This window comes from Nocardia sp. NPDC052566 (assembly GCF_044547285.1).
Lineage (GTDB): Bacteria > Actinomycetota > Actinomycetes > Mycobacteriales > Mycobacteriaceae > Nocardia.
The window spans coordinates 390,820-447,893 of record NZ_JBIUAF010000006.1; the positions used below are offsets into that span (position 1 = coordinate 390,820).

54 protein-coding genes and 1 pseudogene (2 of these 55 only partly in view) are annotated in these 57,074 nt (G+C 65.4%); 32 read left to right on the forward strand and 23 right to left on the reverse strand.

The annotated features are described in order from the left end of the window. Positions 1-1,102: the 3' portion of an FAD-binding protein gene (locus ACIG5A_RS31610; protein WP_397247963.1), read on the forward strand. It extends 8 nt beyond the left edge of the window; only the last 1,102 of its 1,110 coding nucleotides appear in the window; its start codon lies beyond the left edge, outside the window; it ends in the stop codon at positions 1,100-1,102. A 78-nt stretch (positions 1,103-1,180) separates the two neighbouring features. Here ACIG5A_RS31610 and ACIG5A_RS31615 read toward each other — a convergent pair whose 3' ends face one another. Next, positions 1,181-2,140: a hypothetical protein gene (locus ACIG5A_RS31615; RefSeq protein WP_397246752.1), complete on the reverse strand. Its 960-nt coding sequence runs from the start codon at positions 2,138-2,140 to the stop codon at positions 1,181-1,183. A gap of 372 nt (positions 2,141-2,512) precedes the next feature. Here ACIG5A_RS31615 and ACIG5A_RS31620 point away from each other — a divergent pair, with 372 nt between their 5' ends. The 10 genes from ACIG5A_RS31620 (at position 2,513) to ACIG5A_RS31665 (ending at position 13,275) form a co-directional block, all read left to right on the forward strand. Continuing rightward, a complete protein-coding gene (locus ACIG5A_RS31620; protein ID WP_397247965.1) occupies positions 2,513-3,556 on the forward strand; it encodes a GAF domain-containing protein in 1,044 nt (347 codons plus the stop codon). A gap of 212 nt (positions 3,557-3,768) precedes the next feature. Beyond that, complete coding sequence (locus ACIG5A_RS31625) at positions 3,769-4,059, forward strand: hypothetical protein (protein WP_397246754.1); 291 nt, start codon at positions 3,769-3,771, stop codon at positions 4,057-4,059. Then, positions 4,056-5,186 carry a hypothetical protein gene (locus tag ACIG5A_RS31630; RefSeq protein ID WP_397246756.1) on the forward strand — a complete coding sequence of 377 codons (1,131 nt, stop codon included), beginning with the start codon at positions 4,056-4,058 and terminating at the stop codon, positions 5,184-5,186. Before ACIG5A_RS31625 ends, ACIG5A_RS31630 begins: the two co-directional genes overlap by 4 nt. A 14-nt stretch (positions 5,187-5,200) precedes the next feature. After that, a complete protein-coding gene (locus tag ACIG5A_RS31635) occupies positions 5,201-5,929 on the forward strand; it encodes a hypothetical protein (RefSeq protein ID WP_397246758.1) in 729 nt (242 codons plus the stop codon). Positions 5,930-5,959: 30 nt separating this feature from the next. Further along, positions 5,960-7,777, forward strand: a complete 1,818-nt coding sequence (locus ACIG5A_RS31640) for a hypothetical protein (RefSeq protein WP_397246760.1) — start codon at positions 5,960-5,962, stop codon at positions 7,775-7,777. 1,053 nt (positions 7,778-8,830) lie between these two features. After that, positions 8,831-10,036 (forward strand): AAA family ATPase, encoded by a 1,206-nt coding sequence (locus ACIG5A_RS31645; RefSeq protein WP_397246762.1) that lies wholly within the window; start codon positions 8,831-8,833, stop codon positions 10,034-10,036. A 62-nt stretch (positions 10,037-10,098) separates the two neighbouring features. Continuing rightward, complete coding sequence (locus ACIG5A_RS31650) at positions 10,099-11,799, forward strand: VWA domain-containing protein (RefSeq protein WP_397246764.1); 1,701 nt, start codon at positions 10,099-10,101, stop codon at positions 11,797-11,799. A 59-nt stretch (positions 11,800-11,858) separates the two neighbouring features. Beyond that, positions 11,859-12,122 (forward strand): hypothetical protein, encoded by a 264-nt coding sequence (locus ACIG5A_RS31655; protein WP_397246766.1) that lies wholly within the window; start codon positions 11,859-11,861, stop codon positions 12,120-12,122. A gap of 63 nt (positions 12,123-12,185) precedes the next feature. Next, positions 12,186-12,473, forward strand: a complete 288-nt coding sequence (locus ACIG5A_RS31660; RefSeq protein WP_397246768.1) for a hypothetical protein — start codon at positions 12,186-12,188, stop codon at positions 12,471-12,473. Positions 12,474-12,696: 223 nt separating this feature from the next. Continuing rightward, complete coding sequence (locus tag ACIG5A_RS31665; RefSeq protein WP_397246770.1) at positions 12,697-13,275, forward strand: hypothetical protein; 579 nt, start codon at positions 12,697-12,699, stop codon at positions 13,273-13,275. Between the two features lie 124 nt (positions 13,276-13,399). Here the strand turns inward: ACIG5A_RS31665 and ACIG5A_RS31670 are convergent, their stop codons facing one another. From ACIG5A_RS31670 to ACIG5A_RS31720, 11 genes are all read right to left on the reverse strand, one after another. Beyond that, positions 13,400-14,827, reverse strand: a complete 1,428-nt coding sequence (locus ACIG5A_RS31670) for a cutinase family protein (protein ID WP_397246772.1) — start codon at positions 14,825-14,827, stop codon at positions 13,400-13,402. 186 nt (positions 14,828-15,013) lie between these two features. After that, positions 15,014-15,817 (reverse strand): hypothetical protein, encoded by an 804-nt coding sequence (locus ACIG5A_RS31675; protein WP_397246774.1) that lies wholly within the window; start codon positions 15,815-15,817, stop codon positions 15,014-15,016. A gap of 343 nt (positions 15,818-16,160) precedes the next feature. After that, entirely contained in the window at positions 16,161-16,610 is a 450-nt protein-coding gene (locus ACIG5A_RS31680) for a hypothetical protein (RefSeq protein ID WP_397246776.1), read from the reverse strand. Positions 16,611-16,708: 98 nt separating this feature from the next. Beyond that, positions 16,709-16,942, reverse strand: coding sequence for a hypothetical protein (locus tag ACIG5A_RS31685; RefSeq protein ID WP_397246778.1), 234 nt, complete (start codon positions 16,940-16,942; stop codon positions 16,709-16,711). 44 nt (positions 16,943-16,986) lie between these two features. Next, entirely contained in the window at positions 16,987-17,988 is a 1,002-nt protein-coding gene (locus ACIG5A_RS31690) for an NlpC/P60 family protein (RefSeq protein WP_397246780.1), read from the reverse strand. Further along, entirely contained in the window at positions 17,982-18,977 is a 996-nt protein-coding gene (locus ACIG5A_RS31695) for a replication-relaxation family protein (RefSeq protein ID WP_397246782.1), read from the reverse strand. The genes ACIG5A_RS31690 and ACIG5A_RS31695 overlap by 7 nt, the downstream gene beginning before the upstream one ends. A gap of 68 nt (positions 18,978-19,045) precedes the next feature. Further along, positions 19,046-21,568, reverse strand: a complete 2,523-nt coding sequence (locus ACIG5A_RS31700) for a type IV secretory system conjugative DNA transfer family protein (protein ID WP_397246784.1) — start codon at positions 21,566-21,568, stop codon at positions 19,046-19,048. A gap of 304 nt (positions 21,569-21,872) precedes the next feature. After that, positions 21,873-24,914, reverse strand: a complete 3,042-nt coding sequence (locus tag ACIG5A_RS31705; protein WP_397246786.1) for a PrgI family mobile element protein — start codon at positions 24,912-24,914, stop codon at positions 21,873-21,875. Further along, complete coding sequence (locus tag ACIG5A_RS31710) at positions 24,911-26,719, reverse strand: hypothetical protein (protein WP_397246788.1); 1,809 nt, start codon at positions 26,717-26,719, stop codon at positions 24,911-24,913. The genes ACIG5A_RS31705 and ACIG5A_RS31710 overlap by 4 nt, the downstream gene beginning before the upstream one ends. Before the next feature lies 1 nt (position 26,720). Continuing rightward, positions 26,721-27,035, reverse strand: a complete 315-nt coding sequence (locus tag ACIG5A_RS31715; RefSeq protein WP_397246790.1) for a pilin — start codon at positions 27,033-27,035, stop codon at positions 26,721-26,723. A 68-nt stretch (positions 27,036-27,103) separates the two neighbouring features. Beyond that, on the reverse strand, positions 27,104-28,006 hold the full coding sequence (locus tag ACIG5A_RS31720) for a hypothetical protein (RefSeq protein ID WP_397246792.1): 903 nt from the start codon (positions 28,004-28,006) through the stop codon (positions 27,104-27,106). Positions 28,007-28,444: 438 nt separating this feature from the next. Between ACIG5A_RS31720 and ACIG5A_RS31725 the strand changes: the two genes are divergently transcribed. The 3 genes from ACIG5A_RS31725 to ACIG5A_RS31735 all read left to right on the forward strand — a co-directional run bounded on the left by ACIG5A_RS31725 (position 28,445) and on the right by ACIG5A_RS31735 (position 30,504). Further along, a complete protein-coding gene (locus ACIG5A_RS31725; RefSeq protein WP_397246794.1) occupies positions 28,445-29,089 on the forward strand; it encodes a hypothetical protein in 645 nt (214 codons plus the stop codon). A gap of 49 nt (positions 29,090-29,138) precedes the next feature. After that, a complete protein-coding gene (locus tag ACIG5A_RS31730; protein ID WP_397246796.1) occupies positions 29,139-30,104 on the forward strand; it encodes a TRM11 family SAM-dependent methyltransferase in 966 nt (321 codons plus the stop codon). Positions 30,105-30,246: 142 nt separating this feature from the next. Then, entirely contained in the window at positions 30,247-30,504 is a 258-nt protein-coding gene (locus ACIG5A_RS31735) for a hypothetical protein (protein WP_397246798.1), read from the forward strand. 465 nt (positions 30,505-30,969) lie between these two features. Here ACIG5A_RS31735 and ACIG5A_RS31740 read toward each other — a convergent pair whose 3' ends face one another. The 6 genes from ACIG5A_RS31740 to ACIG5A_RS31765 form a co-directional block, all read right to left on the reverse strand. Further along, positions 30,970-31,437 carry a hypothetical protein gene (locus ACIG5A_RS31740; RefSeq protein ID WP_397246800.1) on the reverse strand — a complete coding sequence of 156 codons (468 nt, stop codon included), beginning with the start codon at positions 31,435-31,437 and terminating at the stop codon, positions 30,970-30,972. Positions 31,438-31,768: 331 nt separating this feature from the next. Beyond that, positions 31,769-32,437 (reverse strand): hypothetical protein, encoded by a 669-nt coding sequence (locus tag ACIG5A_RS31745; RefSeq protein ID WP_397246802.1) that lies wholly within the window; start codon positions 32,435-32,437, stop codon positions 31,769-31,771. Between the two features lie 151 nt (positions 32,438-32,588). Beyond that, positions 32,589-33,074, reverse strand: coding sequence for a DNA-directed RNA polymerase subunit beta (locus ACIG5A_RS31750; RefSeq protein ID WP_397246804.1), 486 nt, complete (start codon positions 33,072-33,074; stop codon positions 32,589-32,591). Positions 33,075-33,089: 15 nt separating this feature from the next. Further along, positions 33,090-33,938 carry a hypothetical protein gene (locus ACIG5A_RS31755; RefSeq protein ID WP_397246806.1) on the reverse strand — a complete coding sequence of 283 codons (849 nt, stop codon included), beginning with the start codon at positions 33,936-33,938 and terminating at the stop codon, positions 33,090-33,092. Between the two features lie 71 nt (positions 33,939-34,009). Further along, a complete protein-coding gene (locus ACIG5A_RS31760; protein ID WP_397246808.1) occupies positions 34,010-34,444 on the reverse strand; it encodes a DUF4254 domain-containing protein in 435 nt (144 codons plus the stop codon). Next, complete coding sequence (locus ACIG5A_RS31765; protein WP_397246810.1) at positions 34,441-34,845, reverse strand: hypothetical protein; 405 nt, start codon at positions 34,843-34,845, stop codon at positions 34,441-34,443. The genes ACIG5A_RS31760 and ACIG5A_RS31765 overlap by 4 nt, the downstream gene beginning before the upstream one ends. A 539-nt stretch (positions 34,846-35,384) precedes the next feature. Between ACIG5A_RS31765 and ACIG5A_RS31770 the strand changes: the two genes are divergently transcribed. The 6 genes from ACIG5A_RS31770 (at position 35,385) to ACIG5A_RS31795 (ending at position 40,264) form a co-directional block, all read left to right on the forward strand. Continuing rightward, entirely contained in the window at positions 35,385-36,242 is an 858-nt protein-coding gene (locus tag ACIG5A_RS31770) for a helix-turn-helix domain-containing protein (protein ID WP_397246811.1), read from the forward strand. Positions 36,243-36,251: 9 nt separating this feature from the next. Next, positions 36,252-36,623 carry a DUF397 domain-containing protein gene (locus tag ACIG5A_RS31775; protein WP_397246812.1) on the forward strand — a complete coding sequence of 124 codons (372 nt, stop codon included), beginning with the start codon at positions 36,252-36,254 and terminating at the stop codon, positions 36,621-36,623. Positions 36,624-36,749: 126 nt separating this feature from the next. After that, entirely contained in the window at positions 36,750-37,607 is an 858-nt protein-coding gene (locus ACIG5A_RS31780; protein WP_397246813.1) for an aminotransferase class IV family protein, read from the forward strand. A gap of 65 nt (positions 37,608-37,672) precedes the next feature. After that, on the forward strand, positions 37,673-38,587 hold the full coding sequence (locus ACIG5A_RS31785; protein ID WP_397246815.1) for an SUMF1/EgtB/PvdO family nonheme iron enzyme: 915 nt from the start codon (positions 37,673-37,675) through the stop codon (positions 38,585-38,587). Positions 38,588-38,810: 223 nt separating this feature from the next. Further along, positions 38,811-39,608, forward strand: a complete 798-nt coding sequence (locus ACIG5A_RS31790; protein ID WP_397246817.1) for an alpha/beta hydrolase — start codon at positions 38,811-38,813, stop codon at positions 39,606-39,608. Continuing rightward, entirely contained in the window at positions 39,605-40,264 is a 660-nt protein-coding gene (locus ACIG5A_RS31795) for an acyltransferase (protein ID WP_397246819.1), read from the forward strand. Before ACIG5A_RS31790 ends, ACIG5A_RS31795 begins: the two co-directional genes overlap by 4 nt. A gap of 5 nt (positions 40,265-40,269) precedes the next feature. Here ACIG5A_RS31795 and ACIG5A_RS31800 read toward each other — a convergent pair whose 3' ends face one another. Together ACIG5A_RS31800 and ACIG5A_RS31805 are read right to left on the reverse strand one after the other, a co-directional pair. Continuing rightward, a complete protein-coding gene (locus ACIG5A_RS31800) occupies positions 40,270-41,004 on the reverse strand; it encodes a glycosyltransferase family 25 protein (protein WP_397246821.1) in 735 nt (244 codons plus the stop codon). Next, positions 41,001-42,482: a hypothetical protein gene (locus tag ACIG5A_RS31805; protein WP_397246823.1), complete on the reverse strand. Its 1,482-nt coding sequence runs from the start codon at positions 42,480-42,482 to the stop codon at positions 41,001-41,003. Before ACIG5A_RS31805 ends, ACIG5A_RS31800 begins: the two co-directional genes overlap by 4 nt. An 82-nt stretch (positions 42,483-42,564) precedes the next feature. Here ACIG5A_RS31805 and ACIG5A_RS31810 point away from each other — a divergent pair, with 82 nt between their 5' ends. From ACIG5A_RS31810 to ACIG5A_RS31860, 11 genes are all read left to right on the forward strand, one after another. Next, complete coding sequence (locus ACIG5A_RS31810) at positions 42,565-43,590, forward strand: PqqD family peptide modification chaperone (protein ID WP_397246825.1); 1,026 nt, start codon at positions 42,565-42,567, stop codon at positions 43,588-43,590. A gap of 1 nt (position 43,591) precedes the next feature. Then, positions 43,592-44,986 (forward strand): radical SAM protein, encoded by a 1,395-nt coding sequence (locus tag ACIG5A_RS31815; protein ID WP_397246827.1) that lies wholly within the window; start codon positions 43,592-43,594, stop codon positions 44,984-44,986. Between the two features lie 57 nt (positions 44,987-45,043). After that, positions 45,044-48,079 (forward strand): glycine--tRNA ligase, encoded by a 3,036-nt coding sequence (locus ACIG5A_RS31820; RefSeq protein WP_397246829.1) that lies wholly within the window; start codon positions 45,044-45,046, stop codon positions 48,077-48,079. Between the two features lie 404 nt (positions 48,080-48,483). Next, on the forward strand, positions 48,484-48,828 hold the full coding sequence (locus ACIG5A_RS31825; protein WP_397246831.1) for a PadR family transcriptional regulator: 345 nt from the start codon (positions 48,484-48,486) through the stop codon (positions 48,826-48,828). Beyond that, positions 48,828-49,730, forward strand: coding sequence for a hypothetical protein (locus ACIG5A_RS31830; protein ID WP_397246833.1), 903 nt, complete (start codon positions 48,828-48,830; stop codon positions 49,728-49,730). Before ACIG5A_RS31825 ends, ACIG5A_RS31830 begins: the two co-directional genes overlap by 1 nt. Positions 49,731-49,825: 95 nt before the next feature. Beyond that, a complete protein-coding gene (locus ACIG5A_RS31835; RefSeq protein WP_397246835.1) occupies positions 49,826-50,140 on the forward strand; it encodes a WXG100 family type VII secretion target in 315 nt (104 codons plus the stop codon). Positions 50,141-50,143: 3 nt separating this feature from the next. Beyond that, positions 50,144-50,440 (forward strand): WXG100 family type VII secretion target, encoded by a 297-nt coding sequence (locus ACIG5A_RS31840; protein WP_397246837.1) that lies wholly within the window; start codon positions 50,144-50,146, stop codon positions 50,438-50,440. Continuing rightward, a complete protein-coding gene (locus ACIG5A_RS31845; protein ID WP_397246839.1) occupies positions 50,440-51,861 on the forward strand; it encodes a GH-E family nuclease in 1,422 nt (473 codons plus the stop codon). The genes ACIG5A_RS31840 and ACIG5A_RS31845 overlap by 1 nt, the downstream gene beginning before the upstream one ends. Next, positions 51,862-52,281, forward strand: coding sequence for an ankyrin repeat domain-containing protein (locus ACIG5A_RS31850; RefSeq protein ID WP_397246841.1), 420 nt, complete (start codon positions 51,862-51,864; stop codon positions 52,279-52,281). Further along, positions 52,274-52,708 carry a YbaB/EbfC family nucleoid-associated protein gene (locus tag ACIG5A_RS31855; RefSeq protein WP_397246843.1) on the forward strand — a complete coding sequence of 145 codons (435 nt, stop codon included), beginning with the start codon at positions 52,274-52,276 and terminating at the stop codon, positions 52,706-52,708. The genes ACIG5A_RS31850 and ACIG5A_RS31855 overlap by 8 nt, the downstream gene beginning before the upstream one ends. A gap of 55 nt (positions 52,709-52,763) precedes the next feature. Next, positions 52,764-53,159 (forward strand): hypothetical protein, encoded by a 396-nt coding sequence (locus ACIG5A_RS31860; protein WP_397246845.1) that lies wholly within the window; start codon positions 52,764-52,766, stop codon positions 53,157-53,159. Between the two features lie 183 nt (positions 53,160-53,342). Here the strand turns inward: ACIG5A_RS31860 and ACIG5A_RS31865 are convergent, their stop codons facing one another. The 3 genes from ACIG5A_RS31865 to ACIG5A_RS31875 all read right to left on the reverse strand — a co-directional run bounded on the left by ACIG5A_RS31865 (position 53,343) and on the right by ACIG5A_RS31875 (position 56,549). Beyond that, on the reverse strand, positions 53,343-53,999 hold the full coding sequence (locus ACIG5A_RS31865; protein ID WP_397246847.1) for a GNAT family N-acetyltransferase: 657 nt from the start codon (positions 53,997-53,999) through the stop codon (positions 53,343-53,345). A gap of 156 nt (positions 54,000-54,155) precedes the next feature. Next, positions 54,156-54,359, reverse strand: a complete 204-nt coding sequence (locus tag ACIG5A_RS31870; RefSeq protein ID WP_397246849.1) for a hypothetical protein — start codon at positions 54,357-54,359, stop codon at positions 54,156-54,158. Between the two features lie 600 nt (positions 54,360-54,959). Continuing rightward, positions 54,960-56,549: a recombinase family protein gene (locus ACIG5A_RS31875; protein WP_397246851.1), complete on the reverse strand. Its 1,590-nt coding sequence runs from the start codon at positions 56,547-56,549 to the stop codon at positions 54,960-54,962. A gap of 43 nt (positions 56,550-56,592) precedes the next feature. Here ACIG5A_RS31875 and ACIG5A_RS31880 point away from each other — a divergent pair. Further along, positions 56,593-57,074 (forward strand): annotated as a pseudogene (locus tag ACIG5A_RS31880) (thioredoxin domain-containing protein); it runs 1,573 nt beyond the window's last position.

Sequence of the window (57,074 nt, forward strand, 5' to 3'; positions counted from 1 at the left end):
TTTCGGCGGAGTTGCCCTCCGTACCCCTCGGTTGGTAGTCCGCCCGAGTTCCGCTGCGGAGATCGCCGCCGTCGTCCGGAGCGCTGCAACCGAAGACGCTGTGGAGATGGTTGCGCGCGGTTGCGGACACTCCTCACGTGGTGAGTCGTTGACAGACGGCATCGCCCTCGACATGCGGGGCATGACCGCTGTGCATCGGGTGAGTGAGGACAGTGTCACCGTGGACGCGGGGGCGACATGGCGTGAGGTGCTGGATGCGGCGCTGCCAAACAGGCTCATGCCGCCGGTATTGACCGACTACCTCGACCTGACAGTCGGTGGGACGCTTTCGGCCGCTGGGATCGGCGGTGCCTCTCACATTTTCGGTACTCAAGCAGCGAATGTCATTGAGCTTGAGGCGGTCACGCCGGAGGGGGAGATCGTCAACTGTTCGCCCAGTCACCGTCGGCACCTCTTTGATTCGCTGCGGGCTGGGATGGGTCGGCACGGTGTCATCGCGACGGCTACCCTTCGTCTGATCGCGGCGCCGGAGCGTGTGCTCTCGTGCCGGATGCATTGCGCCTCAATAGTTGAGCTCATCGCTGAGCAGGGCCGCATCAGCGCCGACCACATCTCCGGCCAGGTCAAGTCGTCCGGTTTCGAGCTCAAGGCCGTGCTGTACGACGCGAGCAGCCCGCCCAGTGCACTCTCCCACACCGATGTCGAGGAGCTTACGTTCGTCGAGTTCGCCGACCGTCTGCGTCCGGACGTCGAAAAGCTCGTTGAGCTCGGAGAGTGGGAGCGCCCCCACCCGTGGGGGCAGGTCATCCTGCCCGCTACCCAGGCCGCCCCGTTGATCGAACAGACGCTGACCCACGCCACACCCGACGACATCGGCCTCAGCGGCGTGATACTCATCAAACGCTTCCGCCCTGGCCAGGTGCCGATGCTGCGCGCCCCATCGGATGCAGTGCTCTTCGCCCTCCTGCGCACCGCATCCCCCGGCTGCCACTCCGTTGCCCAAATGTCTGCGGCCAACGATCAGCTCTACGCCCGCGCACAGGCCATCGGTGGTGTTCCGTATCCGCCTCAGCCCATTGCCGACCTCGCCCGAGCCATCTGACACAGCGCTGGTTCCGCAACGCTCGGACGCGCGACGAGCTGACCTCCGCGGTGGTCCGGCTACGCCTTCGCCCGGCCATCAGCTCGGGGAAGTCTCGTTGAGCGGCTTGCCGATATAGAAGTGAGCTAGTTCGCCGTTCGTGTAGGCAACCCAGATCGTGCACTCCACCCGGTGTATCGCGCCGCTGTCTAGATCCCGTAGCAATTGGTACGAGTGCGGTCGTTGGATTTCGGTATTTCCCCGGTCGAAGATTGCCCGGAACTCAGGGGACTCGTCCAAGCACTTCCGCAGTACCGCCCGAGCCTCACCGTTGTGGGGATCGGATGCGGCTTGGCGCAACGCGTTTCCGAGCAGCTCTGTTTCCAACTCCCATTCCACGAATACCTCACGTGCGATCGGGTTGAGGGTGGCCCACTCCAGGAGATTGGTGCCGACCGTGATGCCCGGAAAGGCTCGTTGGTGCTCTTTATTGTGGGCGATGATGTAGAGCTGTGGGGTTCCGTAGGCGGCCAACATCGGCGAGTAGATATCGGGGCTGGGCGCCTCGAACAGGCCGGTGCCAAGTGAACCGTTCTCACCGGTCAGCGATGCGTGGGCCGAGGTCTCTGTCGCGGCCGGAGTGCAGCTCGTAGTATCCAGGTCCGCGCCGCGATACGGGCGCAGCCCTGTTCCCACGCGTCGATTGACGAACCCCAGATCCGCCGCCGAGCACTGGAACAGGGATTCGAATTCGGAGACCAGGGTATGTGGCCATGTGCAGCAGCCTCGTTCGAGCCGCGACACGGTATTGCCGGTGATCCCTGTGGTTTTCCCGTGTTCTGCGGCGAGGTTGGCGATGGCTTGCGCCACTTGCTCCTGTGTCCACCCGCGGGCGATGCGGAGTTCGACAAGCCTGGTGTTCGGGGACACTTTCGTTTGAGCCGAATCATCGGAAATCAGTCTGGTGCCTGTCGGGGATGGTGAATCGGAACGCTGCGGTTCGTCGGGTGTGTGTCCCAGCGAACCTTTCTTGTTGAGGTTTGATTGTCCGTCTTCCATCGCGACCCCGATCAGATTCCGCGATCACTGCCTCCGGCCTCATTCGTAGTGATGTACACCACACTAGCCTCATGGCGGTGCTGCCCACCACCATGTTCGCGACATCGATGCAGGTCAGGGCCGCGCGCCTCAGATCGATTCGAGCCCCTCGGGTATCGAGTTCTCGGCCTGTGGAGGGCAATCTGCCTAGCTTGAAGCCTAGTTATCGGCCTTGTCTTTGGCCGTTCTGCAATGGGGCGGGGGCTGGTCGAATAGGTACCCGGCACTCGGCGCTTCCACCATCGAGTGCGCCGGAACGAACTAGGAGGTGCGGCGATGGACACTGTGAAACGTGACGCGGCCTCAGTGGCCTTGGAGTGCGAGCCGTTCGGAATGAGCAACTCGCAAGTGAATCCACAATGTGTGCAGGTGAGTGAGGCCTCTGACGGTCACCGCCTTCTCGTGGAGTGCCTTGCGGGTGAGTCCATGGAACCGACCGTCATCGTCGACAACGACGGACCTCACCGCTTTAACCGGCTGTTTCGTGCCCTCCGCAGAACCGATCTGGCCAGCAACACCCGGACGTCAGTGGACGCTGGGCTTGCACTGCTGGCACAAGCGGCACGTCACCAGGCACCACGTAGTGGGGTTCTGCTCGGTCACCAGCGCATGGTGGCCGCTGAGTGTATCCCCGTTCTCGGCCCGTCGGGTGCCGTACATGCCATCCGAGTGGAGGTCGGGGACAGCGGCGCTGACGGTGGCACACCGGTTGTCCCGCTGGAGTTCGACTCCCTGAACATCGCCCGATTCGGCCGCCCGCACGGGCTGGTACCTCCGTTGTTCCGTAGCGACACCACCTGGACCTTGCCGGCCTTGCTGGAGCGGGTCGTCTGGCTCGACAAGCGCCTTGAGCTCGTCGCTATGTTCGACCCCGTCGACCCCGCCTCGCGGTGGTGCGAAAGTCTCGTCATCGATGACCCCGACACGAAATCGCGACGTCATCTATGGATGGCAGCTCGATCGGCCAGCGACCAGGACGGCCTGCGCGTCGTTCGCGGGGTGATCGCCGATATCACCGCCATCGTCCCGGCACCCAGTCGAGACCCGCTGATCGAGCACCTTTCAGCTCGCACGCCCCGTGGCCACGGCTCAGCGCTGATGGACCTGCGCACGACATTGATGCACTCGTTCAGCTGCGGCAACGACCCACGCATGACCTCATGGCGACACCGCAACCCGCAGATCCATCCGGACGACAAGCTCGCGGTCCTGCAGGTGCTCACCGATCTCGCCTGCAACCGGTCGGCGCAGATCGCCCTGCGCATACGGTTCACCGACGAGCAACCCTGGACAACCCTGCACGCCGCCTGCACGCCGCTGACCAATTATTCTCGCCCCCAAGCGAATATCGACTTCTGGATAGAGAACCGCAACTAACTACCGCTGTGCCGTCATATTGAAATTTGCGACAGAAGCGTTGTCTTCTTTGATGCTTCCGGCGATCCGAGGTTAACCGGCGCCGATGTGCTTGGCCGCTACTGATTCTCCAGTACACGGCCGTCGTTTCCCCACCGAGGAAGCGACTTGCCATCGGACCTCGGATTGTCGGCGTGTCTTCGAGGTCCGGACACTCAAACCAAGGGTCCGACTTGAAAGGCACGAAGATGAAACTTTGTCGACTATCGACGTTCGAACAGCAGTTGGCGATGGCGATGCTCGCCCACGCCGCACGCCACGATGACGACGCACTTGCCGCATCGTTGAGCCTGCTCACGGAGCCAGCGCACAATGTTCACCCGGTCTGCGTTATCACCGCTCTGGTCAAAGAGTTTCAGCGCGGTATGAACCGAGGCGACTGCGTCGCGCTCGCGAGACGGTTCTCCGACGAGGCGCTCGCGCTGGCCGCCGCCGATACAGCGGAACGCGAGGGGCTGTCATGAACTGGCCGTTGGGAAGTCATTCGCAGTCGCTGGTGGCAGCAGCGCTCACTGCTGCGGTGCTGCGAGCAAACGACTTGGCTGCGATTAGGACCGGACTCACCACGGGGTGTTCGGGTGCTGCGGCCAGGATTTGGGTTGTCTGGATCCGTGACAGAAAGATCCTGGGCTGCGAGTCGGTGACCGGGCTCGATCGTGAGGTTGCCGCCACGATCCCGGTCGAGGCCGAGCAGGCGGTCGTGATCGCGGTAGCACCGAGCCGGGTTGCGGGCGCAGTACTGACACGGGTGGAAGTAATCGGCGAGTACCTACATGCTCGTGGGTTGCCCGAGCGGGCCGTCGATCTGGTGCACGTTTTCGCGTTACAGGAGGGCGCGATGTGGACGTGCCTGCGCGGCGGTGTCGGCGGTGTCGTTCCGCCGCTGGTCGAACCATCGGCGGCACGCCGCCGGTGGTTCGATTTCAGCCACCGCGCTGCGACAGCTCGCCGATCAGCGGTGGCGGTTGTGGCCGCAATAGTGATGTCAACGGTGGTGGCGGTATCCGGGCATGCCGACCCGGATGGCCAGGCCGGGGTGACCGCCCCCGGGCTGGGAACAGGTCAGGCTGGGGTGACTGTCGAGCCGGTGCCACCGAAGCTTCCATCGCCTGCGCAAGGGCAAAGCGGTGGGGCGGTCATGATATGGATGCCCGAAGGCCCGGAGTCCTCTGTGGAGATACGAACGCCGTCCTGGAGGTCGTATCCGGGATATGGCGATGCAACCGGCGGTTCGGTCGCCGGGATCGATGAACCACTGGCCGTGGGGGAGTTCCGTATCGCACGTCCGAACTGGCTCGCACCGGAGATTGCCAATCGTGAGCGGGGATGGTGCAACTATCTGCTGTCCAAGGTCGCGACCGAGGCCGATACGGCGGGCCTGGATCCTGCCGGACTGGGTACACCGGTCGCCGAGATTCTCGGCGATCGGAAGGACTCGGTACCGGTTCCGGACGAATGGGCGGCGATCACTACCGCGCTCCCGGCAGGGGATGCGCCTGTACTCGGGGCGACGTGGGCAGCGATCGCACCGGCTTACGAGCAGTCGGTCCACGACTGGCTGGCCCAATTGGCACCGACTCCGGCGGCCTGACCTAGGAGCCGCAAATGAACGACAACCATGTACCGGATCGCCTCGACCCAGAAATGATCGTGATCGATGCGATGACACCAGGGCGGCAGGTATTCGGAGAGTGGCTGGCCGCTACGGTCGCCGACCGAACGGCCAGCCAACTGCCGCGCTGGCTGACTCCAATCAGCCCACAGCCACACTCGTTGCAGCACACCAGGACTCGCTGCCGTGCGGCGCTCGTCGCCTCGATGGCGGTGGCAGTCTGCTTGATCGCTGCGGTGACCACACTGCGCCCTGGCGGGCACCAGCCGCCGATCAGCAGCGGGACCGGGCATGCCACCACTGTGGCGGCAAACCCGCCCGGAGATATCGAGCCTGTCGTGAGCGGCAACGGCCTGGCCTGCTGTGGCACCGCCCCGGCCGTAGGTGTGATGGGACCGCGGTCGAGTCGAACTGTTGATGGTGTTCAGGCCATCACGCGTTTCGAGGCCGCCTATTACGAGGCTCGCGATGCACGCATGGCTCGGGAGGTGGTCGCTATCGATGCCGCGGTCCCACATGCCGCAGAGATTCAGGCTGGGATCGACTCGGTACCACCGGGCACGACCTACTGCGTGCAGATCCGGCGGCTCGTCGCGGGCCAGTACCTGGTGGAGCTGACCGAGGTCCGCCCCGGATTCGCGGAATCCAAATGGCGGCAACGGATCTCCACCGCCACCGACGGTAACGGAAAGCACGTGATCACTTCGATCACCGCAGCATGACGACACACAGACAGTGGAAGGAGATCGACAGTGCTGATCGCCGTCACGGGGCTGGGTGCCCGCACCGGTGTCACCACCACCGCCGTCGCGTTGGCGGCCGGATGGCCGGGCCCGGAAACACCGATCGTCCTCGAAGCCGACCCGAGCGGCGGCTGGCTCGCCGGACTCGCCGGCGGCCACCCCAGCCTCGGATTGGCGAGCCTGGCGACCGCCGCAACACACACGAGCACACCTTCCGGAGCCGAGCAGTTGGCCGCGCACACCCAACTGCTGCCGATCGGCGTGCCAGTGCTGGCCGCGCCTTCGGGCACCGATCACATCCGGACAGTGTTGACTTCGCCGATGGCCCCGCCAGCAAGAACACGCAGACATCAACCGCACGAGGTCGTGGTGATCGCCGACACCGGCAAGGCCGACCCGGTCTCCGCGGTGATGCCGATCCTCTCCGGCGCCGACGTCCTGGTGGTGCTCGTGCGCGCCGACCTCGCAGATGCGGGATTGGCTCGGCAGCGGCTGCACGAGATCGCCGAGTGGTGTCCGCGCCGGGCGGTGGTCCTCATCGGCGCGCACACCGATGAGGAGTTCGCGGCCAGCCTAGCTGTGCCGATCCTGGGCCGGTTGCCACTGGACTCGCGCGGTGCTGCCGCCATTCTGGGCGGCACGCGGCTCTCGCATCGCCGCGGCACCCTCCCCGGAGCAGCGCGTGCTGTGGCCACCGCATTGTGCACACACCTGCGCCCCGACGACACCAAGGCCGCTGAACGCGCACCGTGCACTTACACCACAGCACTGCGACGAACACACCCTGGCAGGACCAGCGCAGCAGCGCCCACACCGGCGATCTACAGCCTCGCGTCATCGAGAGCCCGCTTCCTCCGTGAGCACCCACCGGTCCTTCAGCACGATCCGAATTCCCCGGAAAGCGACGCAATCGAACTCGAAGTCACCCGACCGAGCGCGGTCGCCGAGCCAGCCTCCCGATGGGGAGGTGCGAGCGATCCCGTTGCACCTACCCCGCCCAGGCTCTCCGCGCCGTTCGCGCCGCTGGCGGCCGAACCCGCCCCGGTGCCTCACCTCACGCTTCGGTTGTTCGGGCCGCTGCGGGTGATGTGGGAGCCGAAGCCGACGGGCGAGCAGGCATCGACACCGCCGATCGAGATCACCGCCCAGCTGCAGCGCCGCAGCCAGGAAGTACTCGCCCTGCTGGCCATCCACCCCGAGGGAGTGAACCGCACCCAGCTGATCGAGGCGTTGTGGGGCCGACGCGGCACAGTGCGACCGGCCAACGCGATCTGCACCACTCTGGCCCGGCTGCGCACCGCTGTCGCAGAGGCCACCGACGGTGCCGTGGGCCAGCTGCTGATCACCGGCTCGGGCCGCTATCGGCTCAACCCGGCCGCGGTGAGCATCGAGGACTACACCGAGTACACCGAGCTCGTTGCCCAGCGGCGCCGCACCACCGATCCCGACGAGCACTGCGCCACGTCCACGCGGTTGATCGAGCTGGCCGCCACCGGTCTGCTGGCTGCCGACCTCGACGCCGACTGGCTCGACGCCGTCCGCACCTGTGTCCGCAACGAGGCGATCACCGCCGTCGGCGCACTCGCCGAGCAGATCGTCGCCCACGATCCGCGCGCTACCGCACACCTGCTCGAAATGGCCCTCGCCATCGACCCGCACAACGAAGACGTCTTCCGCGATCTGATGAAACTACAAGCCCGCCACGGACAGATTCACGCCATCGACAGCACCCTCGAAATACTCACCCGCCGACTGAAAGAACTCGACGAAGAACCAAGCAGCGAAACACTCGCGCTCGTCAGCGCCCTACATCAGCGCGCATCCTGAAAGCGCCACGATCGCGTATTTCAAACGATCGAATTGTGGAGCGCGAGGCGTCGGCCGCCAGACCCCCGCGCGGGCGGGCTGCTCCGACATCGGATTCTCGAGAGCGGCATGACTTGCGGTACTGCGATCGAAGTACCGCCCGCGCACGTCGATTACCTTCGTAATCGTGATACTCGTCGTGCCGCGTATCTGACTGGCGGCGGCTTCCGCTCTTGAGAGCACACAATGCTGCCGCACTTCGATGAAGTACTACCCTGCGGCGATATCTATATCACAGAATCGTTGTATCATTACTGTTAGCCGTCGCTGACGGCAGCTATTCGGATGTGATTATCCTTGGCGGAATTCGATATCGATTGAATCCGATTCCCGGCGGTCCGAATTTGTGCGATGCGGTTACTGATTCGTGCGCGGCGCTGTCATTCTTTTTCTGGATCGATGGCTTTCGAGCAGTGTCCGCCGAGTGGCGCGTTCGGTAGCGCGTTAAGGGGCGCAATAGGGGGCGCGATCAAGACGCGCTACCCAAGTGGGCTCATATCCCCTGGTCAAGGCTGTAGTTCCATGCCCATAACCGCCCAGGGTCCTACCCTCCGGTAGGAACAAACACACATGCGGCCGGAGGTTCGGTTCGCCTGCATCTGCCCAACTCATCTCCTCCTTCATCTGCCCGTCTGTAATCGGATTTCCCCTCCTTTCTATATATCTATTTTCTATCCACCTTTTCCATTTCCTCGGTGCGTCGGGTGGCGTCGAATATGCACGCGCATTTTCGTAATTTATTGCCCTGATGACGGGATTTGTTTTAGAAATTATCTCGTGAAATCGGGCGAATGGGGTTGTTTTTCGGTTGCGGGTGGAGCTAATCTCGTTTCACTGGGGAAAACGAAACAATTTCCATCGAGGATTTCTCGCCCTGCCTGATTCATGTCCGAAACCGTTTCTAATTCACTCAAACGGAGGCGAGTCAGATGTTCGACTTCACCGACTGCGACATGTGACCCCCACCGACCGCTCGCTTTTTCCTGCTCATTTCGTTCGCGAAGGAGTTATGTCATGACCGCACCCGCACCCGCACCCGCACCCGCACCCGCACCCGCACCCGCACCCGCACCCGCACCCGCACCCGCCGCGCGGTTGGGTAACGGTGAATTGCGCCGCATGGTGGCCCGTGTGCTGGCCGATGAGCCCGGCGCCGAATTCGGTCCCCGCGAGATTTCCAATCGTATTGGCCGGTCATCGGGTGCGATCGGCAATGCCCTCGATGTGTTGGTGCGTAACGGGCACGCCGACCGTACCCAGGACAAGCCCCGCCGATACCGCGCCAACGCCGACACCGCCAGCGCGGCCGCTGCCGCCCCGGCTCCCACCGTGCCCGCCCCGGCCCTCGCCGCCGCACCCGTACCCGCCACGACCGCGCCATCCCGCCGCAAAACAGCGTCCGCCCCCGCGCCTGTGGCGGCGGCCCCCGTGATGCGCCCAAACGGGCAGGTGTACCACCCGCGCGCGCTGGCAGGGCTGCCCGATGTGGAAGTGCTGGCCCGGATGCGCGACAACGGGGTTCCGGTCCTGTTGTACGGTCCGCCCGGCACCGGCAAGACCAGCCTGATCGAGGCCGCCTATCCGGATCTTCTGACCGTGCAAGGCGATTCGGATACGACCGTGGCCGATTTCGTGGGCGAGTACACCCAAACCCCGGACGGCCGTTACGAGTTCGTGCACGGACCGCTGGTCCGCGCCATGCGCGAGGGCGCGGTGCTGTTCATCGACGACGCCACCCTGATACCGCCGAGCGTGCTCGCGGTGGTCTACCCGGCCATGGACGGCCGCCGCGAGATCGTGATCAAGGCCCACGGCGGAGAGGTCGTGAAAGCCGAGCCCGGGTTCTTCGTAGTGGCAGGCCACAACCCCGGCGTACACGGCGCGATCCTGTCCGACGCCCTCGCCAGTAGGTTCGCGCTCCAGGTAGAGGTGTCCTCGGACTACGAGATCGCTGACGGGCTCGGCGTGGACACGCGCGCCGTACGCACCGCGCGGGCACTGTCGCAACGGATGGGCCGTGGCGAGATCGGCTGGGCTCCGCAACTGCGCGAGCTGCTGGCCTTCGCCAAAATCGCCGCCGCCGTGGACGCCGCCACCGCCGCCGCCAACCTCATCGGCACCGCCCCCGAAGAGGACCGCGAAATCGTCGCCGAGGTGGTGAAAACCGAATTCGGCAGCACCTACAAACCCCTCGCCCTCGGTGCCCGCCTCAAGTCCTGACCCCCGCCCCGGTGCCCCGGGCGCACCCCGGGTATCGGCCCCACCGAAAGGAGCTGCTCGTCATGACCGCCACACACGTGACCACCGCCCCTACCGCACCCGCGCCGGTACCGCCCGCGCTGTCCGATTGGCTCGAGCTGTCCCAAGCCATGACCGCCGAAACCCCCGCCATCGCCGACCGCGCCGACCTCACCGTAATCATCGCGCCCGGCGCGGCCGGAGGCGCGCTCGCGATGTTCGTCTCCGACCTGAAGCTCATCGCGATCGAGGGCCGCAACCTCGGAGTCGACCCGGGCACGGCCCGCCCGTGGCGCTACGCCGACCGCAACCGCTACGCCCCGACCTGGGGTGCGCTTACCCACGAATGCGCCCACGCCCGCCACACCCGCTGGACACCGCCCCCGGCCACTGCCCCCGATGTCGCGGCGGCAGCGAGGTTGTTGGAGGAGTCGCGCATCGAGGCGGCCCAGCTGCGCCGCCGCCCAGCCGACCGGCACTGGTTGCGCGCGAGTACCCGCGCGCTGGTCTTCGCCGACAGCGGTGGCGAGCTGGCCACCGCCACCGTCGCGCCGACTCGTCACGCCGCCGCCCATGCCGCCGCACTCATGCTGGCCCGCATCGACGCCGGGGTACTCGACGCCGACGAGTGCGCGCCCGCCGCCGCTGCGATCGAGGCCGTGCTCGGGCGAGACCTCTTGCGGCAGTTGCGGACTCTGTGGCGCATCGCGCGGCGGCTGTCGGACACCAACACCACGGGCATGCTCGAGCTCGGGCGGCGCTGGGCCGAGCTCGTTGGCCCCGAGCCCCACACCACCCCGCAACCGCGCTCCCCGCTGGGCGAGGCGGTCATCGGCAGTCTCGGCGAGATTGCCGAACGTGTTGCCGTGCACAGCCTCCCGCCCGACCCGGCCGACCTCGCCGACCGCGCCGCTTCGGAAGAGGCTACTCATAGCGACCGTGCCGACACCGCCGCGAAGTCCGTGTTCGGCAAGCGCCCCCCAACCGGCCGAGGCAGCGCCCGCCGCCCCGTGCGCGCACCGCGCGACGGGGAACAGGTAGCCGCGCGAGTGCTCGCGCGGGCGCTCACCACCGCCAGCCAGCGCGAGCGTGCGGCTATCAAGACCACCTCCGCGTTGCCGCCGGGCCGGTTGCGGATGCGTGGCGCGCTCGCCCGTGACGCCCAGCGTGCTGCCGGAGCGATACCGACCGCCGAGCCGTTCACCCGCACCACCCGCAAACCCGTACCCGTACCGCCGCTGCGGATCGGGATCGCCTGCGACGTGTCCGGGTCGATGAGCGACTACACCGCCGACGTGGCCTCGGCCGCCTGGATCATCGCCACCGCCGCGAAGCTGGCCATAATGCCCGCCGTTACGGCCACCCTGACCTTCGGCCGTGAGGTGCTGCCGGTCACCTATCCGGGCACCGCCCCGGAGAAGGTCACCGAATTCGCCGCCACCGCAGTGTGGGAGGCCATCGACACCGCCATCGACGCTCTCGACGGCGCGCTCGGCCTGTCACGCCCGGAGAACACCCGGCTACTGGTCATCATCTCCGACGGAGACTTCCGCCCCGCGCCCCGCGCCGCCGCGCAGCAGCGCCTGAACCGGCTGCGCGAGACCGGGTGCGCGGTGCTGTGGCTGACCCCCGACGAACCCTGGGCTCAGCCGCTCACCGGCGCGACCGTGCACGAACTGACCAACCCCGCCGACACCATCGCCGCCATCGCCCGCGCCGCCGTCACCGCTGTACGTACCGCATAGCCAAGACACCCCGCCCCAACCCGGTGCGGGGGCACCGAAACAGAAGGGACACATCCGAAATGACCGCCAACACGACCGACGACGCGAACCGCTCCGACACCGACACGCCCCTGGATCTGTCGATCGAGGTCACCTGTGACGCTTGCCGCAAGACCGCCACCTTCCAGGTCAATCACGACCGGTACACCGCCTGGCGTGAACGGCGAATGTTGATGCAGGACGCTTTTCCGCATCTGAGTGCCCCCGACCGCGAGTATCTCAAGTCGCGCGTCTGCCGAGACTGCTGGACCGCAATGTTCGGGCCGAACCCCTTCGCCGACTAACAACACACACGCCATCCGAATCCCCTCCGCCGATCCTGGAAAACCGTTAGGAGACAACAGATCATGAACCCGCATGCGATCTACGAGGCCCGCAACGTCGTGACTCGTGACCACTACGCGATCTACCAGCGCAACGCCGAGGGCCTCTACCCTGTGGTGCACGCGTTCGGCACGATGCGCACCCCCACGCTGGCGCTGCTGACCGAGGACGATTTGCCCGCTTACAGTTTCGGCGCGGTCCGCACCGTGGTCGGCCGGTGCCCCGAGGGGCTGGAAATCCTGAACGGTGGCGTGACCGCCGCGCTCCGCGAGGCCCTGCCCGCCGGTCACGAACCCGAGATCGGACGCTGAGTCCCCGCAACCGTGAGTGCCTCGAGTCACACATCCGCCCGGGTTGCTGGACTGTCCTGTCCGGCAACCCCTTCGCCGCTTGGCTGCGGCCGGTTGCGAGGTCGCAGGCTTGGGCCAACATCACCGGCGCGCTGCACGCCGCGCCGTTCCCCCAATAACCCCCGCCCGTCTGGCATCGGGCCCGATGGGCGACACCACCGAACACCCATACGGAGGTAGCACCATGACCGAGAACGCGCACCCCGACACCCGCGACAACGGCAGCTGTGGAGACGAAACACGCACGGCCACCGCGTATTTGGCCCAGACATCGCACTTCTTCGGTGCGCCGTGCCCGATCGAGATCGGCGACGAAGTGATGCACTGCCAGGACGATTCCCTGCGAGGCAGGGTGGTATTCCAATATGCCGACTGCGGCGTCGCGATGTGCTCGGTCTCCGTGCCCGGTTACCAGGGCAGTGTGGCCGTACCGCCATGGTTTCTGCGCCATGTCGGCGGTGACGAGCCCGGTTTCACCGAACAGATGACAGCGCTAGTGACCGCTCAGCGGGCCATCGCTGTCGATACGCTGAAGGACAGCGAGCAGGAGGCGCTGACGTGCGCGCGTACGCTCGCCGCGCAAGTGAGGACCGTCGTCGACGACCTGGTCGGCGGGCACCCGCCTTCGATCGTGCCCGAGTCCTGGCTGGCCACCGATCTTGAGCATCTCCTGGATGAGCTCAACGAGCTGCGCGAGCTGCTCGAATCTGCAGGACTGCTCACCAGTACATGCCCCGCCGAGGCGGTTCCCGCCACCGACTAGCACCGGGTTGCCCAAGAGCGTTTGTGGGGACAAGACACGGGTCTTGTCCCCACAATGCTGTGCGATCAATTCCACCGATCGCGTCTGCCGCCTCGATCGGAGCCAGACGCGCTCGGGTGGGCGGTTAGCGGGTGTGCTGGATCAGGGTGGTGATCCAGTCGGCCACGCCGGGCAGGTAGGCCGCGTAGCCGGTCTGATGGACACCGGAGGTGTAGAACCGTGCGGCGTCGCTACCCTGGCGGGCCAGATCCGACAGCATGGTGCTGGTGCCGGGGTTGCTGGTCAGCGACGAAGCCGGTGACGAGCCCGAGCTGCTGGTCCCGGTGAGTGCGGCAGCGGCGGTGGCGGCGAGGTCAGCGGCGACGGGTACCAGCCCGACGAGTTCGATGCCCGCGCCGAGGATGTCACCGGCGGCGAACTTCTCGATGGCGCGCCAGGCGATCTCCTGGGCGGCACCGATTCCGGTGGCGACTCGCCGAATATCGGTGCGTGCGAGGATGCTGACGACCTGTGCCGCGATGGCGGTGGTGCCGGAGGTGTCCATCGGCGCGGCCAACTCCAGGGCCCGAGCGACCAGTGCGAGATCGGCTTTGTCGGCGAGTTGCACGAGCGGGTTGAAGGAGATGTTGATCGCACCGGAGAGCCGATGTGCCTCGGGGATATTGCCGGCGAGGACAGCGCCGGGCAAGGCGGCGAGGTCGTTGAGCAGGGTCGGGACGCCCGAGGCGAAGGACGCCAGGCCACCGGCGACAAGCACGACCTGCTTGGCGACGCTGGCGGCATCGATCTGGCCACCGGACGATGAGCTGGTGCTCCCTGTGGCCGAGGTGCCAGAACCTTCCCCGGTGAAAGCGCGGCCGAGGGCGGTCCAAGCTGGCGAGGATTCCTGCGAGGTCGCGCAATACAGGTCCCCGGAAGCGCACACGGTGCGCACTCGATCAGTCAGTGCGCCGAAACCGTTCGAGCGCGGACCGGACACGCCCTGTCCGCTGGTGTTGGTGCCCAGTTGCGGGGTGGACGCGTCGCGGCGGGGGTCGGCGAGCAACGCGACCGCCGCCACCCGCGAGGCCGCGATCGAACCAGAGCCGGTGCCCACCGCGGCGGCGACATCGCCTGCGACATCGGCGCCTTGGGAGTACCCGACGAGCACAACCTGTGTCTGGGAGCACAATTCGCCCAGCAGTTCCGACAGTGCTTGTACGCCTGCGTGTTTCGAGCTGGCGTAGGGCGCTGCGGCGGCAGGATAGGGCAGATAGCGGACGTCGATGCCGCCGCCATGGCGGGTACCGAGATCATTGCCGAGGGTGGCCAGCAGCCCGACCGGCTGGGCGGGATCGGCGGCGGTGCTGGTTTCGCCGGTGCCAGGCACCAGCACCGCCGTGACCGGTGCGCAGCCCGGGGCGGCGGTGGCGGTGGCGGTGCCGACTACGGTGGCGGCCGTGGTGGCGGCGGCAACGATCGCTGTGGCGGCGATGGCGGTGGCCAGGCGGGCAGGAACGGGGACGGGGTGTGGTGACCCGGTGGCGGGACGGTGGGAGCGGCTGGGGTTCATGAGCTGTCCTCCGGTGCACGGGCGTGGTGGTGCGTACACCCGGGGACTGGCAGCCGTCACCGTGTTTTTGCCCCACCCGTGACCGAAAAGAGTCCTCCCCTGCCGCCAGTACGACTGGTTATCGGCCGCACGAGACAATGCGGCCGGTACGCGCGTGGGGCGTACCGGCCGCAGGGGTGAGGAGCGCTATTGGGCTTCTTGCCCGGCTTGCTGCTCTTCCTGGGAGGGGTGGAGCTTGAACTTGTTCGGACGTTCGCAGGTGTGTTCGGCGACATACCTGCCGACCAGTGCGAAGCAGGCGTTGTAGACCGCGCCGGAGGACTTGCCGCCCAACTCTTTCGCGATCTTGCCGGGGGTGAACTCCTCGCCGGGATGCTCGCGCAGGAAGTCCTCCACCTGCCCACGCAACGCGCCCGGTTGCAGGCCCCGGGGCTGGGGCCTGGGCGGTTGGCCGCACGTCGGGCACACGCCCGCGACTGGCACGGCGTCAGCGGGCTGCGTCGCCGTGGCGGTGTCGTCCCCATCCGGTGTCGTGTGCCCGTCACCGGTGGTGTGGGCGGGCGGTTGTGCGTCGGGCTCGTTGTTAGGCTCAGGCTCGGGCTCGTTGTCAGGCTCGGTGTTGGGCTCGTTCGCGGTCTCGGTCTCGGCCTGGTCGGTAGAGGTGGGGGTGTCGGTCACTACGGTGGCCTCCGCCAGGGCGGAGGCCACCGGTTCAACCGAGCTGGCCTGCGGGTCGGGTTCCGGTGCGGGGGAGGTGGTTTCGGTAGTGTCGGCGATGCGCCAGCGGAAGCCGGTGCGGTTGTCGTCGTCGGCGACACGGGTGACGAGATCGTCGGCGAGCCAGCCCGTCAGGATCTTGCGGGCGGTCGATTTCGGCACCGAGGCGATGGTGGCCAGCTGGTTGGTGGTGGAGGCGGGATGGTCGGTCAACGCTTGCCACAGGGTGTTCTCGTGGGTGGTGCGGGCGTCGGTGGACGTGGTGGTGGACATGACAGTCCCCTTTCGGGAATTGGTGAAGAAAGCGGATTGATAGGTGTGTCATGTCCCGGCCGGGACGGTCACCCGCCGGTTGCGCCAACCGGAAATGTGCGGGGTTCCAACTACATGGACGCTCCGTACCGGCGTCGATGTCAAGCGGGTTCGCCGAACAAGCCGGATATCAGGCCGACGACGTGCAAATAGGCTGGGAATTCGGCTGCGGTAAACCGATTTCGGTTCCCGTGGGGTCGAAACGCTGCGGGATGCCGAATTAGTGCGCAGGGCATTGCAAACAGTGGTTGGGGCTGGCGCGCAGCCGGGTGAATCCGGCTGCACGGCAGTGCATTCGGATACCTCAGCTTTCGAGGACCGCGTGGGCGGCTGCGGAGGGGTTGTCGAAGACTCGCAGGTCGGGAAGCATGATGCCGCCGGTATCGGTGATCACTGCGATAATGTCGGTGTCCTTCATCTCCAATCGCGCCCCAGGGGTGAGCTTCCCTGCAGTGAGGAGATCGGCGACCGAGACGCGCTGGACTCGCTCGAACGGGAAAGGCTCGCCGAATTCGTAGTCATGCTGCCATGATGGCGCGCACTCGGCGCAGATGTGGCTGTTGTCGTGATCGCAATTCTCGGGTTGTTTCACCTCGAAGGTGGTACGACGTTCTCGGGTGACACGTTCTCCGGTGACGAAATGCGTGTAGGACTCGTCCAATCGCGCGGTGAGAAACGTACGCATGGGTGTGTCTCCGTCCATTCTCGAGCCCGTGCCATAAGGGCGCGCGGCGGTGAATTGTGCGTGCGGCACCGATGAACGCTCGTTGCGGTGGCTATGTCAAGACAGTGTGAAAGGTGGTCAGAGTGGGCTTGCCGGTGCCGTGCGTCGGTCGGTGGTGCCGCTCGGGGTTATCCGTCGTGCGGGCGGGGGTGGTGTTGCCAGGGAAAGCGTTCGCAGAACAGGTGATCGACCTGCCATTGCCATGCGCAATCGGGGCACACCGTGTCCTCGTGCATGCAGGTGTCGGCGCTGGCGATAGGGATGTCGACCTCGTCGATGCGGGGTTCCGGGACTTGGGCGCCTGGCGGCAGGTAGCTGCAGTCGGTGAGTGCCCGTACCGTTTGCGGGTTCTTTCTGGCCATCGGTCCAATCCTTTCGTGTGTGGGAGTTGTTCGGAAATGTGGTGTTACTGCTCGGAATTGGCGTTGGTGGAACTCGCCGCGGACAAGGGCCTGGTCGCGCCGAAGTAGTCGTCGCCCTCGTAATGCAGATCCTGGACCCGCACAGGGACGTGAAAGGTTGGGGCGTTGACGATCTTTCCGTTGCCCAGGTACAGCCCGACGTGGTGGATGTTGGCGCTCGTGCCGTAGAAGACGAGATCGCCTGGACGCAAGTCACTTTCGGCTATAGGCGGACCGGCGTGGTACTGATCGGCGGCGGTGCGGGGCAGGCCGACTCCGGCGGCGGCATAGGCGGCTTTGGTCAGACCCGAGCAGTCCCAGCCACCGGAGACCTCGGGGCCGTTGCCGCCCCACACATAGGGTTGCCCGAGCTGCGCGCATGCGAAAGCGAGCACCACCGAGGCGCGGTCGTTGCTGTACACGGAGCCGCAATCGCCTGTACCGGAAGTGGTTTGGCTGCGGTAACGGGCTGCTTGGTTGAGCACGTCGCGCACGTACCAGTCGGCGTGGTTGTAGGCCCAGATCGCCGAATACATGTCGGCGGGGGCACCTGCGTCGCACAGGTAGTAGGCGGCGGCGTGGACCGCATCGGAGGGGTTGTAGCGCGAGGGCGGGGTGGCCCCGCCTGGCGGTAGCTGGTGTCGGGTGACGACGTCGTCGAAGGTGGGTGCGAGGAACTGCATCGGACCGCTGGCTCCGGCGAAGTTCTCTCCAGCGTTGACACCGGGCAGGGGGGAGCGGCCGTGGTCGGTCTCGATCTTGCCAATGCCCGCGAGCACCGACCAGTCCAGACCGGGGCATGCCGGTGCAGCTTTCTGGTATAGCGCCAGCATGGACTCAGGAATGTCGGAGACCGCTTCAGGACTCGGCGCCGCACCAGCTCCTGGCGCGGGCGAGAGGGGCTGCGGCTGGTCGAAGACGACGACGGTGGTAACGACCGACGCGATGACCAGCGCACAGAATCCCATGCTCACACCGCCCGCGGCGAGGGCCTTGCCTATCACCACTCACCTGCTCCGGGCGGCGGGCACGGCGGCGGTGGCGTCAGCACCGTGTAGCGGCTGTGCGGCGCAACGGGCACGCTCGCGGGCGCGGGGGTCACGCGCGGCCACTGGGCTGCCAGCGTGTGCAGCGCGACGCGACTGCCGTCCGCGGAGTCCAAGCCCAGCCAGACCGGCGCAGCAGGGCTGGCGGCAGGATGAGTCGAAAGCAGGTCGGCGGCTGCGGTAGCGACGGGCACCGCCTCGGGGTCACCAAGCCTGATCCAGGTGTCGTGCAAGGCTTTTCGTGCGGCGGCTTCGCGGGAACCGACGGGTAACCACACAAGTACCGGGGTGACGATGCCGCTGGTCCGGGCGAGTTCGGCATAGCCGTGCAGTTTGCCCGCCACAGTCGGCAACGCCATGGTGGCGAGATCGAACTCGAGGAAGAAATCCAGCGTCGACCCGGCATGGGTGTAGCGGCCGTACCCGTCGGGGATAACGAGATCGCCCCAGAGGGCGCGGCAGCGGTTCTCAGACCACCAGGCCAGCAGCGCGGCGTTGGCGCTCGCAGGGGCGGTGGTGGCCAAGGTGGTGAACCAGTCGTTGAGGCCGACCGTGTGGGCCAGGTGCAGGCTGTGCGCGACGGCAAGGGCGCGATCAGGCCGGAAACCCAACTCGCGCAGCTCGATTCCGGCCTGAGCGGCCAGCACGGCGGCTCCGGCCTGGGCCAGGACCCAGTGGGTGGGGGCGGTGCCGATTGCGCATAGCGGCCGGAAGCGCTCCAGCACGCCGTAGTCGTACAGCGCAGCGAGGCGGCGGCGAGCGCGGCTGGGACTGCCGAAGGTCAGTGCGGTGAGCTGAGGTGTGGTGAGCACCCGGTGCTCATGGCACATCCGCAGAATCCAACGGTCACGCTCGGTCAGGCACAACGCCAGCCGTGCGTGGGCGCGCCCCAGGGACTTCCCACGCCCTGGGGCGCGTAGTTCGCGTTGACGGGTCGGGCGGTTGATCATGGTCGACTCGTTTCGCTCGCGGGGTGAATGGGGTTGCTGCGCTGCACGTCCCGGCAGCTGCAGGCAGGTCAGGACAGGCGCGGGTCCACGCCCGCTGTGGGTTCGGCGCCCTTTGTGAGGTCGATCGACTTCGGGGGTTCAGGGGCAGGTGCGGGTTCTGTGGGTGTGGTGCGGGCGCGGACCGCTTCACGGATCGCGGCGGCGCGGCCGGGGATCGGGTCGGGCAGCGGGCGGGTGCAGAGGGTGAACGGCGGTGCCTGCTGTCCGCCGACGAGCAGACGGGCGGCGGCGTGATAGACGTCGAGATGGGTGAGGTCGTGCTCGGTGAGCAGCGGGCTGGTGTGGCGCGCGAGCTCGCGGGCGTCTTCGGGCGATGCGGCGAAGACGACCTTGTTGCGGGCGTTGGCGGAGATGCCTTCACGCAGTTCGCGTGAGAGCTGCCCGAGGTTCTGGTGCGCTAGTACCAGCGACAGGCGCAGGCCGCGGGCCTCGGCGAGCATGTCCTCCACCGGGGTGCTCAGGTTCAAGAAGTTCTGGGCTTCGTCGAGGACGAGGCTGGCGTCGGGCCGGTCGGCCGCGGGCAGGCGCGAGCGGGTGGTCGCAGCCTGCCAGGTGCGGGCCACCAGCAACGACCCCATCAATCGAGCGGTGTCTTCCCCGAGTTGGCCTTTCGGCAGCCGTGCCAGGCAGATTCCACCGTTGTTGAGGACGTCAGCGAGGTCGACGGTGGACTCGCCGGCCGCGATCGCCGCGCGCACGAAAGGCCGCAGCAGGAACGCGCGCAGCTTGTTGAGCAGCGGCCCGACGGCTTGGGTGCGGGTGGCTTCGGATTGTTCGCTCCAGGAATTCCAGAAGTCGCGCAGCAGGGGGTCGTTGACTTCTCGGGTGATGCGTTCCAGATTGGCTCCGCCACCGAGCAGGCCCGCCAGGTCGACCAGGGTGTGGATACCGGGCCGCGCGCACAAGGTGCGCAGGCTGACACGCAGGATGTCATCGGTTCTGGGCCCCCACCAGCGTGCGTAGACGCGGGAGAATATCGTGGCCAAGTTGTCGACCGCCAGGTCCAGGCCCTCGGTGCTGGTGTCCAGCGGGTTCACGCACGGAGGCCGCAACGTGGAGTCGGCATCGAAGATGACAACCTTGTCGGCCAGGCGGCGGGGCAGACGCGCGAGGACGTCGGTAACCAGGTCGCCTTTGGGGTCGATGACGACCACTCCGCGCCCGGCGTCGGCGTCGGCGAGGATCCACTGTGCCAGCAGCGTGGACTTGCCGACACCAGTTGCGCCGAGCACGTGGGTGTGGTGGCGAGCATCGGCAACGGTGAGCGCGACGGGGCGTCCGCTGCCGGAGTCGGCAATCCCGAGCGGCTTGGAATGCGGGCCGCCCAACGAGATGGTCGCGGCCGGAGGCAGCGCGCGTGCACCCGCGCGAGCCAGACCGGGCACCGACGCTTCGCCCGGGAGATGCGCGATGCCCGCGATCTCGGGCACCGACAGCAGATCCCCGTGCCCGAGCCAACGTCGCTGCAGCGCCCAGGCTTTGCGCCATTGGCGGCGGCGTCGGTAGAAGTTGAGGTCCGTGCACGAGGCGAAGACCGCCGCGGCGGCATGTGCGCGGCCACGCGCGATCGCACGCGCCTCACCTCGCCGGGCACGATCGCAGACACCGGGCACGTCGACGGCAGCGGCGTAGCGGATGACGGTTTCCCAGTGCCCGCCACGCGCTTTGGTGACCGCCGCCCGCGTCTGGACGGTGTCTTCCACGCGGGTGAACCGATCCACCGGCATCGTGTGGACCCGCGGTGCTCGTGTCGAAGAGCCAGGGGTGATCAGGTCGAGCAGCTCGCGGACCACACTCGCCACTGCTCCCGCCAATCCGGCGGTGAGCCCGCCGGGGTGCCCGGAGTGCATGCGCCGGACGCGGCGGCCGGTGACCGGACGTGCCAGGATTTGCACGCACACGCATTCCCCCGTACCGAGATCGGCTGCGGCAGTGAGCAAGTCGCGGGCGATATCGGTGCTGTCATAGTCGGTGCGGATCGGGAAACTCTCCGGGCGTCCCAGCCGCAACCGCCCGGCCGCGAGTACCCGCTGCGAGTCCGGCTCCGGTACGGCCAGCGGCGCAGCGGCTTGCTCCACGGTCTGGGTGCGCGCGCCCGGCCATGCCGAGGCCACCGCGCGCTCTACCAACCCGGGCGGAATCGACGCCGGGGTCCAGATGGCGAGTGTGACGCCTCCGTGCCCGGCGACGCGGTACTCGAAGGCTATGTGCGGCTGCCCGAACAGCAGACGCTTCCACGCCGGGCGCAGCAGCCCGACCAGATGTGACCACAAAGCTTGTGCCGCATGCGCTTCCAGCGTCGGTGGGCACAAGATGGTGACCTCGCGGGCCCCACTGGCGAGCCGCACCCGCCGCAGGTAGCGCACGGTCACCGCGGCGAGCACCGCTGCGGCGGCCATCGCCGCGAGGGCGGTCGCGGTGCTGGCGCTGACCGCAGTCAAGCGCGCGGTCAGCCGGTCGAGGATCTGGTTCGGGGTCAGCAGTACTTGTCCGATCCAGCTCGATGTCGGCGGGGGAGCGGGGACAGTCATCGCGGCGGGCCTTTCGGGTCGAGGCGAGTGCCGCAGCGGTGGCGGTGTGCGCCGATGCCGCCGGGGCCATAGAACAGCTCCGAACTGACTGCGCCGGAGACGATCTCGGGTGCGAGGTGTCCGACGTGCCAGGCCCCGCTGCGACGCGGGCAGGGGTAGGCGTGCAGTCCTTCGCCGGGGTAGCGGCGGCGTGCGTATTGCCGTGCGGTCCTGCGTGTGGCGAAGGCGGCTTTACCGCAGTCCCGGCAGGCCCCGAGGTATCCGGGCGAGGGTTGGCGGTGGTGCTCACCGCGGGCCGGGGTCATCACGCGGCCTCGGACAGATCGAGGAAGACCTCGTCCCCGTCATCGTCGCCGGTGGACGAGGCTGTGCGGTCGGTGGCAGGGGACAGGTCGACGGGAAGGTCGCAGACGTCCTCGCCGGGCAGGTCGACGCCGACCTCGGTGTCTTTGCCGAGGGTGGCGAACTGCGGGGAAGTCGTGATCAGCGCGTTTTCGAAATCGGAAGCCACAGAAGCGAACACGGTGCGGTCGGTGCCGACCGCGAGCAGACCCTGTCCGCGATCGGCAGCGAGCAGGAATCCCCGCTCGCCATCGGAGAGTCCGAACGCGGCAGCGACCTCATCGATCGCCTGGGGCGCCTGCCGCAGGAGCACCTGGGTGGCGGCGTTGGCGACGATCGCCTTGCCCAGCTCGGTGGACAGCACGTCCGCGCAGTCCTGGGTGGCCACGGTAAGTCCGGCCCAGTGCTTGCGGAAACCTTTGGCGGCCCGGAACAGGAACTCCCCGCCCGCTTCCTGGCGCAGCATCCACCACGCCTCGTCCACGACCACGAGCCGGGGCTGGCGGATTGCCGGGTTGGACACCCGCCGCCACGTCACATCCAGCGCAAGCAGCGTGCCGAGTGTCTTCAGTTCGTCGGGCAATTCCCGCAGGGAGAAAACCACGAACGCGCCCTCGGGCCTGGTGGTCGTCTTACCGTCGAGGAGCCCCGCGAACGCGCCGCCGTTCACGAACGGTGCCAGTGCTTCGGCCAGCTCGACGCCGACACTGCTACCGCTGGCGCGCAGTTGCTCGGCCAACATGCCCAGCGTCGGAGCCGGACGGGTCCAGGTGGCCGGGTCTTCGGTGATCCCGGCGGCGGCATAGGTCGCGGTCAGTGCGGTATCGAGCACAGCGCGCTGCGCCGGGGTTTGCTCATCGAGCAAGATCCTGATCATGGTGTGCAGGAACAGCTTCCGTCGTGTCAAGGCATCGGAAGGGGCGCTGCGGCGGCCGTCGGGGCGGGTGTGGAGTTCCAAGTCGAATGGGTTGAGCCGCACGCCCGGTGCGCCGAGCTGCAGATAGGTGCCGCCCACGGCCTCGGCCAGGGGCCGGTACTCGGCCTCCGCGTCGATGACGATCGTCTCGATGCCCCGCATCAGCGAGCGCAGCACCTCGGACTTGACCAGATAGCTCTTGCCCGAGCCGCTTCGGCCGAGCACCACCATGTTGTGGTTGTGGATGTTCTCGCCGAACCGATCCCAGAACACGAGCCCACTGGCCGCGTCGCGGCCATACAGCACACCCTCGGGCCGATGCGCCGACACCGGATCGGTGACCGGCAATTGTGGGCTGGTGAAGGGAAATGATGCGCTGAGGGCGTCGGTGTCGAAAGTGCGGCCCACCTTCACCGGGTCCAGCCCCAGCGGCAGGGTGGCTGTCCAGGCCGCAACCGCGCGGTAGGTGAGGTGGCAGGTGTCGATTAGCAGGCTCGCGGCCAGGGCCCGCACCGCCGAGACTTCTTCGGCCAGTTCGGTTTCCGAGCCAGCGTGCACGCTCAGGTAGAGCCCGACTCGGAATAGTCGGCCCTCGCCGCGGGCCACGCGCGCCGACAGATCAGCGGCGTCTTCGGCTGCGACATCGAGCTGCGGATCAGGCAGCAGGCCGTAGGCGGCGCTGTGCCCGCGCGAGGACTCCAGGCGGGCCTGCTGGCGGCGCAGCCGGTTGGCGGCGGTTACCGGATCGACCGGATCGATGTGCAAAGCCAGATCGATGCGGCCGGGGTGGGCGAGCAGCGGGGCGAGCCAGCCGCCGGTGACCTCGCGGGGGTAGCCGGTGACCGCGAGGGTCGACACCCAGTCCGAGCCGACTTCCAGTGCGCGGGGGCCGACGGTCAGCGACTGCGGCGCGAACACCGAGCGTGTCCCGAGGCGGCGCACCGCTTTCCGGCGTTCGCGACGGTGAGTCGCCTCAGCGCCACCGTCGTCGGGGCCGAGGTCGAGGGCGGTATCGGATGCGTCGTCGGTGGCCGCGTTGGCGGTGGTGATCACAGCGTCGGCGGCGGCGATGTCGGCGCTGTACGGGACGAGGCTGGCGGGGTTGGTGGCCGAGGCCAGGATCGCGGTGGTCTGGGCGTCATCGAGTGCGGTGACGGTGACACCGAGGGGGCCCAGCATGTCGGTGGCCTCGGACAGTCGCCGCAGCAGCCGCGTCTCGGCGGCACGACGGGCTGCGGCCGAGACGTCACGGGCGGCGCGACGGCGACTCGGTAGCAGCGAGGCGGCCAGCGTGCGCGCGGACGGGCCGTTCAGTCCTGGTGCGGCGGCGCGGGCTCCGTGGAGGGGTTCGCGCCAGACGAGCAACACCTGCCGGTGGAGCAGGTTGTCGTTGGTGGCCAGGCCGGTCAGGAACGCGGCGTGATCGCGGGCGGCCTCGGCCAGCTCCGGTGACATGTCCTGCGCGGCGGTGCACAGCGCGGCGATGCGGCCTGTCAGGTCGAGGCGGCTGGAGCGGATGAGGATCTGTACCGGCTGGCGCAGCGTGTGGAGCCAGCCGCCGAGCTGTGTGACGAGTGCGGCCTGCTCGGCTGGGGTGCGCAAGGTGAGGTTCACGGTGCCCGCGAGCGCGACCGCAGCCAGACCGTCTGGACCGAGGTCGATGATCCCGACCTCGCCGGACCCGCCCACCTTTTGCGGCAGGTGCGCGGTGGCGTTCGTGATCGGCTGCTGGGCAGCTGATTTCGGCTTCCGGCTGGCGTGGGCGGTCAGCCAGCGTGGCGCCGCGCTCAACCCATCGGGGGCAGCGACGAGGCGGTGCGGGCGCAGGTGGTGGCTGACCGCGGCGACAAGCAGCTGGTCGCCGGACACGCCGTCGCGGGTCGTGAGTATCAGACCGGTGAGCAGCGCACCGAGCGGGACCGCGCAGGCGACGAACACCGGCGGTGGCACCACCTCCCGGGTCAGCATCCAGGCCAGGTACATGCTCAGGGCAGTGGTAGCGACGATGGCGAGCTGGCGGGAGGTGAAGGGACCGACGAGTTTGTCGCGGCGATCGACATCGGCGGGAATGCGGGCGGTGATAGTCATAGCGATCCCTTTCCTGGGGTACGGCGGGTGCGGCGGCGAACGGGCAGATCAGGAAGCGGCAGATGCAGTTGCCGCCCGGATGAGCGACGAGGCGCGGGTGGCGGTGGGGTGCTGGCGCGAGGCGGTGCCGGAGTGCGGCGGAGCTCTATCGGCAGGGGGTATTGGCCGCTGCGGGTCGGGCGCAGCCCGGCGTACGGGTCCGGCTCGGTCGCGGGTGTGAAGTCGAAGGCCAGCTGCTTGGGACGCGGCCTGCTGGTTGCGGGCAGCGGTTTGGGGGTCGGAACCGGTGGCGGTGCAGCGGGTTTGGCGACGCGCTCGATGGGGATCGGGAGCTGGTATTGGCCGTCGCGGCGCAGGTGAGGTTTCGGCCCGAGGTCGACGCCGTGGAATTGCGGCAACGGCAACATCAACTGCTCGCCCTGGGGCGAAGCGACCGGGATCGACGTGGCGTGGGAGATCCGTGTTGCCGGGGCGGGCTGGCGTGGGACGCGGCGCAGACCGGACAGCGGCAGGATCAACTGTCCGTCGCGGGTGGCGCGTACCTTCGCATACGGGTCGGGATCGCCCGTGCTGGTGGCCGGAGGCTTCTTGCCGGCGCCAGAGCGGGAGAACGCCGCTTTGTCCGCGGATTTGAGCAGCCCGAACGTCTTGTACATCACGAAGCCGCGCACGATCGAGGACGCCAGTCCGCGCCTGTTGCCGATTTTGAGTGCCGACAGTAGCCAGAACGGGACCTTTATCAGCAGCAACCCCATCGCGTCGGCGACGATGATGTTGACCATGCCGTCCTTGGTGGGTCCGAGCGCCCACCAGCCGTCGGGGGACAGGAACACGCGCAGCCCGACGATGAGCACCATCGACTGCACGACCTGGACGGCCAGACATGCCCCGAACGCGCGCCACCACCAGCGGGCGATCTCGTCGAGGCCCGGCAGGGCGTAGCACATCATCGCCAGCGGGGCCGAGACGATGAGCACCACGGTGATGACCAGGCGAATGATCCAAGTGATGAGCAGGATCGTCATCACCACGAGGAACACCAAGAGCAGGATGGTGGCGAACAAGCCGGTGGCCTGCCCGTTGGCGACTGAGTTCATCGACCTGAAAGCCGCTGCGGCGGAGTCGGGTTCGATACCGTCTCCGGCCACTGCTACCGCCAAGCCGTTGGCGAAGCGGATCGCCTGGGTGGCGACGGCCATGCTCATCGCGCCCGCGATGAATCCGACGACCAGCCGAGGCAGCAGCTCTCGCCATCCCCAGCGGGTTTGCAGGGTCTCATTCAGCATGAGCAGAACGCCGGCCGCGATCACCACGAGCCCATACATCGAGAGCACGAGCCGCCACGATGAGTCCCACAGCTGTCCGATGCGCGGAAAGGTGCTGGGTTCGGGTGTGGTCAGCATGTGCTCGGACACCCAGGCCACGATCGTGTTGAGGCCGGAGGCGACCAGGCGGCTGAAGAACCCGTCGATCGCGCCCGCGACACACGAGGCAATGTTGGTGACTCCACAGTCGGCCTCGTTGGTGGCGGCGCCCCCTTCACCGGACTCGCCCGGCCCGGCGGGGCGTTGCTGTGGCCCAGTCGGCGCAGGCACCCCCTTGGTCGTGGGTGGGGTCGCGGTCGTGGGTGGGGGTGGGGCTGTGGGTGGGGTCGGCACGGGCTGTGTCGGCGCGGCCGGGAGCGGGGGTGGTTCGGCGGTACCGATTGCTGTGCCGCACACAAGGATCGCCACCAGGGCGAGCACGAGGATCAGTGCGCGCCGTATCGACGGTGGTGCGGTCCTGGCGTGATGTGGGGTGATCATGTCAGCCGCCGACAATCGACTTGAGGACCGCGACCACAATCGGCGCGAGCATCGCCAGCGCGTACCCGACGCAGGCGGCTTTGAGGGCGATCTTGGCGCGTTCGATCTCACCGGGATCGCCGGAGCAGATCAGATAGCGGGTGCCGCCGATGGTCAAGCACACGGTCGCGACGAGCGCGAGGATCCCGACGATCCAGTTACGTAAATTGTTGAGCACCTCGTCGAACGAACTCGCGATCGCCAGCACGGTCTGTGCCGAGGCGGGTGCGGCCGCCGCGGCGAGCACCGCACCCGCCAGCGCGACTGTCAGGGCCATTCGGGCGAGGCCACGCCGAAAACGGCCAGCGTGTGAGGGCTGTGCGGGCGTGTGGGTGGGGGAGTGGGTTATGCGCATCGCTTCACCTCCGGTGCCGGATACGGGGAGGCGGCTGTGTTCTCCTCGCACTGGGCACTGGCAGGCCGAGTCCGGAAAATCGCCACCGGCCGCGCATATTGGTGGTGTTGGGCGGCATCGATGGCTGCGGCCTCCACGACACTGGTGCAGTTGGCTTCGGCCAGTCGTTCTCGCAGCCAGGCCCGCAACCGCACCTCGGCGCGTTTGCGTCGCTTGTTCAGCTGCTTGTAGGACTGGCCGCGTTCGGTCGCCAGCGAGATCAGCGTGCGGTCCGCGAGCCGGGTGTCGGCGATCAGCATGGCGCTGGAGGCGTCGATCACACCCTCGGCCACCGCTTGGTGCAGCAGATGCTCCGGATGCCCGTGGCAGCGCAGCCAACGCTTGTCCAGATCGGCGGGCGGCACCGGGACCGGTGACATCGCCTGCTGCTTGGCCCACCCGCGCCCGCCTCGATAGGACGCCCACCGCAGCGCACACCACACACGTGTCTGGCCCAGGTTGATGTTGCCGACCGCGTCCACGAAGGCGGTCAGCACCGCGGCCTCGGCGTCGGCTCGGTCGCCCTCGACCCTGCGGGCCAGACGTGCCGCCGCGCCCGACATCATCGGCACCGCCACCCCCGCGCACGCCAGCACCGCGTCAGGGCCTTCGCGGCGGGCGTAGGAGATCAGCCACGCCCACACAGCATCGACATCCATCACCGTGAACGGCACCGAGGTATCGGCCAGCAGCTCTCGCAACCGCCCCCAGGTCACTGGTGACTCCGGCAAGGCCGCGGCTGCCTGCGGGCTCAACGGCACTGGCCGGGCGGTGATCTGCTCGAACCGTTCCTGCACCGCTGTCAGCGGCAGCCGCGCATCTCTACGCGAATAACCACGGTCGGATGAATTCATGACGATCAGCTCCTTGCTCGGATCGAAAAGAGAACTTCGACCAAGCCAGGACAGCAAGCTGCCGCCACGAGAAGTCCACAAGAAATACACCGGGCACACACGAGAGATCCACAAGAAGTCCACAACAGGCCCGTGCGGCGTCCACCGACTTGTGTGGACAATCGGCCGTTAAGTTCTCATAGAAGCCGGTCTGCCTGGTGTTGTGTATGTTCGGTGGACTCTTCGGTGGCGCTGAGTTCGGCGTCCGATCTGTTAGAGGTGGAAAGGGAAAGAAAATCCTCCGAACTACGTCCAGGAAGGGGGTCTCATTCCCTTCCATTGTCGAACTCGTTCGGGTGAGTTTCGAATCTCGCGAGAAAATCGTGGGCGATTTTCGGGTGGTTCCCATGCAGTCCCTAGATGTACGGGAATTCCGTCTCCTCGAAGGGACCGCTACCCATGTCCGATCCCCGCCCCGTTGCCGCTGTACCGTCCACGATCTGGGCCTGCGGCCGCGACGTTCCCGACCGAAGCGACTTCTGGCCAGCGCCGGTCCTGCGCCGTGCCGTCGCCGAATTCAGCGAGCCTGATGCCCGCGTCGTCCTGCTGGCAGCCTCGCCCGCCCAGCAGCTCGCCGCCCGCCGCGCCCGCACCGCCCTCGCCGACACCGGCCGCACGGCGAGCACCGTGACTGTCGCGGACTCGCCGGCTACGCCGGGCCGCGGCGAGGTCGCCGACCTCGTCATCGCCAGCCTGCTGTCAGATCCCGACACCCCGCCGCTTCGCGACATCTACACCCGGCTCGCTTTCACCGCCGCCGACCAGCTACGCGGCGGAGCGATTCTGGCCGTGCTGACCCGCTGCGAGCGCACTCGCGGCGGCGTCCTCGACGACGCGACCGGCCCCGTCGTGGCTGCCGCTCAAGCGGCCGACCTGCTCTATCTCTCCCACATTGTCGCCGTCCCGATCTGCGCCGACGTCATCCCAGTTGGTGCTCGCGAGCAAGCCACCGTGAACGGGCATCGCATTGTGCACATCGACGTCACGGTCTTTCTGCGGCCCGACGATCAGCACCTGGCCCAATCCCTGAACCGCGCCGCCTGAGCCTGCCCGATCGACCATCGCATCCCGCCACGCAGACAGGACCACGGCCATGAGCGAACTCCACAACCCCCGATCCGGCCCTGACCATGCCGTGCCGGTATCGGTATGGGCCACCGCCCAACATGCCCCCGCTACACAACGACGGGGCCGCTACCATCCCGACGGCACCGCCCACCCGGCGAAAATGCTGCCCGCCGTCGCCGCGCACGCCATCACCCACTACACCCGCCCCGGCGACCTCGTCCTGGACCCGATGTGCGGGACCGGCACCACCGTCGTCGAAGCCCTCCACCTCGGCCGCCGCGGGCTCGGCATCGAATACGAAACTCGTTGGGCCGCAGTTGCTCGTCGCAACATCGACCTTGCCCGCGCGGCCGGATGCGACCAGGACGCTGCGGTGTACTCCGGCGACGCCCGAAGGCTCGACACCATCCTGCCCGCCGAATTCCTCGGCGCCGTCGACCTGGTGATCACCTCGCCGCCCTACGGCGACTCCACTCACGGCCACGTCAAAGTAAAGCCGGGCGAAGGCGTGCGCAAGATCAACCACCGATACGGCTCGCTCTTGGACCGTGGCAACTTGGCCAACCTTTCGCTGGGCCGATTGCTATCCGGGTTCACCCGAATCCTCACCGGTGCGGCCGTGTATCTCAAACCCGGCGGCTACGTGGTGATCACCGCCCGGCCATGGCGTCAACACACCGAACTGGTCGACCTGCCAGCACACATCACCACCTGTGCCACACTCGCCGGTCTCGTCCCCGTCGAGCGGTGTGTCGCGCTACTCGGGCGTCTCGCCGATGACGACATCATCCCCCGAAGTTCCTTCTTCCAAAGGGATTTCGTCACCAAACGCCGTGCCGCCGGACTGCCGATGCATCTGATCGCCCACGAGGACGTCCTGATTTTCCAGGCTCCGGCCGGACCGCAGGAAGCGTTCCAACTCAGGCACTTCTACCCCGAACACGCTCCTGGCACCGCAAGGCCACACGTGCCTGGCCACCGCTGGACGTAGCCGCCATGCGGAGGCGGGCTGACCCGCTCGACCTCCGACCACCTCTACGCGGGATCGCTGTTTGGCCCGCGCGGTCTTGCGCGACCGCCAGGCCGCAACGCTCGACTGCATTTGTGGCCGAGCGAGATTGGAAGGAGAAGGCATGTCGAACAGGACCAAGACTGTGCTCGCCGCGACGGTGTTGACCGCGCTCGGGTTCGCCGGAATCGGCAACGTCCCAGCCGTTGGCGCTGGCCCGCAGCCTCCATGCTGGAACGGCTGTTCGTTCCCGCTGGACCCGAACAACCCACCGTCCCGGTTCGACCCCGCCAATGTTGATCCGGCGGGGACCCTTCCGCCGGACTCATCCAATGGACACGACCACGAGCCAGCCGACCTGCAGCACGCCAATCCGCGCTGAAACGACAAGACGGGGCACGCGCCGAACTGGCCACTACCGGGGCGGGGCGGTTCGCGCCCTTCTGGGCAGGTGCTCTAGTTAGTGGTGTCGGTGGCTGGGACGGTATTGCTGTGGGCGTGAGGAATCCGGTTTCGCGTGCCCGGCCGCCACCAGTGTCGCGAAGGCGTCTGCTTTGCGGTCACACCAGTCGGTGGAGCAATCGCGGTGGCGTTGCATCTCGCGGTGTGCTTCGGCGACGGTGAACGGGGTGTCCGGTGCGTCGTGTGTCCATATTCGAGGCCAAACATTCTGGGCGGCAATGCCATTCATGCTTCGTCGGTGTTCGGGTTGGTGGTCGGCGTGGGTGTGGAGCAGTGCCAGGATGGCGGCCGACAGGACGGTGATGATGACTGTGATGATCGCGGTGGTGTGTAAGCCGTTCATGATGGCCGCTACCTCCAATGACGTCGGCCTGAGCGGGCTGCGTCAGTTCGGCGAGGGGCGAGAGGCCCTCGTGTGAACTCGATGTGTCTCGTGATGGATCCGCAGAGCGGTGATCCCGAACGATGTGGGCTCGTGTGCAGCGACGGGTTCGAGGTGCCCGCGACGGCACAGCGTGTTCGCCGTGTTCCGTATCGCATGCGCGGGAAGTCCGAAGTGCTGCGCCAGCTCGTCCGGTGTTCGCGGGCGGTCGCATTTCTGCAGCTCGGTTAACATCCGTTGTTGTGGCAGGGTGTAGAGGTTGGGCTGTGCCTGAAGGATCGCCTTCGCGAGGTCAGTCGGTGCCCACGCGGTGGTCGGCCGGACGAGCTTGTTCTCGCACAGCCATTCCAGAGCGGTAGTCACAGCGGTGATGTCACGGTCTGTGCGGCGCGCCAAATCTGTGGCGGTGCACACGCCCTCCGGCCCGATCATCGCGTCCAGCAGCCGGGCCTGTGTATAGGTCAGCGGCATGGGGTGCGGACCAATCGTGCTGTGTAGCAGGACAATGCGACGAATGGAGCGGGTCTCGGCGAGGCAGTCGACGTCATGGACATGGTCGTTGTCTCCAGACGTTCTGCTGGTATCTGGCGGGCACCAAATTTCCGGTCGCGACGAGTTCGTTGATGGCCTGCTGTTCGTCCGGACAGCACCCGGGGCAGCATCGTTGGTGGCTCATTCGCGGCGATCTGTGGCGCGTCGTTGTTGCTGAGCGACTGCGCGTGGGGAGGCATAACGATTCCCTCCAGCTGTGTTGGTAGAGAGTCGTTTTCGTCTCGGGTTGTCAGGTGGGTGACGGGCGTGTTCATGATCGTTTTGCCCGGCGAGTGTGGTGGTGGTCGGTCGAGATACCTGTGGTGAGTGCGGTCCAGGTGTCGGCGATATCGGCCACCGATCGCCAGGCGTGGTGCAGTGCGTCGTCGTCGCACGCTTGGACCGATCGTGGTGGGTCGGTACGCAGGAGCTGGTCGGCCCGGACGTGAGCCGCGACGAGTTCGTCGACGACCTCGCCGAGTGAGACGCCGTGGGCGTGGCCGTACGGTGGGGTGGTGAGCCGAGGGGACAGCTGACGGTTGAGGGTGTCGATGAGTTCGCTTCGTCGCCACCGGATCCGCTCGGACAGATCATCGAGGCGGTGTAGCACCGCCAGCTCGAATACCAATGCTGCGCAGGGGCGATGCAGGTTGAATCCGTTCACCGCCGCCAGCAGCTCATGGCTGGTCGGTACCGATTCCGGAGTCGGTGGTGGCTGTCGTGACGGGGTGTGGTCGTGGGCTGGGGGCAGGGAGAATTGGGTTGCGATGCGCGCCAGCTGTCCGGCCAGCCGGGCACGTTCGTCGGGTGGGAGGCTGTGGGCGAGCTCGGCGATGATCGTGGTCTTGGTGGCGCCGATGTCCTGGATTCTGTCGAGGAGCTGGGCGGTGGTCTCGAGTGAGAGTTCGGTGTGGGTGTGGTTGCGTGATGTTCGGGTCATGGCCGCACCGCTTGATCCAGCGAGCCGGTGGAGGCGGGGCGCTCGACGGTTCTCGGGACTGTGGTGTCGCGGGTGCTGGGGTGGCGGTGTCGCTGGGCGTGGCGAACGGTGGGCATTGGCGGGACTGATGGTGTTTGGGGCGGGGTGGTGTTCATGTTCTCGGTCGAGTTTCCTTGTGTGTGAGTGTTTTTCGGAGACAGGCGCGGATCAGGTCGACCACGGTGGCACCGGTCGGGCGGTAGCTGTCGGTGGGTGGATGGACCCAGTGCCGGTACCCGGTGTGGTCGTCGGTGGGGCCGGCCAGTGCGATGTCGCCACCTACTGGGGTGATGGCGACGTTGAGCCGGAACAGTTCGGCGAACAGGGCCATGTCTTCGGCCGACTGGTCAGGCCGGACGAGGAAGGTCCAGCGCTGCGAGCGCGAGTGGGCGAGGACCGGTCCGAGGGGGATGTGCAGCTCGGTCATCGCTGCGTGTACGCGGGTGCCGAGGTCGGCGGGCATGGTGATCGCACCTACCAGGCCCGCGCGCACGACGATCCGGTCGTAGTCGGGGTGTATGGCGGCGGGGATATCGCAGGTACTGCGGTAGAACCTGCACCGCTCATCGGTGGTTTCGACGACCAGGGTGGTGTCCATGATGGTGGAGGCCCTTCACGATTCGGAAGTAGTGGCACCGACCGAGGTGGTACTCAGGCAGGCGTCGCTGGCCGAGGCCAGCGTCAGCACGGTCCATAGCGACCGCTGGTCCCCGGTCACCGCGTGCCATTCGGCACGGAATTCGGTGTCGTCGACGGGCCAGGTGCGCCGTGTCGACAACTGGCACATCGCTGCCCGCAACAGGTGATCGGTGGGGTAGACGCTGAAATCGTTGCTGTGATCGGCGACAGCGCGGGCGATCGTGGCCCGATCCAGCTGCGGGACCTGTACGGTGATCGCCTCGACCAGCGTGTCAGCGTTCCCGCCGGTCGCCATGACCGTGTTCCACTGCGCGCCGTGAGCTAGATAGGCTTCGGCGATCAGTTGCAGGGCAGGGGTTTTGACCCGCAACGCGACATCGGCGACCCGGTCGTCACCGATACCGAGCAGTGCCTGTGGTGTGGGGAACACCCACACCGACCCGACCGTGGTTTGGACGCACCGCCCCACGACCCGGCACAGACGCCGATGCAGTCCCGCCCAGTTCTTGCGGGCAATGAAGTTCGCCAAGACCGCGGTGCCGAGTGCATCCCACAACAACGGATTCGCCATCCGCGTCACAGGCCCTAGCGCGCGCAACGGAGCCGCCAGCGCCAGCGGCCCGACCAACTCGCCGGGATCGAAGTAGCTGTCGATAGCCGGTGCCGCTCTGTCGCCGATCGGCTGTTGACAGATGAACAACCCGCTCGGCAGTTGATGCCCGGTAATCAGCGACATCCCACCCGTGGTGTCACCAACGACCCGATGAGCACGGCCGTCGGAGGTGGTGAACCAGGCCGGATGATCCAATAGCAATCGTGCCATGACACCTATCCCTTCCTGAATTACTCACTGGTGCTTGATATTTCGTGTCAGTTGAGACCTCATCGCGGTCATCACCACAGGTGGGGATGCGGCCCGGGTAGTCGGCGCACCCCGGTGCGGAGCTGATCGATCAGGTCTTGATAGCCCACGGCGAGATCGGCCAGACGTGTCCACGCGTCCTCGTACAACGCGTCCGGGGCCTGAGCTAAGGCGACATAGGTTTGGAAGGTCAGCGCCGCGAGGCGATCCACCACGTTTCCGACGGTTTCGGTATGGATCGAAGCATTCGGAAATGGCTGCGGCAGAGCATGATTCACCCACTCGTCAATCTGGCGTACCAGTCGGACCCGCCGCCATTCGAGTGTTTCGGACTTGCTGGCCGGAGTGATTTCGAGGGCCTCATGCAGTCCCGTCAGCTCCCCTGCCGCGTCCAGCATCGGATTGTCGGTGTCCAGCGGCGGCAGTCCCCGGCATGCTGCCAGCAACTCGTCCTTGTCCGGAATCAACTTGCACCCCCTTTGGTAAAGGGGAAAGGGTGCTGGCGGTGCTCGATCGCTTCAGCCAAGTCGTGATACTCGTCGACCACCCGCCCCAGCCGATGCCACGCGTAGTGAACCACCAACTTCTCGACATCGCCCCGCATCAGTAGCCGATAGGCCATGACCTGCGCTTGCGCCATACGGTCGATCACTTCGCCGACGGTCGCGGGGGAGGGTAACGGGACCAACGGCCGGGATCGTCGGAGATCGACCCACTCGTTGATCTCAACGACCGCTGTCGCCCGCGCTCGCGCCAATCGTTGCTGCTCATCGGGATGTTCGAGCAAGCCGCGGTGCAGCGTGCCCAGCAGCCATGCGAACGCCGCTAGTGGGTGCTCAACGATGTGGCGGTCGCGGATCGCGCGCAACAGAGCATCGCTCGAAGGAAAGACGAGTCTGGTCCCCGCGATTACTGACCGTTCGGTCTCATTTGATGTTGATCGCGCCCAGGTTCGCATGGTGTCAACACCGCCGCTGACTTTCCTGAGCTGCCTTTCGCGAGGTCGGCCGCCAAGGCGACTCCGTGATGACAAGCCCTGTGATCTCGAGGATGGTCAATCCGACGAGTTCGGCATACCGGCGGATTTCGTTCACTCGGTCGGCTGCTTGGAGTGCCGCAAGCGCCTGATCTTCGGTGAGTGATCGGCCGGGCAGAAAGCTGACGGCCCAGATGTCTTGGCCAACGTTGCGAGCTTGATGTCCGGTTTGGTCGCTGGCTATCAGTGTCGAGCTTTGGAGAACAGCCACAGCTGGGCCTCGTTCCCGATCGTCGTACGCGGTTCTACCGCCGTAGGACGATAATAAGCAAATATATAAGCTTATACAACAGCTAATGTCGGCTACCGAATCGGTACGCTCGTGGTGTGGTGAATACTTGGACGGTCATCGACCCGCTGGAGGAACCACAGTGACCGTCAGCCGCTCGCACCCGTCGGCGTTGCGATTTCTGATCGGCCAGGAGCTGCGCACTGCTCGGCTTCGCGCCAAAGTCAGCCAGGTCGATGCAGCCGCAGAGCTGGGATGTTCGCAGCCGAAGATCAACCACATGGAGTCCGGCAAGTTTCAGCAACAGCCTGATGACGTCGCCAAGTTGATGCGCCTGTACCGCGCGGCCCCAGCTCAGATCGGTCGCATCGAGTCGCTCATTGGGCGCGCCGACGAAGGCACGCAGTTGGCCGCGTATAGCGATGTCTTGCCCGATTGGTTTCGGACATTCGCCGAGCTCGAAGCCCTCGCGGCAGGTCAGTTCACCTACCAGGCGATGGCGCTCACCGGACAGCTCCAGACCGAGGGGTACGCCACCGCCCTGCTGGGCGGCGGCCTGCAGATCGCGGCGTTGGATCTGCCTCGGGCCGTCAAGGCTCGGATGGCACGCCAGCGAGTCACCAACGAGGTGGATCCGCTCAACCTCGAGGTGGTCATCGAGGAAGACACGCTCAGCAGGCTCGTCGGTGGGCCCGCCGTGATGACCGAACAACTCCGGCATCTGCTCGAACTGACGAAACGTCCCAACATCAAGCTGCAGGTCATGCCGAAACAGGTTGCTGTCCACGTCGGCCTCGACGGCGACTTCACACTGCTGAACTTCGCTGAAGCGCAAAGCATCGGCTACACCGAGTACCAGACCGGATCGCTGTTGGTGCAGGATCCCGACCAAGTCGCGCTGTATAAACTGATAGCTGATCGACTCCAGGCGTTGGCCTTGTCCGCCGACGAGTCGGCCCAGGTCATCCTGGACCATGTCGATCGTCTTCAACGAGCGTAGGAGCATTGGATGAACTCCCGGGACCGCCTAACGTGGCGGACCTCCAGCCACAGCGGAACCAATGGTGGGCAGTGCGTAGAGGTTGCATTCGACGTAGAGGCAGGAATAGTGCTGATACGCGACACCAAGTTCCAGCGCAACCCCTCCAACATCCCCGAGAACCAGCCGGTGATTGAGATGCTCGACGCCGAGTGGGACGCATTTCTCGAGTCGGCGACCAGCTCGACTGCGGAAACACGGCACGCCGTACCCAGTATCGAGCGGCAACCCTCGGGCGAGGTGATCATCCGCGGTGCCGATGGAACAACCCTGACCTTCACCGATGAGGAGTGGTCCGCGTTCGTCGCTGGTGTGCGCGACAGCGAGTTCGCGCCCGTCTGACGACAGCGCTTCTTTGAGCCAACGCCAGTCCGACGCCGGAGTCATCTTTGTCGAGTTCGGCCATGCTGCCACGTAATTCAGCATCGGCGGAGACGGTTCCGGATCGGAACTGGCGCGAGAACGTCTTTGCACTGCCCTTTCACTGAACTTCGGTGCCGGGCGAGCAACTCCGCATTCGAGCGCGATGAAACACTGACCGTTATGGAACTGAACGGCAGCCCGGTCAGCCGCGACCAGATCGCTGTCCTGGGGTTGGTCAACTATGGGTGCTTTACCTCGATGCGTGTCGAGGGCGGCGGCGTGCGGGGCCTCTCACTTCACCTCGATCGTCTGGTTCGCGACTGCAGGTTGCTGTTCGGTGCCGACCTCGATCCCGAATGGATTCGGGACCTTGTTCGACACGGTCTGCGTGACAAAGACGAACCGATCGTCGTCCGGGTTACCGTCTTCGACCCGGAGCTAGAACTCTCCAGGCCGGGTGTCGATGCCCGGCCTCACGTGCTCGTGAGCATGCGGAGTGCACCCCTCGGCCCGCAGGGCGCGCTGAAATTGCAGTCGACGGTGTACTCCCGTGATCTGCCCAAGGTCAAGCACACGGGACTCTTTGGCGCCGTTCATCATCGACGAAATGCGCAGCGAAACGGATTCGACGATGTTGTATTCACAACCGCCGAAGGCGTCATCAGCGAAGTTGCGACGTCTAACATCGGCTTCATCGATGCCAGCGGCCGCCTGATCTGGCCACATGCCGAAGTTCTGCCCGGCATCACAATGCGTCTGATCAGCCAAACCCGCGACGAAGACATTCTGACCGAGCCGGTGACGCTGGCCCAGCTTCCTCAATTCGTCGCGGCGGTGGCCACCAACGCCGCGGTCGGGGTGCGTGCCGTCGCCCGAGTCGACGACACGCAATGGTCAACTGAGCACGAGCTGATCGACGCTCTCCGTAAGGACTACGAATCCATACCTCCGCAGCGAATCTGAGCCACATCCCGGCTCCCACTGGCTAGGCTCAAGCGCTACTGACTTGGGTAGGGAGAACCACGGGGATGATCACGGTGGTCCGGCACTGGACCGGAGTCGAAGTCCGCGCACTCCGCGACGCGCGCCGGATGAGCATCGTGGACTTCGCCGCACACCTTGGAGTCGACCCTCGCCTGATCTCGAAGTGGGAGGCTGGCGGCACCGCGGTCCGGCCCAGACCGGTCAACCAGGCGGCACTCGACACATCTCTCGTACGGCTCACGGTCGAGGAGCGGACCCGATTCGCCGAATTCGTTGGACCCGAAGCACTCAGCGAGTGTCGCGACACCGACGTTCCCGAGGTGCCAACACAGATCCGCCATCCAGCCGACGGAAAGCTGATGACCTGGATCCCCTCGGGCATCTATCTTGCTGGACCTCAGGATGAGCCGGCTTGGGTCGACGGCTACTACATCGATATCTTCCCGACGACCAACGCTGACTTCGCCCGCTTTGTAGTCGCGACTGGGCACGCTCCGCCCCGTCATTGGGAAAATGGCCATCCTCCAACGGAAATCGCCGATCATCCAGTCGTGTGGGTCACCTGGGACGATGCGCAGGCATACGCTCGATGGGCGCTCAAACGTCTGCCCTCCGACCAGCAATGGGAAAAAGCTGCCCGCGGCACCCGAGGCAACACCTGGCCGTGGGGCCCTCAGCCCACCCCTGCGAAATGCAACGTCCGCGGATCAGGCCCCGGAGCTACCACGCCGGTCGATCGCTACAAGAGCGGTGTCAGCCCCTACGGGGTATACGACATGTGCGGCAATGTCTGGGAATGGCTCGACAGCCAGACAACATCGAACCGCTACCAGCTGAAAGGCAGCGCCTTCACCAGCCCTTTCAATCGGGCGGTTCCTTCAGAGTTCAACGACGCGCACTGCACGATGCTCGATGATGACACTGGCTTCCGTTGTATCACAACAACATTGATCATCTGACGATATAGCTCAAGGCTGCGTGGGAGCGGCAGATCGGTCTGTAGCTGTGTGATGCAGCCGTCCATCGGGGGTGGCGCAACAGGACAATGTATCTGGTGTCCCCGACCGCACCGCTCGACAATTGGCTTCTGAAGTGTCGTATCGCCGTGATTGCACATGGCGGCGGCCGCGAGAGAGGATAGGGGCTCCCCTCCATGTCGGACCGAGCGAGCGGAGCCTTTCGGTGCAAGCTGTCGAGCTGATCTCCGTCGATGGCATCGCGCTGGCGGTCGCTGTGCATGTTACCGACGTCCTACCTGTTCGAGGCGCTGTCCTGCTGGTTCACGGCATTACCGTGGACATGGATGAGGGGGGTGGGATGTTCGTGCGGCTGGCCGAGCGGCTGGTTGCGGGGGGCTTCAACGTTGTCAGGATGTCGTTTCGCGGGCACGGGGCCAGCGCTGGTAGCCAGCAAGGGGTGACGATCGCGGGGGAATGTCTGGATCTGCAAGCGGCGGTGACCTTTACGCGACAGCGTTTCATCGACCAGCCGTTCTCGGTGGTCGCGGCTAGCTTCGGTGCTGTATCCACCGCATTGTCGTTGCCGTGGCTCAACCAGGGGATGCTGCACCGGATGGTGCTCTGGAATCCTGTACTTGACCTGGTACGAACGTTCCTGGAGCCGGAATTGGCTTGGGGGAAAGAGAACTTCGGGCGCGAGCAGCGAAAGCATTTGGAAGACAATGGCTTTCTTCTGGTTGATCAGGAGTTCCAACTGGGCCGGGTGATCTTCCTTGAGTTCGCGCGCTACCGTCCCCTCGACGACTTCTTGGCGAACCCCGTGCCGACGCTGGTCGTGCACGGTGACAACGACTCAGCGGTGTCTTACGACATCGCGGTGAACGCGGCACGGAATCGAGCTGATACGACACTGCATACCGTCGTCGGCTCGGATCATGGGTTCGACTCACGGGATCGTGAGGACGAGGCCATCACGGTGACGGTCGACTGGCTCATTGAGCAGTCCACGCCGAAGTCGTGAACGTCTCCGACCTATACGCGCCGGTGCAGCTGGGCGCCGCGGCGCTCGTAGGCGAGCATTGCGTACTGGGTTACCCGAAGGAAGCGCGAATCCGTCAAGCACAGCAGGGACAGCCGTCGGTGGGTGATCCGGTGATCATCGGGGACCGGTCCTTGCTGTTCAATGCGGTCATCATGCACGAAGGAACGGCTCTGGGTTCGGACTGCGTCGTCGAGGACCAGGTCCGGATCGGATACGGCTGTGTGATCGGGGACCGGTCACGGGTCGTGCACGGTGCGTACGTCTGCGATCGAGTGCAGGTCGGAAGCGATGCCTGTGTGGCTGGATTCGTTTGTGATGGAACGGTAATCGGCGATCGGTCGACGGTGATGGGTGATCTCGTGCACGAGTATTCGCGGCCGGATCTGGGGTGGTGGGGGATCGACGAGGCGCCGCCGGTGGTCGAGGCGGACACGGTGGTCGGATTCGGAGCCCGTGTAGTCGGCGGCGTACGCATAGGACCACGCAGCTACGTTGCCGCTGGGGCGGTGGTGACACGGGACGTGCCGTCCGAGCATGTGGTCACGGGAATCAATGTCCATACGCCGATCAGTCAATGGACCGGCGTGCGTCTTCGCGCCCTCATTGGGCATTGGCAATCCGACACGACTCAGTAGTCCGATCAGAGGAGCACGAAGTCGCTGTCCTCGGTGTCACTTCCGGCTTCACGTTTGGGGCGTTGAGTCGCGAGGGGCGGGTCGAACGCTATGGCTCGCAGTGCAGGTGGAAATCGAGCACGCAGGTCGGCGCGAGGATGCGCGATGTACAGCGCGGGGAGGAATTCGTCGATCGGGACGATGGCTCGACTCAGGTCGGCTTCGAGCATGGTGGCGAGCGCGGCGCGGGGTAGGAGATAGGCGTAGCTGCAGTGGCTGTATCCGGGGCGGACGAAACCCTCTACGCGCGAGAGCTGGTCGGGTTCGAGCGGGTAGCGGCCGAGGTAGAGCAGTCCGAACTGGACGTCATTGCGCTCAAGTCTGTCGAGGCCGGCGAGCAGCGTGGTGAGGAACTCTGGGGCCGGGTCGGCGTCGTCTTCGAGGATGAGGATGTAGGGGGTGTGGGTATGGTCGGCGGCGTGGGTCCAGCACGCGAGATGGGCAAGGGTGCAGCCGATTTCGCCGTATTTCAGTGGGCGGTTCCACCATGGGTTGTCAGAGTCGATCTGCCAGTCGAACAGCTTGAATCCGGCCGTGTGCAGGTGCGGGAGTGAGAGTTCGTGGCCGTCGAAGGTGGCGTCCCAATCGGAGGTGTAGATAGGTGCCAGCTCGGTCGGGATGCGGGCGTCGATCCACGCGCGCCGGTCAGGTCGGCGTGCGAGATTCACGATGTAGGTGGAGATGGAGTCAGCGGCGATCACCGTGGCGCCGTTCCACGCGTGTGGCGAGTGCGGCGTTCGGTGTTGTCGATGACGACTCCGAAGTCTTCGCCGGTGGTGCGTGAGAGCAGCAGCAGTGGTTCGACGCGGGTGAGGTCGGAGACGTCGGTGATGCCGCCGACGCGGCGTGCCTCCGTGACGAGTACGAAGTCGTCGGTATCGACCCGGTCTTCGAGGTATCGAGAATTGGCGGATCCCCGTTCGGGGTCGAGCAGGCAGTGCGCGGCACCGAGCACGCCGAGGGTGAGACATCCGCCCAGCAGGATGACGGTGGTGCTCTGCACCGTAAGGCGCGTGATCACCGCCAGATCCTCGAGCAGCTCGCCGCGGGCGGTCCAGCGCGGTGCGAGAGTGAGGTCGTCTAGACAGGGCACAACGAGCGGGTCGTCCTCGCCCAGCGGGTGGGGTTCGAAGTGGAATGGCAATTGGGGCAAGAACTCTCGGTACTTCGCGTTCCACGGAGGGCCGCCGATGACGACCAGGACATCGGCGTGAGTGTCGTAGTGCTCGGACGGAGCGAAGTCGCGCACCACCGCGGTGGGCGCGATCTGAGCCAGCCGGGCCCGGGTGTAGATCAGTGTGTCTAAGTCGGCAAACTTCGCGTACCGCAAGTAGTTTCGGTCGCTCGGCGAGGCGTACGGCGGCCGTTCATCGGAAGGTATTTCTGAGCAGACGATGTCGACCCGCGCGCCGGGACGCAAATACCAGCAGCCGCCTGCGTTGTCGATGTCGGCATTGTTGTCTGAGTTCGGCGAGGCGGCTGGCCGAATGGGGTTCGGCGCGGTGGCATCGACGTCCTCTGCTGTCAACAGCAGGTAGGCCAGCGTGTCGAGAGCTCGGCTGGCGTGCCGTCGGACGGTTTTTGTGGCGCACTTCTGTTGGCGCGCCAACGATTCTTGTCGCTCGGTCAGCGTGGGATAGCGGTGCTCGGGTTGGAGGTTGAAGTCGACTCGGGCATACACGCGTTCGTCGGCGCCCAGCCGGTCGACTGCAGCGGCGATTGTCGAGGCAAGTAGCGCGATCTGGTCAGCCGATCCGGGAGTGAACCGATGCCCGCGACTGAGGAAGTCGCGCAGCTGTTCGTCCAGGGCTGTGAGCAGAGTCGTCGGCCTCGACAGACCGTGGCCCTGACGCAACTTGGTCAAGCACTCCTTCACGTGGCCTACCGATGGGACAGAGCTGAGGACCATTTGTCCACGATAGGTCTGGCGCGGGCGGCCGTGTCCAGGATCTGTCCATTGCGAGGGCGGGATGTCCATAAACACGGGCTGCGCCGGGGATGGCCGCATCGCGATGGCGCGGTAAGACTCGGACGGTATCAAGCCGAACGAAATGTGTTTGGAGGCAGGGACAGTCATGGTCGAAGAACTCGCAGCAGTCGCCGACGGCGAGGAATACGAATCGCCGGAGGTGGAGTCCAAGCAAATGATCAGCCGCCAGTGCAGCTGATCCCCATCCATCGGGCCGAGTTGTAGCAGCCGGATCGGCTGGTGCGCTCGGCCCGATGCCCCTGACCGATCTGGCCTTGCCGAGGAGAACCTGATGTTGATCCTGTACACCGGAGACCTGCACTTTTCGGGGTGGTCGATGCGTGGCCGAATTACCGTGCGGGAGAAGCAAATTCCGTATGTGGAGCGGTTCGTGGAGCTCGACTGGCCGACCACTGAAAACTCAGATGGCGTGCTGGTTGTTGGCGATGTCAGCGAGGAGCGCGAAGCCCATATCGGGTGTCAGTGCTCATTTTCCGACTTACAGGCCCTCGACCGTGAGGCGCTGTTGGCGGGGTCGATCGTGCAACTGCTGCCTCGGGTGCCGGTCTTGGTCGACACCGACACCGGGGCGGTGGCTGCCGATGTGGTGTCCATTGCTGATTATCTTGATCGGAACGCGCCTGATTCTGGGCCGCGCCTGCTGGGCTTGACCCCGGCTGAACGAGCTCAGATCCTGTCACTGTGCGCGTGGGCATCGCACGATCTGTCACCGCTCGTCTACGGCGCAACATACGCGAAATCACTACGTCCCCAGCGCATCTCGAAGCCAGACCAGGCTGCCGTCGAGCAAGCGGACTGGGTGTGCGACACCGTGGCCGCTCTGCTGAGAAAAAGTGGCGGCCCGTTCGCGGTCGGCGAGTTCAGCCTGGTCGATGTGATGCTGTCGACGTACTTCCAGCAGATCACCGGCTGGGGCATCGCCATCACCGATGCAGAAGTCGGAGCCTACGCACATCGGCTGCTACAGCGCCCCTCCGTCCGCAGCCACCTCGAGGAAGCCAGCCACCTGTATCGGGCTATAGCCGAAGCGGGAGTTGGGAGTCCGCACTGGATTGTGCGCCATTATCGCTACCACCCTGAGCGGAAACTGTTGCACGACTGGCAAACCGACACCTGTATGCGGGTGAAGAACAGGACGGCCGAACGCATCATCGAGCTCGCCTACGACGGCCGCAGCCTCGATGAGATCGCCGTGGCCCTGGCGCGAGATTTCCACATCCCGGTTGATCGGGCGAGGGACGACGTGCAGCGGATGCTCGATCAGTTGAACCCCACCGCGACGAACAAGGCGGCCTGACATGGCCGCGACGATCGCCGGTCTCCCGCACACGATGCGCTACCGTGCCGACCTCGGAGTCCTGTTCGACTCCCACACCGGGACCTTCCACCGCTTGCGCAACGGAGTCGCCCAACAGATGGTCGCGCTGGCGTCTTCCGGTGTAACCAGGCAAGGCGTGATCGATGGGATCAGCCACCGATACCGCGTCGACCCCGCCACCGTCGCCGATGACTTCGACCGCCTCCTCCGCACGTTGGCCACGCCTGCGCCACCGAGCAACGAACACCGAGGGTCTCTCCTGGAAGTCGACAAACGGTTCGACGCCACCCTGGACTTCCCGTTGCGGCTGGAGATCGAGCTCACCGCGGTGTGCAACTGGAACTGCGGATTCTGCTACAACGTGTGGAAGATCGACCCGACCCTGTCCGACCACGACATCCGCCGCGTGGTGCGAGACCTGCCCGAGAAACACATCCCCACCGACCTCGCCAAAGCGATTCTCGACGAGTGCGTCGAGCGCGGCTGCTTCGTCATCCGCTACAGCGGCGGGGAAACCTTGCTGCACCCCGACGCCATGGACATCTTCAATCACGGCGGCCAACTCGGCCTGTATCAAGTGGTTTTCACCAACGGCCACTTCATCACCGCCGAGCGTGCCACCCGCCTCGCCGACGCGAACGTCCGCTGTGTGCTGGTATCGCTGCACGGTGACCGAGATCAGCACAACCAGCTCGCCGGGCACCCTCGCGCCTACGACAAGGCGATCGGCGCGATGCAGGTGCTGCTCGACGCGGGTATCAACGTGGTCGCCGAGCTCACCCTCGTGAAGGAAAACCTCGCCGGCGCTTTGGATGTCATCCGTGACGTGTACCGGCTCGGTGTGCGCGAGTTCGGCGTCATGCGATACGTGCCGACAGGCCGCCACGACGACCGCTACGGGATCCCGGTCTCGGTCACCCTGCCCATGATGCGCGACATCGACGAACTCACCGCCACCGAATGTCCCGGGATGTCGGTCGCGTGGCCGTGCGCGCAGAAGCTGTGCACCAGCGACATCGACACCCCGATACGCGCCGATGACCCCACCCTGGCGCTACGGTTCTCCCAGCTCGTCGGTCATTGCGAATCCGGGATGGTGTGGGCCAGCGTCAGCTACGACGGGCAGCTCCGTAACTGCCCTCACAGCAACGTCTACTTCGGGCGCCTCGCCGACCATCCGGTCGCCGAGCTGTGGCCCACGCTCACCGACCGAGTACACGCCGCGGTCGCTACCCGCGACAGCTGCTCGGGCTGCGCGGTCGCGGCAGCATGTCGCGGTGGTTGTCACTTGTCCAGTTTCTTCGCCCCGAAAACCACTATCGGCCTGGGCATACCCGCTGTGGGTGCCGCCTCGGCCACCCACACCGACCGATAGGATCACGCGATGGCCGACGACGCATCCTCCACGACAGGATCGCCAACGATCCTGTCCATGCAAGACGCGATCCTTCGTCTCCAGAACTATTGGGCCGGTCACGGTTGCGTGATCGCGCAGCCGTTCAACACCGAAGTCGGTGCGGGCACAATGAATCCGGCCACCCTGCTCAGCGTCCTCGGGCCAGAGCCGTGGAAGGTCGCCTACGTCGAACCCTCGGTTCGCCCCGACGACAGCCGCTACGGCGAAAACCCGAACCGCCTGCAAACCCACACCCAGTTCCAGGTCATCGTCAAGCCCGAACCGGGCAATCCGCAGGAGGTCTACCTCGGGTCACTGGCAGCGCTCGGCATCGACCTGAACGCCCACGACGTCCGATTCGTCGAAGACAACTGGGCACAACCGGCCATCGGCGCATGGGGGCTCGGCTGGGAAGTCTGGCTCGACGGCATGGAGATCACCCAGTTCACCTACTTCCAGCAAGTCGGCGGCCACAGCCTCGATCCGATTCCAGTCGAGATCACCTACGGCCTGGAACGCATCCTCATGTCCGTACAGAAGGTCACCCACTTCAAAGACCTGCTGTACGCGCCCGGGGTCACCTACGGTGAATTCCTCGGCCAATCCGAGTACGAGATGTCGCGCTACTACCTCGACGACGCCGACATCGGCGCCACCCGCCAACTACTCGACATCTACTCCCACGAAGCCGACCGACTGATCGAGCTGCGGCTGCCGATCCCCGCCCACAGCTTCGTCCTGAAAAGCTCCCACGCCTTCAACACCCTCGACGCTCGCGGCGCCATCTCCACCACCGAACGCGCCAAATGGTTCGCGACAATGCGCACCCAGTCCCGCGCCGTCGCTGGCCTGTGGGTCGAACTCCGCGAAGCCGCCCAGCATCCCCGCGGCGTCTTCCAACCTCTCGCCCTGGCCGAACCCGCAGTTGATCCTGCCGAAATCGCATGCGATGGTGGGCTTTTGGTATTCGAGATCGGCACCGAGGAACTGCCACCCCATGTCGTGGAAGCCACCGTCGGCCAGGTTGCGCGAGACCTGAACCAGCTGCTCGCCGCGACCAACCTCGACCACGGCCCGATCCGAGTGGACGCCACACCGCGCCGGATCGTGGTCCACATCGATGACGTCGCCGCTCGAGAACCCGACAGCACCGAACAACGACGCGGACCGAAAGCGAGCGCCGCATTCGCCGCCGACGGCACACCCACCCGCGCGCTCGAAGGCTTCCTCAACGCCCAAAACGCCACCGCCGCTGAGGTTTCCCGCATAGAGGTCAACGGGGTCGAGTACGTGGCCGTGGAAACCGTGCGCACCGGTCGCACCGCCACGGACATCCTCACGACGGTGCTCTCGCAAGTCGTGCTCGGGCTGCGGTCGGACAAGAACATGCGCTGGAACGACCCCGTTCTCACCTTCAGCCGCCCCATCCGCTGGCTGCTCGCACTCCTCGACACCACCGCGCTGCCCGTCACCGCTGGCGTACTTGCCGCAGGGCGCACCACCCGCAGCCACCGCCTCGCCGAACACCCCGAAATCACCATCGACCGTGCCGCCGACTACGCGGCCATCATGCGCGCCGAAGGCATCCTGATCGATCGCGCCGAACGCCGCGCCGTGATCATCCAGGCTGCAACCGAGTTGACCGACGAGCACGGCGGCACAATCGACTTCGACGCAGAGACCGACTTGGTCGACGAGATCACCGATCTAGTGGAAACCCCGATCGGCATCATCGGCTTCTTCGACAAGAAGTACCTGCAACTGCCCGAGCAAATCCTCACCACCGTCATGCGCAAACACCAACGCTACCTGCCGGTCCGCGACCACCACGGTGCCCTGCTGCCCACATTCGTCACCCTCGCCAACGGCACCTGCGACCCGGCGGTAGTCCGCGAAGGCAACGAAAACGTGCTGCGCGCCCGCTTCGAAGACGCCGCCTTCTTCTGGAACACCGACCTCACCACAACACCGGAACAATTCCGAGCCAAGCTCACCGAGCTCACCTTCGAACAACGCCTCGGCTCCATGGCCGACCGCGCCGACCGCATCGCCGCCATCGCTCGACAGCTCGGACAGCGAATCAACCTGCCCATCAACGACTCCGAGACGCTGGCGCGCGCAGGTGAGTTGGTGAAGTTCGATCTCGCCACCCAGATGGTCATCGAAATGACCTCTCTCGCTGGCACTATGGCCCGCGAATACGCCAGCAAAGTAGGAGAACCCCGCCCGGTCGCCGAAGCGCTGTTCGAAGCCGAACTGCCGCGCCACCACGCCGACCACCTGCCCGAGACACTGCCCGGCGCACTGCTGGCGATTGCCGACCGATTCGACCTGCTCGTCGCGATGCTGGCCATCGGCGCCAAGCTCACCGGCACCTCCGACCCCTACGGACTGCGGCGAGCAGCGCTCGGCATCGTCCAAATCCTGCGCGAACACCCCGAACTCGAAACACTCACCTACCGAGACGGACTCAGCACCGCCGCCGAAGTCCTCAGCGTCCAGGGCATCGCAGTCGACCCCACCGTGGTCGACACTGCGGAAGGCCTTCTCCGCACCCGATACGAACAGCGGCTCCGCGACGAAAACACAGCCACCGCAGTCATCGACGCTATCCGCCCGGCCGCCAGCAACCCGCGTCGAGCAGATGGGCTGCGCGTCGAGATCGAACAGGCTCGCAACGACTTTGGCTCCCAGTTCGCCGACATTGTCGAAGGCCTTCAGCGCATCGTCCGAATTCTGCCCTCGGGATTCGCCGTCGAGTATGACGCGAGCCAGCTGGCCGAGCCAGCTGAAGAGCGGTTGATGGAGGTGGTCGGCAATCTCGACCATGCCGCAGGGCAGTCGTTGTCGACCTGGGCGTCTGCCGCAGCACCCTTGGCTGCCGCTTTACGCGTCTTCTTCAACGACGTCCTCGTTATGGCCGACGAACCAGCCCTGCGTGCCGCGCGCCTCGGACTTCTCGCCCAGATTCTGAACGCTGCACCGTCCGGGATCGACTGGAAAGCGGTTCATTCGATGCGAACCGAGCACTCGGACGACCAACGAGTCGTGTCCGCAGGTGCTGCGGGCTGAGACTGTGCTGGCAACCTAGTGGTCAACGGTTCGGGACTTCGGTGACCTGCGAACCCGGTGCCCGTCCGGGGGGCGTCGATTCCTGCGTAGAACGTGGAAGCGCTTGGACAGCAACAACCAATCCGCAGAACAGGATCGCCAGAGTCGCTACTGCGACGAACGCTCGGCATCCGCGCTCCACGGACTCCCAGGGATTGGCCCCGGCTTTCGAGGCCACGAAAGCCGCCAGCAGGGCACAGATAACCGCAGCAGCAACCACTAGGCAGACTGCCAACCAGAACACGCTCGAATCGATCTTCATGAGACTCTCGCCACTCGCTGTGAACTACCCGTCTGAGATGACAAATCCACGATCAAACCATTATAGAGTTGCATAGTAGCCTACCCATTGTAGACTTGCATACATGGCTGGTGAGGTTCGGATGACACTACAGACGCTGCAGGTCCTACAGGTGCTGCTCGACGGGCCCGCGGAGCAGCACTATGGACTGAAGATCTCGCAGGCGTCGGGTCTGCCGACCGGCAGCATCTACCCGATCCTCACGCGTCTGGAGACTGCGGGCTGGGTGACGAGCGCTCGCGAGGACATCGACGAGTCTGCTGAAGGGCGTCGTCGGCGTCGCTACTACCAGCTGACCAACGAAGGCGCTACGAACGCTCGCGCTGAGATTGTGAAAGCCCAGCGGCGTTTGTCCACCTCGCCGATCGCGGATTGGCTCCAGACACCCCAGCCAGGCTGGGAGGTCTGATGGGCGACTACCTCTCGCGGCGAGCGACCGCTCTGTCTTACCGTCTGATCGCTGCCGCTGTGCTGTTCGTGCCGCCTATCGAGCGCCTCCGTTGGCGTGAGCAGTGGGACGCCGACCTTGACGATATCCGCAGGGAAGGTCTTCCGGTGCTGATGCCTGCTTTGCGTATGCTGATCGGCGCCCCGGCTGTCGGACGAAGTCTGCGCCGCGCGAACAATCAGATCGCCCTCGCTGAGCGACTGAACGGAAGCATCCCCTACGACGTCTACCTCAGCCATGCGAGTGGAGATAGCCGAGTGGCGGCGAATCTGGGGCATCAGATGATCAAGTTGGTGCCGCCGCGGAGCCGCCCCCGCAGGATGACGGTCTTCCGCGCTAATTCGGATCTCGTCGCCGACTTCGGACTCGCAGATGAGGTTGTCCGCGCACTGGACCGTTCGAATTGGCTGGTTCTGCTCGCATCGCCGAGATCGGCGCAATCGGCGTGGGTGAGCCGCGAGATCGAGTGCTGGCTGCAGAAGAAGGGGCCCGGCCGGATCCTTCTTGCCCTGACCGAGGGGGAGATCCGATGGGACGCCGAGACATCCGACTTCGACTGGACTGTAACGAATTCATTGCCCGAATCAATGTCGGGCGTGTTCGATCGCGAGCCGTTGTGGGTGGACCTGCGCCGCGTCGGTGAGTACCCGGACGTCATTTACCCCGGGTATCGGAATAAGCTCACCTCACTGTGTGCGCCGATTCATGGAGTGCCAAGAAGCGAACTGGCTTTCGAACAATTCCATCTACACTTCGTCACGGTCAAGACCCGCGCACAACATGCGAGGTCGATTGTCTTGATGTTGCTCGCTTGGGTCTTGACGTACGCCATGCTGATCGTGCTTGTCAGCCCTTTGGTGTGAAGTCTCGTGGGAAGTGTGCTGAGGAAGGGAACCAGTTGCTGCTGTCCAGCGTCTTATAGTGCAGAGGCGATCTTGGACGAGGAGGGGGAGGCAGTGTGTCCGATGACCTGCGGGTGGAAGTCGCGCGGATGCGGGCGGCGTCAGCGTTCATTGCCGATAAGGCTCGGGTGATCCGGGATGAGCTGAAGAAGCTCGATGACACGGTCGGTAAGGAACTGCTGGCTGACGGTTGGCGGGGTAAGGCGGCGTCGGCCTACGACGAGTCGTGGGTGGAGTGGAAGCAAGGCGCGGATGCGATCGTCGCGGCGCTCGATGATTCCTCGGCCAAACTCACCGAGGCGGCGAATGGGTACGAGGCGCAAGACACCGAGTTCGGTGACGCGGTCGGTCGTGCTGGGAAGCAGGTGTAGACGGTGGCTGAGGGTGACAGCTACACGGTGAATCTCGAGCAGCTCGACGACGCGATCGCGAAGATGGCGAAGTTCGGTGCCGATGTCGAGGGCTGGCTGGGCGAGGTCGATGCGCATATCGCCGATCTGCATTTGTCGTGGTCGAGCAAGGCCGCGACCGCGCAGCGTGAGGCCCACGATCGGTGGATGGCGGGGGCGGCGGAGATGCGGGAGAACCTCGAGGAGTTGCGTGAGGTCGCCCGAAAAGCGCACACGAACTACACGACGGCGATCAACACCAACGTAGAGATGTGGCCCTGATGGCTCCACCTGTTGTGGTGGACCCCCAGGGGTTCGCCAAAGCGGCGACCGAGTACGAGCGCGTACACAACACGCTGGTCAATGACGTCACCACCTTATGCAATCGTCTGGCGAAAGGCGGCGGCAGCGCGGGCTCGGACAACGCCGGGCGCAAGTGGGCCAAGGATTACGACGACGCCGCGTGGAGCACCGTCGATTCTCTCGGTGATCTCGCCCTGGCGGTCGGGCAGATGCACGATTTGCTCCAGTTCACCTCCGCGAACCATTCCAATGCGAATAGCCAGTCGGCACCCGAGCCGAATCCGAACGATCTGGTGTTTCCGCCGGGGACGCTCACGGTGTTTCAGCCGCCGGAGCCGCCGTATGCCTTCGGTGGCTCGGACCCCGAGCCGACCGGCTGGGATTTGGTCAAAGGCGCTGTGGAAGGCGAACTTTGGCCGAATGGTCACCCGGATGCACTGCGCCAGATGGGCGCGTCGTGGCGGGACATGGCCAACGGATTGCGGTTCATCGTCGGCATGCTGCCGCCACCGCGCAGCTTGATCGAGGCCCAGCAAAGTCCCGAAACACCGCAAGCGCTCGAGCAAGCCGACATCGTCAAGGGCCAGGTCGAGTCGCTGGCGACTGTGTGCGATGAGCTCGGGAACTCGTGCTACTCGTATGCGGGTTCGGTCGAGCAGACCAAGAACGCGGTCAAACGCGCGCTGATCGAACTCCTCGCACTGGTCGCAGTGGATCAGGCGTTCGGGTGGATCGCCGCACCGTTCACCGGCGGCGGATCGGCGCTGGCCGCCCAGGGCGGAATGGCGGTCGCTATCAGCATCTACGGCGCGCGTATCGCCACGACCATCCGCGCCTTGATCGGTTTGGCCGAGGTCGCGCGTATTCCGGTCGCTGTTTCGCAGGCGATCGCGCGTGGCAGCGAAGCGCTGATCCCGTTGCTGCGTGCGCGTCCCGCCCTCGCTGCTGCGGACGGCGCGGTCGCTCCCGGACCGTTCACGGCGTGGGCGAAGCTGCGCCGTCCGAACCTGACCGCGGACACCAAGCGGAAGATCATCGATGCCACCGACAAGTGGCGAAGACCTGGCGATACCACCGACGATTTCTATACGGTCAAGTCCGAGCCCGATATCAAGGTGCCGATCGACAAGAACTATGACGCGCACCCGGAGATCACCCAGCTGCCCAAAGATCCCAAGGGCCAGTACTACATAGACGAAGCCAACCAAGTGCGATACCCGGTCAAACCCGGCTGGGACTTCGGCCACAACTCCGGGTACGAGAATCGGAAGTACATCGCCGACGCGCAGACGAACGGATGGACACAGCAGCAACTGGACGACTACGTCAACGCCCACCCCGAGCGGTTCCATGTCGAAGACTCGACCGGGAACAGATCCCACCGAAGGGAAACGAAGTAGATGACCCAGCCAGACGAATGGGGACGCACCCCGCTGCACTACGCCGCCCTCGAAGGTGATCTCGACGCCATCGAGCGCCTCCTCGCGACCGAGGACGTCAACGTCCGCGACGCCGAAAACTGGACACCGTTGCACTTCGCGGCACAAGAAGCGAACCCCGCTGCGGTCAAACTCCTGCTCAACGCCGGCGCCGACATCGACGCCTTGACCGACAAGGGCATGCCCGCCATCTATTGGGCCGCCACGGCGACCGGCGGTGACCCCGTGGCCACGATCCGCGTGCTGCGCGCCCGTGGCGCCGATCCGAGGCGGGCAACGATCGAAACGTATTTCGGTCCCAAGAGTCCGCTGCACTTCATCTCCGAGACCACTAACAAACCCGATATCAAGGCCGAGTTCGCGGATCTGCTCGATGAGTGAGGACGTCGATGTCGACGCTGCCGTCGAGGAACTGAAGGTCAAGGCCAACCAGGCACGGGCAGCGTTGGCAAACATCCGTGGCACCGGGACCGCGGGCAACGGCACGATCACCGCGATCGTCGACTCGGCCGGGCACCTGCGGGATCTACAACTGACCCGCGATGCACTGCGTTGGGGAACCCGGCTCGCCGCGATGATCCTGCAAGCCACCGCCGCCGCCGAGAAAGACGCCACCGCGCAAGCCGAGCAAGCCATGCGCCCACTCACCGCCGACGCGCGCGTGGCGGCCGGACTCCAAACGATGCGAAAGACGTTCGGGCAACAGGAATCTCAGGACCAGGCTCGGCGACAGATGACCGAGGACGAGATCCAAGCGGCCGACGACGAGTTCTTCGAACGGCGCAACCGGTACGGCTGGAACACCTAGCGTCTTGAGCTAGACCGACTACGATTCGAATATGTGTTCGGGTGATGGTGAGTGGGTGCCGATCTTCGAGCTCGACGGCCTGGTTGTCCCGGGCGACGGCACCCAGCTGCATCGCGCAACCCATGGTTTCGCTCATTCGAGTCCGGTGTTCTGCCGAAATCGTCATCGACAAGGACCCAACCGCACCCTCGTCGGCTGGCAATCCTGCATTGCCGTTGATGGTGGGCACCGCACTTACCTCTGCCGAACCTGTGGAGACACGATCTACGTGCCGACCGTTGGCCCGCAATGTAGTCACCGTGATTTCGACGGCCGCACGCCATCTACTCGCACCGCGGTATCCGCCGAGGACGATGCGCCGTCACGATCTGCCACTGACGATGCTGATATCGCAGAAGCGCCACGTACAGCTGATCCCGAAGACAATCCGGATCAAGACCGCGTTCCATAAGCACATCCCGTACACACACCTCGTCCATGCTCACTTCGACGCCGACACCATTGCTGCGGTTCCTACAGGCGAGGTGGTTGTCCCACTGGTGTCCAGCATCTGATCATATTCGCGATCTCTGGACTCCCGGCCCGGTCTTGGCGGCCTGCCCGAGGCTGTTTGGTTGTGCGAAGCGAAATCCCGCTACGGATTTGTTCGGACACCGAAAAGCGGCAAACACTCCTCCAGTCCGGCAACCTCCACCGGTACACTTCGACGGGCTTCCCATCGAGCGCGGGTGAGTCGCAACCGTCGCAGCACCGTCGGCTTTCCCCGCACCGCGCGCACCTCGACACCGTCTTGCTCGTACCCGAGTTTGCATGAGACCTTGTACGATCCCACGTTGTCCTCAAGCGCGCCCGATACCGCCGAAGTGGCTCCGAGATGGGCGAAGGCCAACTCCAGAACCGCAGCCCTCATCTCCGTTCCCATCCCTTGGCTGTGGTGGGTCCGGCCGAGCCAGGATCCGGTGCTCACCTCAGAGCAGACTGCGAAGTCCTTCGCACTGATCGACTGCGTACCAACCATTTCCCTGTTCCGAAGCACAACAAAGTTGAGCGTCCACGCATCGACCTGCCACTCGGCCCAGCATCGCCAGTGCCATCGCAGTACCCTCTGCGCGCGTTCGTCCGGTCCAGCATCCGTCCACCCGACCGTAAACGGCTGGACCGCCGGGTCGTGTACTCCATCAGCAGCCAGCCCTGCAAGTACGCCCAGGTCCTCCATGTTGGGCATCCTGAGCTCCAATCGCGGTGTCCGCATCTGCAATCCGGCCAGGGGCCAATACGACATCAGACTCATGCCAGCCATCATGGTCACCCTCATCCTGGTCGGCGGCCCGCACACCAAACCTCTCGGTGTCTCCGATGCCGGGACCGCCACGCGGCCGGTCACGGTGCTGGTCGCCGACGCCCGCCATCACATCCATATCCTCCGCGCCCGGCCAGCACGGCGAAGTCAGGCGATAGACCGAATCGCGGTGTGGTGCTGCCGGGAGGCCCGCTGCGGATACGACGGCACCGACTTCAGCACCCTGGCCACCGAGAAGAGACCGCCGCCCGAAGTCATTTGGGTGTGTGAGGCGATTTTCGGCACGTTGTGCACCAGTGCATTGGTGCATGCATATTCCGTCGGATCAGAGGGGTGCTCTTTCATGTTCATGATCTCGCACCGACGCCTTTCCGTCCCCAGTCGCCGCGGCGGCGGCCCTCTGCTGGAGGTTGGGCACACATTGCCTCGGTTGGTATTGGGCAATCGTGACGTTCCCGCTGTCTCGGCCTCAACAGTAGGCAACCCGGGCCGCACGTCGAATGCGTCGGACGGACCGCTGATCGGTGCATGGACCCCACAGATCCTCGGCGGCATAACCAATCCGCCCGGGGGCACGCCCCCGGGCGGCACAGGGCCGCGTGAAGACGGCTCGGTCAGGGGCGGCTTGAAGATTCCGGTCGTATCGAGGGCTAATTGTTCCGCGTCCGGATTCGCATCCGCTGATCTGACGGGAACACGACTGTGAAGCGTGAGCAGCGTTCGCGCGCCTTCCCAAGAGCGGAACCACCCCCGGATGCGGTGCCAAGTGTAGATCTCTCGGACGCGGAGCTGTCCGAAGCTGAGACACCCACAAAGCCGAGCGCTGATGCGCCGCGAGAAGAGTGGCTCCGGTGGCACCTCCGTACCAGGCCGTCGAGAAGTCGCCAGCACTATGACACGGTCGCGCGCATCCTGGACGGCTTCGAACACCACGACGGACTGGCCAGCTGACTACCGCCACACGACCTCGTAGCTGTCTGAACCCCGCTTCTGTTTGCCGCGCCCAACGGGAAAGATAATTACCGCTTGAATCTCTGAGAAGAGGATGTTTCTTCTCTGCTGCAAGTCGTAGCCGCCATCCTCAGCGCGCTTGCCCCAACGTTCCCGTCGTTCGGCGGAATTCTCGGATGGCCGTGCGTGGGCTGCTTCAAATTCCTTCTTTGATTTTCGCAGCTCCTTGACCGTTTCATCAAGAGACGGTGCTAAGCGATAAAACTGCTCATTCGATATCTGGCGTCGGGTCCACCTTGACTCAAAGTCATCTCGCGTCTGTTCGGCAATGGCAAGCTCCTCCTCTCGCTCCCAGGGAGGCAGGTCATCGCTATCGCCCACCTTCTCGTCGAGGGCGAGAAGTACCAGGTCGGAGATCTCCTTTTCAATCCAACTGCCCAGCACGCTGGTTCCTGCGCACCCGCCGTCAGCCTTCGGCCTACACGAGTAGCGGTGCTTGGATGGATTGTACGAATCAGGTGCCGCGCGCATGACGGTGTTGCACCGTCTGCCGTCAATTAGCTTGCCGCATCGGAGTAGGCCAGATAATTCGTATTTTCGTGCTATGACTGGTCGGGCGTTCTTTGTATTTCCGCCGGGGAGTCGCTCCCGCGGCCAGTAGCGTTCGGCAACCAACTCCCATTCCGCGGGGGTGATGATGGCTTCCCATTGTCCGATGACTTGCTGGCCGTCCTCGTCGCAGAATACTCTTCCGTCGAGGATGCGCAGACCCGCGTTTCGGGGATTGGATACAATCTGTTTGACAGTTTGCGCCCGCCAAGGTCCGCCTTTCGCAGTTGGGATTCCGGAGTCGGCGAATATCCTTGTGATCGTGCCCCATGACTTTCCCTCGATGCATGCCTCGACGGCTGCACGGATCAGGTTGGCCTCTTCAGGCACTATCTCGATCCTGCCGTCTTCTACAGGCAGGTAGCCGAACACGCGTCCGCCCGTGTGAGCGACGCCACGTCGCGCTTGGCCCTCATGCCAACGGCGGGTACGGCCCTTGCGTTTACGATTCTCGCCCATCATCATCGCGACTTCGACGAGCCCAATTATCTCGGCGTTCTCGGAGTACAGATCTTCGGTGCCGAAATCGTCCGCGAACACCCGACCGGGTTTGGCTCGGAATGCCTCGATAAACCTTTGCCACTGGATGGGCGTTTTGTAGATTCGGTCGTTGTCAACCGCGATGACGCCGTGGACGGGGTAGCCGTCTTCAGTAAAGCCTCGGTGCAGGTCTGTCAGCATCGACTCGAAGTCTGGTCGGAAGTCATCCTTCGACGCACTCAGATCGTTGTCGGTGTAGCGCTTGACGATGACCACGTTCTCCCTGCGGGCGATGGTTCGGCCGGTAGCGTGCTGGTTTTCTACGCCGACGGTGCGCTTGCGGTTGTCTTGTCGCTTCCCCGAAAGGTTGCTGATGCGGGCATAGCAGATGACGCAGATGGTGCCAGCGGGGAGCTCCGCAGGCCGTGGGAGGTTCGGTGGCACCCCACGCTCTTCAAGATCAAGTTTCGCCAGAAGTTCGCTGTTCGGATCGTTCGCCATCGTGGTACCCCTCACCCAGTTCGACAGGTCTAGGCTGACTGGCATGGGCAGATTGAGCGACGCGTCGTCGCCCTACCTTCGTCAGCACGCCTCCAATCCTGTGGACTGGTGGCCCTGGGGAAAGGAGGCGATTGCTGAGGCACAGCGGCGGGACGTACCCATTCTTTTATCTATCGGGTATGCATCCTGCCACTGGTAACCTTAGCGACTTAATTGGTGTCACGTGATGGCGCACGAGTCGTTCGAGGATGCGGCTACGGCCGAGGTGATGAACGCGAACTATGTGTGCGTCAAGGTGGATCGGGAGGAGCGGCCCGATCTGGACGCGGTGTATATGAATGCGACCGTGGCGATGACGGGGCAGGGTGGGTGGCCGATGACGTGCTTCCTGACGCCCGAGGGGGAGCCGTTCTATTGCGGGACCTATTACCCGAAGGTGCCGCGTGGGGGGATGCCGTCGTTCACGCAGTTGCTCACCGCGGTCGCCGATACCTGGCAGAACCGGCGCGAGGAGGTGCATCAGGC

What these genes read in the sequence shown, in the direction of transcription:
- ACIG5A_RS31855 (WP_397246843.1), top strand. Translation starts at nt 52,274, where the DNA reads ATGAGTGAGGACGTCGATGTCGACGCTGCCGTCGAGGAACTGAAGGTC.
- ACIG5A_RS31685 (WP_397246778.1), bottom strand. Translation starts at nt 16,942, where the DNA reads ATGGCCAGAAAGAACCCGCAAACGGTACGGGCACTCACCGACTGCAGC.
- ACIG5A_RS31665 (WP_397246770.1), top strand. Translation starts at nt 12,697, where the DNA reads ATGACCGAGAACGCGCACCCCGACACCCGCGACAACGGCAGCTGTGGA.
- ACIG5A_RS31710 (WP_397246788.1), bottom strand. Translation starts at nt 26,719, where the DNA reads ATGATCACCCCACATCACGCCAGGACCGCACCACCGTCGATACGGCGC.
- ACIG5A_RS31615 (WP_397246752.1), bottom strand. Translation starts at nt 2,140, where the DNA reads ATGGAAGACGGACAATCAAACCTCAACAAGAAAGGTTCGCTGGGACAC.
- ACIG5A_RS31740 (WP_397246800.1), bottom strand. Translation starts at nt 31,437, where the DNA reads ATGCCGCTGACCTATACACAGGCCCGGCTGCTGGACGCGATGATCGGG.
- ACIG5A_RS31830 (WP_397246833.1), top strand. Translation starts at nt 48,828, where the DNA reads ATGGGCGACTACCTCTCGCGGCGAGCGACCGCTCTGTCTTACCGTCTG.
- ACIG5A_RS31815 (WP_397246827.1), top strand. Translation starts at nt 43,592, where the DNA reads ATGGCCGCGACGATCGCCGGTCTCCCGCACACGATGCGCTACCGTGCC.
- ACIG5A_RS31745 (WP_397246802.1), bottom strand. Translation starts at nt 32,437, where the DNA reads ATGACCCGAACATCACGCAACCACACCCACACCGAACTCTCACTCGAG.
- ACIG5A_RS31850 (WP_397246841.1), top strand. Translation starts at nt 51,862, where the DNA reads ATGACCCAGCCAGACGAATGGGGACGCACCCCGCTGCACTACGCCGCC.
- ACIG5A_RS31810 (WP_397246825.1), top strand. Translation starts at nt 42,565, where the DNA reads ATGTTGATCCTGTACACCGGAGACCTGCACTTTTCGGGGTGGTCGATG.
- ACIG5A_RS31785 (WP_397246815.1), top strand. Translation starts at nt 37,673, where the DNA reads ATGATCACGGTGGTCCGGCACTGGACCGGAGTCGAAGTCCGCGCACTC.
- ACIG5A_RS31645 (WP_397246762.1), top strand. Translation starts at nt 8,831, where the DNA reads ATGACCGCACCCGCACCCGCACCCGCACCCGCACCCGCACCCGCACCC.
- ACIG5A_RS31695 (WP_397246782.1), bottom strand. Translation starts at nt 18,977, where the DNA reads ATGATCAACCGCCCGACCCGTCAACGCGAACTACGCGCCCCAGGGCGT.
- ACIG5A_RS31730 (WP_397246796.1), top strand. Translation starts at nt 29,139, where the DNA reads ATGAGCGAACTCCACAACCCCCGATCCGGCCCTGACCATGCCGTGCCG.
- ACIG5A_RS31735 (WP_397246798.1), top strand. Translation starts at nt 30,247, where the DNA reads ATGTCGAACAGGACCAAGACTGTGCTCGCCGCGACGGTGTTGACCGCG.
- ACIG5A_RS31660 (WP_397246768.1), top strand. Translation starts at nt 12,186, where the DNA reads ATGAACCCGCATGCGATCTACGAGGCCCGCAACGTCGTGACTCGTGAC.
- ACIG5A_RS31650 (WP_397246764.1), top strand. Translation starts at nt 10,099, where the DNA reads ATGACCGCCACACACGTGACCACCGCCCCTACCGCACCCGCGCCGGTA.
- ACIG5A_RS31725 (WP_397246794.1), top strand. Translation starts at nt 28,445, where the DNA reads ATGTCCGATCCCCGCCCCGTTGCCGCTGTACCGTCCACGATCTGGGCC.
- ACIG5A_RS31670 (WP_397246772.1), bottom strand. Translation starts at nt 14,827, where the DNA reads ATGAACCCCAGCCGCTCCCACCGTCCCGCCACCGGGTCACCACACCCC.
- ACIG5A_RS31755 (WP_397246806.1), bottom strand. Translation starts at nt 33,938, where the DNA reads ATGGCACGATTGCTATTGGATCATCCGGCCTGGTTCACCACCTCCGAC.
- ACIG5A_RS31705 (WP_397246786.1), bottom strand. Translation starts at nt 24,914, where the DNA reads ATGACTATCACCGCCCGCATTCCCGCCGATGTCGATCGCCGCGACAAA.
- ACIG5A_RS31870 (WP_397246849.1), bottom strand. Translation starts at nt 54,359, where the DNA reads ATGAACATGAAAGAGCACCCCTCTGATCCGACGGAATATGCATGCACC.
- ACIG5A_RS31715 (WP_397246790.1), bottom strand. Translation starts at nt 27,035, where the DNA reads ATGGCCCTGACAGTCGCGCTGGCGGGTGCGGTGCTCGCCGCGGCGGCC.
- ACIG5A_RS31825 (WP_397246831.1), top strand. Translation starts at nt 48,484, where the DNA reads ATGGCTGGTGAGGTTCGGATGACACTACAGACGCTGCAGGTCCTACAG.
- ACIG5A_RS31675 (WP_397246774.1), bottom strand. Translation starts at nt 15,817, where the DNA reads ATGTCCACCACCACGTCCACCGACGCCCGCACCACCCACGAGAACACC.
- ACIG5A_RS31845 (WP_397246839.1), top strand. Translation starts at nt 50,440, where the DNA reads ATGGCTCCACCTGTTGTGGTGGACCCCCAGGGGTTCGCCAAAGCGGCG.
- ACIG5A_RS31750 (WP_397246804.1), bottom strand. Translation starts at nt 33,074, where the DNA reads ATGGACACCACCCTGGTCGTCGAAACCACCGATGAGCGGTGCAGGTTC.
- ACIG5A_RS31620 (WP_397247965.1), top strand. Translation starts at nt 2,513, where the DNA reads ATGAGCAACTCGCAAGTGAATCCACAATGTGTGCAGGTGAGTGAGGCC.
- ACIG5A_RS31775 (WP_397246812.1), top strand. Translation starts at nt 36,252, where the DNA reads ATGAACTCCCGGGACCGCCTAACGTGGCGGACCTCCAGCCACAGCGGA.
- ACIG5A_RS31805 (WP_397246823.1), bottom strand. Translation starts at nt 42,482, where the DNA reads ATGGATGGGGATCAGCTGCACTGGCGGCTGATCATTTGCTTGGACTCC.
- ACIG5A_RS31865 (WP_397246847.1), bottom strand. Translation starts at nt 53,999, where the DNA reads ATGAGTCTGATGTCGTATTGGCCCCTGGCCGGATTGCAGATGCGGACA.
- ACIG5A_RS31655 (WP_397246766.1), top strand. Translation starts at nt 11,859, where the DNA reads ATGACCGCCAACACGACCGACGACGCGAACCGCTCCGACACCGACACG.
- ACIG5A_RS31720 (WP_397246792.1), bottom strand. Translation starts at nt 28,006, where the DNA reads ATGAATTCATCCGACCGTGGTTATTCGCGTAGAGATGCGCGGCTGCCG.
- ACIG5A_RS31875 (WP_397246851.1), bottom strand. Translation starts at nt 56,549, where the DNA reads ATGGCGAACGATCCGAACAGCGAACTTCTGGCGAAACTTGATCTTGAA.
- ACIG5A_RS31820 (WP_397246829.1), top strand. Translation starts at nt 45,044, where the DNA reads ATGCAAGACGCGATCCTTCGTCTCCAGAACTATTGGGCCGGTCACGGT.
- ACIG5A_RS31630 (WP_397246756.1), top strand. Translation starts at nt 4,056, where the DNA reads ATGAACTGGCCGTTGGGAAGTCATTCGCAGTCGCTGGTGGCAGCAGCG.
- ACIG5A_RS31700 (WP_397246784.1), bottom strand. Translation starts at nt 21,568, where the DNA reads ATGACTGTCCCCGCTCCCCCGCCGACATCGAGCTGGATCGGACAAGTA.
- ACIG5A_RS31635 (WP_397246758.1), top strand. Translation starts at nt 5,201, where the DNA reads ATGAACGACAACCATGTACCGGATCGCCTCGACCCAGAAATGATCGTG.